Annotated in this window: 34 protein-coding genes (1 of these 34 running past the window's edge); 14 read left to right on the forward strand and 20 right to left on the reverse strand. The window is 45.1% G+C overall.

Going from position 1 to position 57,671, the window contains the following annotated elements; all coding sequences use genetic code 11:
• From K9W43_13680 to K9W43_13695, 4 genes are all read right to left on the reverse strand, one after another.
• Positions 1-2,739 (reverse strand): putative DNA binding domain-containing protein (locus K9W43_13680; GenBank protein MCF2138277.1); only part of this gene is annotated, 2,739 nt, incomplete at its 3' end.
• 220 nt (positions 2,740-2,959) lie between these two features.
• Positions 2,960-4,015 carry a PIN domain-containing protein gene (locus K9W43_13685; protein ID MCF2138278.1) on the reverse strand — a complete coding sequence of 352 codons (1,056 nt, stop codon included), beginning with the start codon at positions 4,013-4,015 and terminating at the stop codon, positions 2,960-2,962.
• 253 nt (positions 4,016-4,268) lie between these two features.
• Positions 4,269-5,498 (reverse strand): hypothetical protein, encoded by a 1,230-nt coding sequence (locus K9W43_13690; GenBank protein MCF2138279.1) that lies wholly within the window; start codon positions 5,496-5,498, stop codon positions 4,269-4,271.
• Positions 5,499-5,588: 90 nt separating this feature from the next.
• Complete coding sequence (locus tag K9W43_13695; GenBank protein MCF2138280.1) at positions 5,589-5,867, reverse strand: hypothetical protein; 279 nt, start codon at positions 5,865-5,867, stop codon at positions 5,589-5,591.
• A 294-nt stretch (positions 5,868-6,161) separates the two neighbouring features.
• On the opposite strand from K9W43_13695, the gene K9W43_13700 reads away from it, so the two are divergent.
• Positions 6,162-7,118: a hypothetical protein gene (locus K9W43_13700; protein ID MCF2138281.1), complete on the forward strand. Its 957-nt coding sequence runs from the start codon at positions 6,162-6,164 to the stop codon at positions 7,116-7,118.
• A gap of 344 nt (positions 7,119-7,462) precedes the next feature.
• Here K9W43_13700 and K9W43_13705 read toward each other — a convergent pair whose 3' ends face one another.
• The 4 genes from K9W43_13705 to K9W43_13720 all read right to left on the reverse strand — a co-directional run bounded on the left by K9W43_13705 (position 7,463) and on the right by K9W43_13720 (position 14,860).
• On the reverse strand, positions 7,463-7,828 hold the full coding sequence (locus K9W43_13705) for a hypothetical protein (protein MCF2138282.1): 366 nt from the start codon (positions 7,826-7,828) through the stop codon (positions 7,463-7,465).
• Complete coding sequence (locus tag K9W43_13710) at positions 7,825-8,403, reverse strand: hypothetical protein (GenBank protein ID MCF2138283.1); 579 nt, start codon at positions 8,401-8,403, stop codon at positions 7,825-7,827. The genes K9W43_13705 and K9W43_13710 overlap by 4 nt, the downstream gene beginning before the upstream one ends.
• Before the next feature lie 746 nt (positions 8,404-9,149).
• Positions 9,150-13,850, reverse strand: coding sequence for a hypothetical protein (locus K9W43_13715; protein MCF2138284.1), 4,701 nt, complete (start codon positions 13,848-13,850; stop codon positions 9,150-9,152).
• The gene (locus K9W43_13720; GenBank protein MCF2138285.1) at positions 13,847-14,860 is read right to left on the reverse strand and encodes a radical SAM protein; all 1,014 of its coding nucleotides are present in this window, start codon (positions 14,858-14,860) and stop codon (positions 13,847-13,849) included. The genes K9W43_13715 and K9W43_13720 overlap by 4 nt, the downstream gene beginning before the upstream one ends.
• 364 nt (positions 14,861-15,224) lie before the next feature.
• On the opposite strand from K9W43_13720, the gene K9W43_13725 reads away from it, so the two are divergent.
• A complete protein-coding gene (locus K9W43_13725; protein ID MCF2138286.1) occupies positions 15,225-15,608 on the forward strand; it encodes a hypothetical protein in 384 nt (127 codons plus the stop codon).
• Between the two features lie 148 nt (positions 15,609-15,756).
• Here the strand turns inward: K9W43_13725 and K9W43_13730 are convergent, their stop codons facing one another.
• The 7 genes from K9W43_13730 to K9W43_13760 form a co-directional block, all read right to left on the reverse strand.
• Positions 15,757-16,071, reverse strand: a complete 315-nt coding sequence (locus K9W43_13730; GenBank protein ID MCF2138287.1) for a type II toxin-antitoxin system RelE/ParE family toxin — start codon at positions 16,069-16,071, stop codon at positions 15,757-15,759.
• Complete coding sequence (locus K9W43_13735; protein MCF2138288.1) at positions 16,072-16,764, reverse strand: hypothetical protein; 693 nt, start codon at positions 16,762-16,764, stop codon at positions 16,072-16,074. It lies immediately after the preceding gene.
• A gap of 95 nt (positions 16,765-16,859) precedes the next feature.
• A complete protein-coding gene (locus K9W43_13740) occupies positions 16,860-18,134 on the reverse strand; it encodes a glycoside hydrolase family 18 protein (GenBank protein MCF2138289.1) in 1,275 nt (424 codons plus the stop codon).
• Between the two features lie 307 nt (positions 18,135-18,441).
• A complete protein-coding gene (locus tag K9W43_13745; protein MCF2138290.1) occupies positions 18,442-19,182 on the reverse strand; it encodes a hypothetical protein in 741 nt (246 codons plus the stop codon).
• Positions 19,183-19,241: 59 nt separating this feature from the next.
• Entirely contained in the window at positions 19,242-19,583 is a 342-nt protein-coding gene (locus K9W43_13750) for a hypothetical protein (GenBank protein MCF2138291.1), read from the reverse strand.
• Positions 19,584-19,888: 305 nt separating this feature from the next.
• Entirely contained in the window at positions 19,889-20,452 is a 564-nt protein-coding gene (locus K9W43_13755) for a hypothetical protein (GenBank protein ID MCF2138292.1), read from the reverse strand.
• A gap of 112 nt (positions 20,453-20,564) precedes the next feature.
• Positions 20,565-21,665: a hypothetical protein gene (locus K9W43_13760; protein ID MCF2138293.1), complete on the reverse strand. Its 1,101-nt coding sequence runs from the start codon at positions 21,663-21,665 to the stop codon at positions 20,565-20,567.
• Between the two features lie 528 nt (positions 21,666-22,193).
• Between K9W43_13760 and K9W43_13765 the strand changes: the two genes are divergently transcribed.
• Positions 22,194-23,024, forward strand: coding sequence for a hypothetical protein (locus K9W43_13765; protein MCF2138294.1), 831 nt, complete (start codon positions 22,194-22,196; stop codon positions 23,022-23,024).
• Positions 23,025-23,294: 270 nt separating this feature from the next.
• Here K9W43_13765 and K9W43_13770 read toward each other — a convergent pair whose 3' ends face one another.
• Complete coding sequence (locus tag K9W43_13770) at positions 23,295-24,878, reverse strand: hypothetical protein (protein MCF2138295.1); 1,584 nt, start codon at positions 24,876-24,878, stop codon at positions 23,295-23,297.
• Positions 24,879-25,035: 157 nt separating this feature from the next.
• Here K9W43_13770 and K9W43_13775 point away from each other — a divergent pair, with 157 nt between their 5' ends.
• The 4 genes from K9W43_13775 (at position 25,036) to K9W43_13790 (ending at position 30,900) form a co-directional block, all read left to right on the forward strand.
• Entirely contained in the window at positions 25,036-26,133 is a 1,098-nt protein-coding gene (locus K9W43_13775; GenBank protein ID MCF2138296.1) for a hypothetical protein, read from the forward strand.
• Between the two features lie 197 nt (positions 26,134-26,330).
• Complete coding sequence (mutS, locus tag K9W43_13780; protein MCF2138297.1) at positions 26,331-28,931, forward strand: DNA mismatch repair protein MutS; 2,601 nt, start codon at positions 26,331-26,333, stop codon at positions 28,929-28,931.
• Positions 28,932-29,211: 280 nt separating this feature from the next.
• Positions 29,212-29,502: a nucleotidyltransferase family protein gene (locus tag K9W43_13785; protein ID MCF2138298.1), complete on the forward strand. Its 291-nt coding sequence runs from the start codon at positions 29,212-29,214 to the stop codon at positions 29,500-29,502.
• Between the two features lie 273 nt (positions 29,503-29,775).
• Positions 29,776-30,900 carry an AAA family ATPase gene (locus K9W43_13790; protein MCF2138299.1) on the forward strand — a complete coding sequence of 375 codons (1,125 nt, stop codon included), beginning with the start codon at positions 29,776-29,778 and terminating at the stop codon, positions 30,898-30,900.
• Between the two features lie 155 nt (positions 30,901-31,055).
• Here the strand turns inward: K9W43_13790 and K9W43_13795 are convergent, their stop codons facing one another.
• Positions 31,056-31,298, reverse strand: coding sequence for a hypothetical protein (locus K9W43_13795; GenBank protein MCF2138300.1), 243 nt, complete (start codon positions 31,296-31,298; stop codon positions 31,056-31,058).
• Between the two features lie 230 nt (positions 31,299-31,528).
• On the opposite strand from K9W43_13795, the gene rpe reads away from it, so the two are divergent.
• The 7 genes from rpe to K9W43_13830 all read left to right on the forward strand — a co-directional run bounded on the left by rpe (position 31,529) and on the right by K9W43_13830 (position 41,561).
• Positions 31,529-32,233 carry a ribulose-phosphate 3-epimerase gene (gene rpe / locus K9W43_13800; GenBank protein MCF2138301.1) on the forward strand — a complete coding sequence of 235 codons (705 nt, stop codon included), beginning with the start codon at positions 31,529-31,531 and terminating at the stop codon, positions 32,231-32,233.
• Between the two features lie 6 nt (positions 32,234-32,239).
• A complete protein-coding gene (fsa, locus tag K9W43_13805) occupies positions 32,240-32,887 on the forward strand; it encodes a fructose-6-phosphate aldolase (protein MCF2138302.1) in 648 nt (215 codons plus the stop codon).
• Positions 32,888-33,001: 114 nt separating this feature from the next.
• A complete protein-coding gene (locus tag K9W43_13810) occupies positions 33,002-34,570 on the forward strand; it encodes an amidohydrolase (protein MCF2138303.1) in 1,569 nt (522 codons plus the stop codon).
• 484 nt (positions 34,571-35,054) lie between these two features.
• The gene (locus K9W43_13815) at positions 35,055-38,243 is read left to right on the forward strand and encodes an Ig-like domain-containing protein (GenBank protein ID MCF2138304.1); all 3,189 of its coding nucleotides are present in this window, start codon (positions 35,055-35,057) and stop codon (positions 38,241-38,243) included.
• A 141-nt stretch (positions 38,244-38,384) separates the two neighbouring features.
• Positions 38,385-40,193, forward strand: coding sequence for a DNA mismatch repair endonuclease MutL (gene mutL / locus K9W43_13820; protein ID MCF2138305.1), 1,809 nt, complete (start codon positions 38,385-38,387; stop codon positions 40,191-40,193).
• A 338-nt stretch (positions 40,194-40,531) separates the two neighbouring features.
• Positions 40,532-41,002 (forward strand): hypothetical protein, encoded by a 471-nt coding sequence (locus tag K9W43_13825; GenBank protein ID MCF2138306.1) that lies wholly within the window; start codon positions 40,532-40,534, stop codon positions 41,000-41,002.
• 160 nt (positions 41,003-41,162) lie between these two features.
• A complete protein-coding gene (locus K9W43_13830) occupies positions 41,163-41,561 on the forward strand; it encodes a YbjN domain-containing protein (protein ID MCF2138307.1) in 399 nt (132 codons plus the stop codon).
• A 227-nt stretch (positions 41,562-41,788) separates the two neighbouring features.
• Here the strand turns inward: K9W43_13830 and K9W43_13835 are convergent, their stop codons facing one another.
• The 3 genes from K9W43_13835 to K9W43_13845 all read right to left on the reverse strand — a co-directional run.
• Complete coding sequence (locus K9W43_13835; protein MCF2138308.1) at positions 41,789-47,647, reverse strand: hypothetical protein; 5,859 nt, start codon at positions 47,645-47,647, stop codon at positions 41,789-41,791.
• A 385-nt stretch (positions 47,648-48,032) separates the two neighbouring features.
• Entirely contained in the window at positions 48,033-53,903 is a 5,871-nt protein-coding gene (locus K9W43_13840; GenBank protein MCF2138309.1) for a hypothetical protein, read from the reverse strand.
• Positions 53,904-54,151: 248 nt separating this feature from the next.
• Positions 54,152-57,671, reverse strand: the end of a protein-coding gene (locus tag K9W43_13845; protein ID MCF2138310.1) for a hypothetical protein. The gene runs 3,635 nt beyond the window's last position; only the last 3,520 of its 7,155 coding nucleotides appear in the window; its start codon lies off the right edge, out of view — the gene reads right to left on this strand; the stop codon is at positions 54,152-54,154.

The following is a 57,671-nucleotide window of genomic DNA, read 5'->3' on the forward strand; positions in this document are numbered from 1 at the left end:
ATTATGATGAATGTATAATGGATCCGGTACATGATGTCCGGGGTATGATCTCAATCTAGGCGAGTAACCATGTGTATACAAAAGATGTACACTGGGCGACAACGAAATCATCATACCTCGAAGAATTGGATAGTTGCCACTCCGTAGAAATCGATAGCCCTGTTTCTCTCGAATTGCCACGTAATCTGCGGGAGTGTCACCAATCGCCTCTTGAAAACCTGATAATTCCTCTTCTGAGAAGAATGAAGTTTTATGAACAACCACACGATTTGGAGGGGCATTTGTTCGTTCTGTGAATTTTCGAATGATCTCGTCCATAAGTTCCTTAGCCTGATGGCGTTCAAGATGCGCCTCCTTAGTTGTTTCACGAACCTTGACAGATCCACCCCGTAGGACATACCCTTCACCACTATGGGTAAATATCTGGGCCATTGATGTTCTCAGAAAGCTATCCGAAGATACACGGCTTCGATAGAATGATATACCAACATAGCAGGTCCCTTCAGATAACTCTGCTAATCTCCAAGGTCTTCCACTTGCTTTGTAGTAAAGTGCCGTTGAAAGATTCCATGCAAAGCTTGCTGGAGGCTCGGTACTGCTGGTCTTGGGTGAATAATGTAATATATCTCTACCAGTGCTTTCTTGAAGTAATTGTATTGGTACTCCTAAGTCCATTGCTCGACCCTTTAATGCCGCCCAAAGATCATAGTTCTTTTCAGAGGCCCTATTCGGTTTCATCAAATCGATGCCTATTCCCCATTCTGTAAGGAATGTCTGTCCCTCTTCTTTTAACTTTAATAGTTTCTTCTCCTCTGGAGATAACCGTTTTTGTTTTGCGCCTCTTGTTCTCTCTGATATACCACAATATTCTTCAATTTCTTTTGGAAGACAACAAAGTACTACGGCTGGAGGGCTATCTTCACTTACGACTTTTCCCACATGTTCTGCAAATAGAATGGCGGCTTGTGCAATTCGCTCATTTACATCGTCAATATCAACTATTCTTCTAATACGAGTGTTAGATATCGTAGCAATCCAGTTGGACTGAGTAACAATATCACAACCTATTGCAGAATCGAGTTTAAAACCAGGATAGGGTGGGAAAAGCCATTGATTTCGTTTTGCGGAACCTATAGGACTTTTGAGTAAACTAACTATATCCTTAGCTAATCGAATAGTCCGCCCAGTTCCCACAATACCAAGACGAATTTGACTTAATGGGGAACCCCCATCATGTGGAACATACGGCCCAAAATGCTTGAGACCAACACGGGGATCCTTTTCCGTACCTCCGCCTCCAAATCGTAGAGTGGGCTCCCCAAGATAACGTGAAGGAAATGTTTCGATTGTCTGGTCTTCAATGCTAATGTAGTGATCTTCGAACTCGTCTTGTTGTTCTTTTTTAGGAAGATCTCCACGAATTCCAACTTCCGTAATCGAACGAACTGGCTCTCCAGATAGACGTATTCGGTCATTAATGATAATATCCCCATTATCAGTTGGAAATAATGAAATCCAGAACAAAATATTCAGCAAGTATTGACCGTTGTATTCATTATACGACAAGCTGGTGATTTTTGTTCCCATTGTAGAGTCAATAATAGGTTTGTAGCCATCAGAGGTAAGTACAATTCGTGGAGAAATCTGGATGTATAAAGATGAATCAATCTCCCTAGCTACTAGTTTTACAGCTGCATGACTACAATACTCCAGGTTTCCACCAACTTCGGGGATTATCTTTTGAGCAACTGTCCTAGTAGATGCACGATATCGTCCAGACCATTTTATTCGTCGTCGCGAGCCGTCTCTTGGTCTTAACGGAAAATAATATTTCCTCCCCCTTGATTGATATTTTAGTCCAATACTATAACAAGCAGTTTTGATTTCATTGTTGAGAAGTAAAACTATGATCTGCAAATCTTCTTCATCTAAGTCACCCGTCCTTATTCTTAGTATTGTATCTTGTTTTACAATAGATTTGAAACTAGGACGACTCAAATTGAGAAATGAATAACACTTGTGATCAAAGATTACATAAGGTCCAGGAAATCTTTGAGAACCCTTGGTTCTTCTTGGGAGAACCTCTCCAATGTATACATGATCGGGGAGCTTTTTCACTTCTAAAAGGTTTCCAAAAAGTGTTTCTCGGACTTCATCCGCTTCGCCTGATAAGATGGAGAGATTATGTCGCTCATCTTTCGCCCTAGCTGCAATCCATTCAATCTCGTTACTCGAAGCTTTAATACTTTGAGAACCCCTTCTAATAAAAACGTCATTGGCCTTGAATACTATCTTTCTTTGGTGGCCTCTACCATATGCACCTTCTTTGATCGGCACAAGAACAGTTTTTGATGGTGGAATATACATAATTGCAAACTTTAGAGGAGTATCACGAATAATCTCGCTATGCTCGACCCACAAAAGGCTAATGGGTTGCGACGAATAAGAATTGAACTTCTCTGTAACTGTTGCTCCATCTACATGAAAATCACTGGGCAGACCTATGAATTCAAACGACCCGGTATCTTTCTCCCGAACTCCAAAAACAATGTAACCACCACCATAATTTGCCATTGCAAAAATGTCCTTGGTAATCTCTGGAAAATCGGAACCTCTCTCAATATGGAGTATTTCTTTGAAATCTAACCAAGGCATTTCTCCTCTCTGGCCCATGAGATAATTTATTATTATAATATCGAGAGGATTGGGTTGACTCTCCGTTGTTGGAATTTTATCCATCACATTCACCATCCCACCAAGTTTCAGTTGACATGATATGTTATTACAACATGAAACAAATAAACTATGGTAATTAATAATATGCAGTTACTTTCCTGTTTGCTACGCATTCAAACTGGACCGCAACTGTATAACTAAACAAGTTCAAGCATTGGAATTCATTATGTTATCATTGTAATGGGTAGTCATGACACTAATGTATTCGTTATCGGTAAAATGGCTATGTTCTAATTTGCTCCAACTCATGGATTCTCTTAAAAAGAAGAACTATTGAATTTGATAGGCACTCAAACCAAATCACTATCTTAGGAAATTGATCTTCCGCAAATTCTACCAACACTTGAATGGCCCCAAGCAGATTATTTACTGCAATCGTCACTTTAGACACGAATGAATCTACAACTCTCTTGCCGCTCTTGTAAATATCATTAATAAATTGTCTTGATGGTTCCCAAGATAATAGAAAAAGAGAAATTAAAGATACAATACCCGCGGCTGAAATCGTCAGTAAAGGTTGCCGCTTTACACTATCAACCAATTCAGTAAATATCTGTTCTCCGATACAAAGACCTGTGTTCATAATCTGTTCGACTGCCTCGAATCCCATTGAAACTATTTCCATACCTATCATGATAAGAGCAAGCGTAGCATAAGGTATCCCTTCTGCCGCGACCCACAAAGTGAGGGCACCTCTGTTAACTTCAGTTAAAATCCTACCAATCTCACCAAGTTCCCATGTTTTAAACTCGTCAATGTCAATAAAATCCTTATCTTTTGAAATCACACCATGTGTATTGTACTCGAGAATAATCTGTACAAATACAACATCTTTAGGATCTCTTGTACCCATTAAATACTCGGCTTTGGCTTGATCGTGTATCTTGAAGCCTTTTACAAAACGTATTCCTTGAAAAATTCGTTCTGCAATAGATAATGCCTTCTGCTCTTCAATGCCCTCAAACTTTTCGGGAATCTTTTCATAAATCTCATTCCGCATCTCGATTGGGGCAAGAGCATCCAAAAAAGGACTTTTAGTTAGCGCCGAAAAAAAAGGTCTTTTTCCATTCATGATTCGAAGAATCTCCGAAAGTACTACATTTGTATCCACTACGATTCGGATACTGAAACCAGTTGAAGATTTTAGAACACTACCAAACTTTGAAAGAAAGTTTCTAAGGTATATTTCAGAGCTAGGATCCAGTAGGGCTATAGCATCATTCCAATACTTTTTACAATCATCACTTACCCAATTCACAGGACTTAGTAAATCGGTCATAAAGATATCAAGTACCTCCGACTAAGGATAGTTATCGATCGGCCTAAAGCATTTTCGGAAATTTATAGATATAGCAATAAATTGGATTGCTTACATTCAACTAGAAATTATTCTGCTTCGAGTAATATAGTAAGCTAAATCCAAGTTCAAAAATAGCATACAATCCTAAAACGATGTTCCCACTCAAAAATATCATAAGCCATTGCATCAAATCATTACGGATAAATTATCATCACAATCAATATAGATACAACTAAACATCTAGAGGGTTATGTGTAAACTCAAAGCCGTTTTCAGTATCCCAGCACAAACTAAGTGGCACACCAATCTCTAGTTTATCCACCCAACTTTGATCTGCCTTGTTAGGTTCACGATTTAATAATAGTATCCAATGATTCTTAGGCACTCGGCCGGGATAGAAATTATACTCTAGTATTTGTCCCAGTGCAGCTCGGATTGGAAAGCGTAACGCCCCATCAGAATATTTGGCTTCAACTCCAAAAGAAAGTCCATTATAATCAAAACACAAGTCAATATACCTAATCTCTTTGAATGACTTGATTCCATAAGCAGTCTTCAGCCATACCATGAACCTATTAACTAGTTCAAACTCCTTTGTACAATACTCACGTGTCCTAGACCTTAGTTCATACTGAATATATGAAATATCATGCGGATTAGAAGTTTCACTTTTGTATACTTCGGGATGATCTTCAGAAAGCCCGGATTCAACATCTAAAGACAACTCTGTAGTAATTATTCTTGAAGAACCGAATTTATTTAAAATGACAGGATATACTGGCAGATACATAGGCCTTGTATATTTTCCAAATACATTAGTTCGACTCATCAGTTGTTTAAGATACTTGTCAATCGGTATAGGCTCCGGAAAAACCACTACTTCTTCGATAGGACATTTTAAGTAGCGTTTTGCCTCATACCCTTCCGAATCCAACACATTTTCTATGATTCGCCTTTTATCAATTATACTGAGAGTTTTGAAGTGAGAAATATTTCCAAATGAACTTCTCTCTGAAACAACTGAAAATACCTCGTCAATGCGCTCATCAAAAATAGCACTTTTTTTATGAAAGTCTTTCAATTGACCTATTTCATCCTCAGCAACATATCTACTCTTAAGATATCCTCCAATGAGAAAAGTATCACCAACACCCGTATCAAAGGGAGAAGAATAGAAATAGACTGGAAATGCTTCATCTTCTGAATACCCCAATCGTTTCAGATTCGCAGGTCGTGCCATCATAAAACCATAGATTGATCTATCAAAGTTGTGATCAGTTCGAAAATCCCATTCTTCATGACCAAATCCATAACGGGCATAGTACGAACCGTCTTTGGGATTTTTCATACTACCAGAGGGGAGTTGCCATTTAAAGGAATTCCAGACTATCTTGACAAAAACTGCCATATCCCTGCCTTGGATATTTTGAAAATCATGGACATAGGCAAAGGCGTTATCCATTCCTTGTGTCCTTTGATACTTTGTATAAAATATGGTAAATATGGAAATGTCAGCGGGGATTAAACACTTGTATCTTTACATTAAGAGATTTTAGGGTTTCCGACCATAACAATTCGGTAGCATAATATCTTTATAAGAATCGAAATGCGCAGCTATTCTAATCCCTCCACCGCCACTTTTTTTTGTTTCGTAAAAGAAGAGTCGTGCATAACCATAACGGTGTATTGAGAAATCGAGCGCCTTTTTCATACCATCATTAATAGTATTTGTCCATTCAACGGTAGTACTTACAGTTCTAGTTTCAATTCCATGCAGAATTTCATCTACATAATCCTTGTCACACATACCAATAATCGCAATCCGATCCATAGTTTAGCCCCTTACTACTTGTCTTTTCTTCATTATCCAAACATAGTCTTAACCGATAACCTTTGCCGAACGCGGAAATAATTGTATTCCCTTTATCATAGTTGTCATTTGACGGAGCTGTGTGAAAAATCAATAAGCAAAATTGTAAGAGGTCAGAACACCTTAACGTGATGTCCTATTCAGATCACATTAGCCTCCAGTTTTGATTGATTCTGTTCATACCGTAACTTTTCACACAGCACCCCAAAACCAAAAGACTCATCTCAGATTAAGAAATCTATTCGGAGGATTTGGGTGGAATCAGGAAGGGCCTATCGGATATTTGTCAGGTATATGACCCGCATAGGGATCATCTGCATATCTTACGCACTAGTCATTTGGGTTATGGCGAAGACCTTTCCATTCTTCCGTTTACTGAACAGTCCTAGTACGATAATGATATTTATGGGGTCTATCCTTGTTGGCTCAGCCGGGATGTTCTGTGGTGCATCTGACGGGATTGCGATTTATCGTAAAAGAAGAGATTTAGTCCAGACCATTCGAAATACTACTACTGAAAAAGATGAAATCATGAAATTAGAAGCAGGCAGCTTTCCGCCCTACATGTTAGCAGACTCTATTGATCACGAAACACTTGTCTACGTAAAAGAGCTTGGTGGGGATATTCTAGACCTCCAAGAGAGGCTCATGAAACGGAGCATAATGAGAGAGGGAGCTGAATTCACACGTCGAATTAGCAAGCTCATCCTTCTTGGACTCCTCGTTCTCTATGATGACGACAAACAGTTATATTTGACCTCAGCAGGACTAGATGCAGTCAATACACCCCCGACATTGTTCATCTCGTCAATACCAGAATCAGTATGGAATACGATCTTGAAACAGAAACGATGCCTGTATAGAGAGGACTGGGGTGGCACCGTTGTTGCAACGAGCCAAGCCCTTGAGGCGGCAATGAGGAATCTACTCGATAAGGCGATTGAATCAAAGCCCGATCAATTTGAAGAGGTATCTAAGAATATATCAGGCAAACCGTTGGATAGATGGTCGGCTGGCAACTTGTTGGGGGCTTTGAGGAAACTGGAGGTTGTAAGGGCTCATTCATTGGAAGACTTTCTTGCTGGTGAATTAATCAAAATCCGAAACCGGATACACCAGAAGGAGGACGCAAAGTCATTCACGTCCTCTGATGCAGATAAATGTGATATATACATAGGACTCCTTCTCAGAGCATGGTTTGGATTAAAATAATGGACTGACTGGCACTAGAACGACTAAAAAGAATGAATCTCAAGAGAAACTTTCACAGTGGATACATGTGAGCCTACTGCGCTCAATCATGCTGAGTGAGCATCCATATGATTACCAGTATCATCATGCTATCCTGCTGGTTGATGAAGTAGGGGCTTGAAACGTTAAGTGGTAGAACGCAGGCAATCGGAATAATCATGACCTAGGGCCTGAAGAACGTACAAAGGAGTAATGACAAGCATAATGTTCCAAATGAGGAGGAAACACTTAAAAATAATACTATAAAATAGCCAATAGTGTAACAGAATCGGGGAGAGCATCTTACATCCCAAGCATCAAGAAGATCAAAGTATCTTACACCAGTCCTTGTATTTTTTGAATAAGACTATTGGCGTATCAATACAGTCACTTGCTTTTGTGTGCGATATGCTCCGCTCGGGATCATAGTCAGCATCTAATCGACTATATCTAAGTTCTTTGAGATACTCCACTAATTCAGAATCCTCAGTAATAAGGAATACCTTTTCTTCAAGCGCATCATAGAACGTATGGTCGCGTGGAATAGGACCAACCGTCTCTCGGATAGTCTGATAGATAATCATCGCAGCAGAGAGAAAAGTTCTGTTAACAACGGTTCTATAAGCAGACTCGGTTCCGACACCTAAAAGATGATTGCACAGATCAATGTGAGTTGCATAGGAGAAAGTCATGTATCTTGAACCTCAACGATAGTTCCGAAAATAGTCCGTAATTGGACAAATTGTTCCCGATCAAACTTATAGTTCTTTGCGAGTTGTTGAACAATATCATCTACTATTCTAATAATACGACGCTTCAGATGACGTTTATCTTCCTTTGATAGTTCTCGCATCTGAATAACAAAATAGATTCTCAGTTTTGACCCTTCGGGATCATTTAACTTCACTACTCGAAAAGTAACCACATTCGGATCATGGACAAGTAGTTTTTGAATAGCAGTCAATATTTTCAAAAAACATTCCTTTACCCGCAAGTCAGTATCAAGGAGTCGTTGCAGATCAGGAGAGATATCGGGAGAAAGAACAGCAGTATTCTCGGCGGCCTCACTTGAATGGTCCATCTCCGAAAGTTTTGAGATTTCGCGCTCAATTATTTTCTTACCAGTAGGATTTTTTCGTGATATAGTAAGAGGCGAATGGACCAAAGGGATAACATCACCAGTAAACACACCTTTTGAGGGTTTAGCATGTTTTTGGTCATTATCGTCGATCTCGTCCTCTGCCGGAGAGGGTATACGAACGGACATAGTATTATCCCTACGTAATGTAGTATTTCTGCCTTATTCAGTCTTTATGTCCGTAGCCTATCGACAGGACCATTAGACCAGAAAAACGATAAATAAAATAGAAGGAAGATTACCAAGAGAGCAGAGAGAATTGTGACTGACGGCATCAGCGATGACTTGTGGGTATTACTCGCAGGCCTGATAGCGATTGACCTCATCAGCAGGGCCGAACTTGCGTTCAGGATAATATTAGTTTTAATAGCGTGTGTGATTCCCCATTTTGTACTTCATGCAACACGTTGGGATTGCTTTTACTGGAGACCACGCGGGAGAATTGTTCAATGGTATCTCGCACGTCCAAAACGAGCCAGCTATCTCTTTGACCCGAGGCATTCCGAACCGCATCATTACTCCTGCGAGAATCTTTCTACGAACGTCCATGTCGAAGAACATTGCGCCTTCACTGCTTTATACGTTCGTATTGAAGCCCCACGTGCCGTGAATTCGTTTCCATCACTAGACCAACGATCAAGTATTACGATAGGAAGACAAAGGACGTGACTAGGCCAGAGTGCTCATGCCACTACTTCACACCTATCCGTGGCCAGAGATGCTGTGTGAATCCTTACTTGATTCATATTTCGTAGGAGATAATTAACGCAGGTGCCTGAATGCACATCGAAGTCTTGGGAGAGTATACAAGTTGAGTACAAAGTTTCCTTCATCGGTAGAGGAGCTTAATTTGACAGAAAATCATGAAAGTCGGCTCAATTATCTTTCACTTTCTCATAATCCCTAATCAAATACCATCTTGTAGCTTTGCGGAGTTTCTTGTATTCTTTCATTGAGATAATTTCAGATTTCGGAACTCCTTCCTTCTTTGCGGCTCCAACAAGATAAGTCATTACTCCTTCTATTGCATAAGGATCTTTAACTTTGGCGAGTAGTCGCTTGAGACCATGAAAACCACATCTATCTCGAATCTTATCCAAAGTTGATATATCCCATGAAAACCAGGGGGTGTGAATATCCAGGGGTTCTTTCTTTTCCCTTTTTTTGAGGTCTTTGTGAATTCTGTCAACTTCACGTGCTACGTACTCAACAATCTCATCGCTATCTTCATCGAATAAATCGCCAAGATAGATTTCAAACAAACTGTTCACAGTCCCTTCGTGTGGGAATATCATTTTCCAATGTTTGAGTGCAACTTCCCTCAAAACTCTTCCTGATGTGAGGAATGAACATACGGTTCCAGTCCGATCGTTCTCGATAAAGAGCAATAGAGTTTCCTCAGCCTTCTTTGGATCGCTCTCAAGTTTCTTCTTGTACTCATCCCAACCTCCTTCCATATCAATTTCATATAAAAGTCGTGCAAAAGGATTGGTTAGTTTCATTGCTATCTCCCTTGCTCTCTCGGGATTCTTGGACCAAATGGCCCCAAGGTATCTTGGCTCTTTATTCAACGAGCGGATGAGTGTATTCATGTCTTTCTTTGTACCATAAAGTAGAATCATTTCTTCAAGAGCAGTACTGTAGAAGAAATCGTTTCCATCCAGATATTTATCAAAGTGAGGTCTTACAATTCTGAGTTTGTCTTCAGGTGTAAGATGCTCAAAAAGGAACTGAAGAACGGATCGCGTATCGATTATACTTAGAGGCATCTCTTCTGCAATCTCCAGAATTCGAGCATATAATTGAGGGCTGTTAGTCGAAATAGGAGAAAGAGATTCTACAAGACCACTTTTCTTGATTCTCTGCCAATATCTCGTTTCTCTTGAGGTAGGATCTTTTTCTAATAGTCGAAGTATAAATGCTGCAATCTCACCCTTTGGTCTTTGCATGACCCAGCTCACTAGAGGGTCAAACGTCTCTATTAGACAGTTTCTCAGAGCCAAAATATCGTCGAGAATTTTGATCGCATCTTCAATGGTTTTGACATGACCAGATTCTAGATAAGCTTCCATGAGGTAACTCCACTCCAGAATTTCATCCCAGTCAACTTTGTCAATATGTTTTATCCATGAATCTCTGGATAACGGAAGATACAGTAGTCCCTGAATTAGATTTGTATATCGTTCAACAAGAAGATCGTCTAAATCACTTCGGTCATCGATTTCTTTGTAGAGAGGATAAAGATATTCATCAATTTGGAAATCCATCATATCAATTTCTGATTTGATGAGCTTGTGGAAGAATTTCTTCTTAGTAGATTTCCGTACAGTTTTCAACCAGCTTGCTATTCGTTCAATAACCTCGGTTGCTCTATAGTCTAATCGTCTCTGACCGATCTCACTCACGGGTTTTGAGATGATGTAGAGCAATCTCATTGCATCATCAATTGTCTGGAGATTTGAGTCCCACCATAAGTCAATCAAGTTTCTAAGACGCGCCTTATCCCATGGGGCCACCTTAATTTTACGTATAGCTTGCATAATTGTATAGCTAAGTTGTACGAAGTGTCTGTTAATCTCTGCTTCATCATATTCTTCTTTGAGAAGTTCGGGAAGGAGAAGTCCCAACCATTTCCAGCCATCGCTTTTCCGGATTACATCAAAAATATCATCCAAGCTAATCTCAGGAAGCTCTTGGGAGAGGCATATAGCTATCCCGTATTTGGAGTCTATCTTATTGCGTTCAGTAGCCATCCATACCTCTCTTGTGTATCGTTCCGGTAATGTTATCTTACTAATATTATAAATCAGTTTTAATTTCAGTTTCTCTTCAACATATGAAGAACCAATAGTTTCAAGGAATATTGAAAATCTGGCGTCATCCATCTCGGCGTTCGAGTTCAAAAAGATATATGCAAGTGAAGTCCATAGTGCCTCCGAATTAAGTCGCGCTGCATTTCTATATAGACTCTCGAGCCAATCGATACCTATTGATGTGAAATTAGAAGTAACATATCTAAAAACGTCGTAAATCATCTGCTTATCGTGCGCCTCATCAATTATTTTGATTATCTTTGGTAGGCGCTCCGGTTCTAGTACTCTTATCGTCCAGGGAGTCAGCCAAGGTTTCGTAGATGTGAGATGAAGCAACCAATCCTGAATCTTATCATAATCAAGATGGTAGAGGATGTATCCTAATGAATCACGAACCGCTATGCCTTTTTGCTGTTCGGGGTCTTCTGGGATCAACTTAGAAATATCAGTAGTCCCAAGTGCATTTTCAATTTCGATCAAAGGCACAATGTATTGCTCCGGAATATCATCTTTTTCTTCTATTATAATATCTCGAAGTAAATTTGTAAATATTCTAAGAATACGTCTTCTTGAACGTTGATCTTGTGATAGTGTCCAATATCGAACAAGACCAGTAAATAGGGCATTATAGAAGGGAGTTGCTCTTGATCTTTCTGTTGGTTTAATTGGTTGTATTTTCATCCCAGAATCAAAGGATTCTGATTCTCCCTGAATACATATCATTGCAGATATTTCTAATGGGGACAATTCTGCACTTCTATGAATTGGCTCTCCCTCATGTCTTCTTTCCAGATCGTATGATAATATCTCCACAAGAAAACTGAAAGTTTGCGAATCCCCTCGAATAGGTGGATACTTTCCTGATAGATATGATCTAAAAATATACTCCGCAGACAGATAGGGGATTAAATTATTCCTTGCGATTTCAGGATAAGGAGAATCCCCTGAACCATAACGTTTCTCTAAGAGATTCTTTAGTAGTGGATTATATTGTAAAACTTGGTCGTAACTAAGAGTTGTATTTCGACCCTCTCTCTGCAGATATGCTATATAGGGTAAATATCTCCAAACGGAGTGAGAAACATCTCGACTTCGAATCCAATCCTTCAATGTTTTTTCTGCATACACATTCCCCTCAATTATCCGATCGATCTCGGAGCGAGATCGTATATCGTGTGGAATGTTTGGATGAATAGAAGATAAGACCTGTAATTCAATCCAACTTCTATAGACGGGAACTCGTCCATAAGAAACTTCCTCCATTTTTGGTACTCGTCCCAGTATCTCCAAATCCAGAGGAGTCAAGTTTGGAAACCACTTGCTAATATTGCCAAGAACAGCTGCATCCATTCCTCTGGAACGCAGATAAACAGTGCAACTATCATTTGAGGGTGCTTCAAGGTTCAAATAAACTGGTTCTATTTTTTCTAAATAGAGATCACTAGTTCTGGAGCTTATGATGCATGGGATTTCATTTTTGCGACATGCATCTACGAATTTAGCTGCCTCGTTCCGTTCTACTGGTTTAAGTTCATCCCATCCATCGAGAAAAATAACATACTCCATCTTCCAATCTATGCGGTCGAGTATCTTTGGTACATGACCATGAAATTTATTCAACATAGCTTCAAGTGATCGAGCAATCAATGTACTACGAGACATTTCGCCCAGTTCTTCATCTTTGTACAGCAATGGGGACCTCCCTTCAGCATATACAAGAGCTTCACCTCGTTTAGTTCGGTCCAGAAACATAGCGCCTAGTTCCAGAAAGATTGGAATCAATTTGTGACTATTACTTTGAGTAGGAGAGGAGTCGAAGGTTTCATTCCATAATTCACATGCTTGCTGAATCATCCAAAATGACTTTCCACTACCTGCACTCCCAACAAGCAACGCGATGGTAGAAATTGATTCTTCGGGGCGTTCTTCATCTAACTCTGTATGATCCCTATCCGTTTTAATCGGTTGATGGTTCAACCATTCATCAACATTGAATTCCTTATGTCCCTTAGATACTGATAACGTATAAAATGTATCAGCGACAATTTTCAGCTTCTTCTTACGTGGAGATTTAGAGAAGGCATTATCGTGTTTCAGAAGCAAGTTTAGAATTACAGTCTGAATATATGGAAGAATACTCCTTTCATCCCTATCAAATTCAGTATCTTGAGCCAGAATGGATTGATTTTCAATAAGTGTTTGAATCTCTTGAAAGAATCGTGTGGGCGCACCGGTGGAATCAATCAACAATAACTTTTGATACAATTCAGAAATCCCAGATTCTTTCGATCCCTCCTGTACCTCGGGAGTTTCAGTTAAATCAATTTTATGCGCTTTTATTAAGAAAATGTATAGAACAAGTGCGAGATTCCTAGCACCATTTTCATTATTCAGTGTATATCTAGAATCAATCTTAGTGAACAAGTCGGTCCGTTTACTAAGAAGACTTCTGGCATTTCCCGAACCACTAATATATTCAGCAGTGTCTTCAAACCATTTCTCAGGCAGTGCTAAGGCACTTCTAATCTTAGGGAAATTAAACCGGTGAAATAGGGAATCTTCGGCGGTCTTTGAGAATCCAAAATCTACAAACTCACTGATTTTTTGCAGTTCGTTCTCTTTTAGCAAGTAAGAGAGCAAGAGAAGTCTGACAGACCATTTTCCATCACGGCTCAAATCTAAGATTTGATACGCATCTTCGATATCTCTCGAGATTTCGAGATCCTTAAGTAATTGAGGAATGTATTCTTTTTCGATACTCACCTTTTATTTCCCCCATATGCCATTTGATTCAGCCGTTTCTTTATTCGGCCAAAATTCTGTTCTAAGAAAGGTTTGAGATCAATCCGAAGCGCTGGCCTCAGATAGCAGGGAGTCAATGCAAGATCCGAATCGGTTTCAAAGCCATATCCCATGAACCCCTCTTCACACATTGAATTCAATGGACAGTTTCTACAAAGCTGATACTTGCTGCCGCGTTTATGATGAAACCAACTCGTAGTCACTCTTACACCGTTCTCAGTTTCTAGGGTGTAACGATACCGTTGAGGATCAACGAATTCTGTAATTTCAAGGCCTCTCCAATTTATCGCGTAGGGCTGAATCACTTCGTTCCAAGATACGAAATATCGCTCGTACTCTGATTTAAAATGAGGTTGCCATAACAAAGGATAGAGCTTGAGTTCAAAATTTTTGATTGCTGCATAATTTAACAAATCTTGAATATTATCATTCACACCACGAAGAAGAACAACATTCAATTTCGTGGGTATTCCAAAATCCGCACACAAGTCTAGAGATTCAAGAACTGGTAAAATGCTTCCACGAGTTATTTGTTTGAAGATTACCGGATCCAGAGTATGTAGAGAAACAGTTAGCCTGTTCAAACCAGCCTCTATAAGATCAGGTAGTACAGATGCTAACCGAGTACCATTTGTGGTCATACTAAGGTCGGATATATTGAAAGACCGAGTTTCAGATATCAACTCTGTCAGATCAGGATGTAGTGTAGGTTCCATCCCTGCAATCTTTAGTGAATGCATGTTCCATCGATCCATTCCTGCTAGAAGGTGCAGCCAACTCTCCAAATCCAAGTTCCGTCCTGAACCAACCATATCATCTCTAGAGTGACACCATGTCTTTCCATCTGGAAACCCGCATCTGTGATTACAGACACTATTGATGAAGATCCGCATCTCATGAGGGTACCCTTCGATTTTTCGATGTTTCGTACTTGCTCCAAACCCGGGCAAGTCCCACCAGTTAGTTGTCAAGTATGTCATGTGTTATATATGATATTGTTATGCATCTAAATTGACAAAAATATGACATGCATGAATATTTCATGCAAAATTCATACCGAAATAAAATAAGTTAGTGGAACGAGATACAGGTTCAATAATACAAGTCATGTGAAAAGTCCGCAGATATGAACAGCGACACTCAAGTCACGATATTGCTGTGAGTGAACCCAGGACCCACATTGAGGAGAACGGAATTCTCACAAGCTTGCTCGTTGACTTTTCACACAGCTCTGGTTATGATGATTGAAGGAAAACCTTGCTAGTTCGGGTAAGATGATTTGACAGAAAACCATATACGTTGACAAGAGAAGCAGGCATCGAAGGTGTTTGAGAGATGGCGAGAGTACCACTTGGTGTAGCATTTTTAGCAGTATTGAATCTCCTAGCAGGGATACTGATCCTTATAGGCTCCAGTCCGATCTTCAGTGAGTTCAGTTATCTAGTCCTCTTCCATGTCCTGCAATCGGTCCAATACGGAATGGTGCTCATAGCAGTGATCTATATCGCATTGGGGTTAGGGTTACTCAGTCTTGCGCGGTGGGCGTGGTATGCGGACATCATCTTCGCAATGCTCAACCTGCTCATTATCGCGTTAGGAGTGATCGGTCCCGGAGGAACCCTGAACCTGTCGAATATCTCATGGATCTCCTTATTGCTGAACCTCATAATTGTGCTGTACTTGAATCAGGAGAGTATCAAAAGGAAGTTCTACATATAGAATAATGCATAGTCAACCAGACCTTGAGAAGAGGCCAATTTGGCAAGGTAAAATCTGAGGCGAAACAGATTAGTCCATTGTCAATAACAACAAAAGTAGCATTCTTGATCTAACAAAAGAACCATATAGCGATAGTCCGAAACGGTGACTACCTATCATAGACATTCTTGCGCAGACCGAACGCAAGAAAGACAACAGTGTTATCGGGCGTCTGATCACAATTAGCACAGCCAATCATATCTTCGACTCCACGTAACCGGCAGTCTTCACAGATTTGATAGAGTATCCGATATTTTCCAAACCGTCGTGAGCGATAGCCTAAACCAACAAGAACCTTAGAATTGTGATAAGGGTCACTCAAGATGTCGTGGATGCCGGTATCAATTCGATTGCGTACCTTCTTATCCTTAAGCTTCTTCCGAGCTTTGAGGAACTGGTCAGTAAGAGCGGCCTGCCAGTCCAATCAATCATCCTCCAGGTCATCGAGAGAGGAGAGGATATGGATTCTACCCTGTCGTGCATCCTCGATGGACCTGTCGAGCATTTCGCGTAGATCCGCGTCGAGCAATACTTCTAAGGTCTCTTCGAGATCATCACTGGGTTCGTAGATTATTTTTGCGTTGCGGGGTGAAATGGGAATTTGAATCCATTTTCGTAGAGGAGCATCATCGATCAATTGATGAGTGATAAGATTCTGCATCCCGTGCGTCAAATTCGCAAGATCTTCTGAATTCATACCACTATATGTTTTCAGAACCTCAGTCATAGCATCAATAATACTTTGATAATTATTATTCGCCATATGTGTGAGAGCCTGTTGAGATATGGGTTCACCATCGGATGTGAGTCCGGTCAACAATACGGGTTTCCCGTCTGCTGTCTGTACGCAGTCAGAAGTGATAAGCCCAGCTTGTTCCAATACAGGGATAATTGTTTCAATGTCTGTTGACCACGGACCCTGTGGCATTTTATGGAATCTAAATCCGCTGGCAAGGATTCGTTCATGTATCATTTGCCTCTGAATTAAAAAAAAGAACTTGTGAATTTGTGTACGAGTCAAGTGCGAATGACCATGCGTCTTGGCAAGATCAAGCAAGACCAGTAGAAGGAGCATATTTGCAATTGGTCTAAGTTTGTCGCTCAGCACAGTCGTCAAGTGTTCGCACCTCTAATGCCTTATAGAAGGTTTATTGGCAAATAACTGTTAATATTAGTGCTAATAAACCAACCTTGCCGATTCGCAACCAAGTTCTACGGACTAATTGCCTCCAAGATGGGACAGGAGGAACCATCCATCATCTGTGACAGTGTCCAGAACATCATCCCCTTCATTCCGGTGGTGTCGCAGAAAGAGACCTTTGCCGAGATCGAGCGAGTGGTCTCATAGAAGATGATCCCGACATCAATGTCTTGACCACGACCGATTTTCACCGTCACTAATTGATCCGTGGCTGGTGCGTGCCAGTAGGTGCATTTCCCGATATCGTCCCATGCCTCGATGAGTCCTGAATAGTTCTCCACAGCACTCTTGACCCAAGACCAAGTGACAGAGTTATCACCAGCAATTGGCCGAGTCTCAGTGAAGGCCGGCCCAAAGAGATCAGTGTTCGAGTAGGGTGCGATAGGAGCGACACCGTCACCATTCGAATCACCCCAGACAAGGCCATAACCGCCAACCCCCATAATGAGTTTGGATGCAGGGACTCCGGCATCAAGCCACTTGTAAAGAGTGTAGTTGACGGAATAGGGATTAGGGCCATAGCCCGGACGATCAACACCGTAGAGAGGAGTGTGAGGCACAGGGATCGACCAGCCGCCCCACTGTTGGATCGAGGCATAGGTCATCGGCATAAACACATCAACATAGTCCTTCGCAGGTGCAAGTTTGGCCGCGTCCAGTCCTTGAGAATCTGTGGGAATAGTGATGATCGCATTTGACCAAAGACCACGTAACTCCTTTGCCAGACTGACCAGTTGAGAATGCTCCACCGAATCCTCCCAGTCAAGATCGAGACCGTCAAACCCTGCTGGACGGAGGATTTCCACGATATTCTGAGCAAAGGCCTTGACGTTTTCCGGAGCGGTCGCACGGTTCCAGATCTGGTCGGGGTTTGAGCCTGCGCCGCCGAGCATGCAATTGACCTTCACGCCAGCAGCATGACCCGCCTCAATATAGCCGTGAGCCAGATCCAGCCACGAGTTCAAATCACCATAGAATTCATCGGGCGCCTTCAACGAATACTCGTGGGATGAGGTCGCGTTCACGTGAAGATAACCAAGGATCAGATGAGTGAGATGGCCCCAAGGAATATCATCAGCGTGTAATGAGTTCCATTGATAGACGGGATGATATGCAAGAACCCAGAAATTAGCGTTAGTATGGTTATTGTTAGTGGTGTTAGTGGTAGTAGTGTCAGTGATGTTGTCATCATCATTGGTATTGTAATCCCCAGACCAATAGACCATAGTCCCAATCACAATCGCAATAATTAATAAAATAGCAACAGCTTGAATACGATCTTCCATGAAGCGTGCACTCCCGTGGTGGTAAGGGTGGTGGTCTTGCAGAATCAACGAATCAATTTAACATCTTTCGATTGAAGCAGCCTTTACGACTCTATTGATACTTGTTTATATCAATAAATATTTTGTTTCTCCGAACAAGTAATCCGCCAAGGATTTCAAAATATACACAATGCCATTATCGCTTCACCTATTTCTTCAAGGAAACTGCCAATCCCCCGGGTCTTATAGAAAACTCATCGTAGGTTATGTTGCCCTACTTGTGACGTGGTCCCTTAGGATCACGTGACTAACGTTGTCCAACTTGCAATCAATAGTCAGTCTCAAGAGAGTAACGGTCAAACTGCACAGGGAGCGCCCGTAAGAGAGGACAACCGATCAGGACTGTGATGAACCCCGCGAAGACAACTTTCAAGGGGGTGATGATTCCTGCAACCAGCCATAGGACAGCGAGTTGCTCAGGTGTGAAGCCGTAGAATAGCCAGTAGGTCTGACAGGGGATGAGGAAAAAGATCCGGGTCAGAATGTCAGCCTCCAATCCGAAGACGGCACTCAGCCCGACAAGGACTTTCCGTGACATCCACTGTGGACGCGAGCCATGTCGAAAGGTCACATAAGAGGCAATCACGATTAAGACGATGTACGTAGAGAGTGTATCCCAGATACCCCAGAGAGGAAGCGACCAAGTTACGGGTGTGAGAAAATAGGCAGCGAACAGGAGAGTATTGATCACGACTGCCTCGCGCCAGCGTCCATCATACACGAGTCCGGAGACCGCCGCCCCAACTGGTGCCCCGAGCATGAACAGTAATTCATAGGGGTCTCGAAAGTAAATCATATGCCCGACCAGTGTTCCAAGCCCAACCGACATAGCCCCTGCTGCTGGGCCGAGGATGATCCCTACGAGTGGGCTGATGAGAAATAACCACGAGTCCCATACACCACTGGAGAAACCAGGAAGCATGGGGATGGCATCAAGTACTGCCACCATTGCTGCAAAGACTGCAATTAGAGAGATCTGATTGCTGGCAAGAGGTCGTAAAGTGGGCATACCTTATAGTAAGGTGCGCCCCCTTTTTTATAAATTGGTTCGCTGAGGAGAATAGGCTTCTACCACTCGCCGGAAAAGAACACTAACCAAGCGACTACAGCCTCGAGATTGTTGGCGGGGTTCTCACTCAGACGAAATAGAGTCGAACCACTCGAAGTCATGATGCTGTTCGAACCTAATCTGAAACGTGTAGAACCCGAACTGCTCATCACCGACGAACGATCATAGCGAGCAATAGTACTTCCCGACGAATTGGAGACATAGCCACCGCTGACCTTTCCGATTGTGCTACCTGACGAGTTAGACACGTAATCTCCAGAGATCCGACCGATCGTACTACGGGAGGAAGACATCACATAGGAGCCTTCCACATATCCTATTGTGGAACCACTACTGTTCATTATTTGCATAGTATCACAATTCCAGAGTATTACGATTTCAAATATGAACTTGTTTGGTAGATTATTGGAGAATCGACGAACCTGAAACTGTGTTGACATACCAAAACAACATATTGTTTCACTAGGAACTACTTGCATAAGTCATGTAAACCTACATGTGAGAGATGACAATAGAGATCGTACATACAAGTCGAAAATAGGTCATGATAATCCAGAGAAAGAAACCGTTTGCAACTGTTTGTGACCCCATATGAAACTGAAAGGACAACAAGAAGTGGTCACACCATCATTAAGGCTTTGAGGAATCACATGAAATCGATGGAATAACTGGTAGAAGGCTGAGGCGTAGTATCACCAAGAGGAATTAGTTCAAGCCTAAATGAATCAAGTTTACGTCTAATCATGGTGAATTGCAGACTAAATCCCCGTAAAGTTGCCTGCTTTTTGGCCCTATAGAATTCACTAAGATTAAGGAGGGACACTATTATGCCGAAAAATAGCGCCGGGAGAAAAAAGAACAGGCTCAACAAATTACCAGTATTTGGGTAAGGACACATAAAGTTCCACAATGCTTGTATTCCATTTAACCAAAGGATTCCGATGTATGGTCCAATTAATAGGAGCAGGAGCCGTCGGATACCAACTTGAACAATATGATCACGAAATACCTCAACATATAATCTGTGAATGGGAATGTATAGCACTAGACCGACTAGACCACCAATAAAGGTACAAAGATACAGGACTGGTCTGACGAATGCCGCACCTAAAAATGCGACTAAAGCATCATCGACAGGATTGTGGACAATAAAGACATAGGGCGAGAGGAAATACGGTAATGTCATAAGAGATAAGAGAACAAAGCTCACTAAATGTATCCAATTGACATATACCAACGGGTCTGAAACTCTTTGGGTGTCTTTATTTTGAGAACATGGCTCATCAGTAACTAGTGTCATTCCTATCGCCCCATTAAGTATACTATGTTTGGATATAGTGCCCATCACATGGCTCCGGCCATGCAAGAACTGGAATAGGACTAGAGCCTACCCCTGAATAAACAAGATGGATCCACCATGAACGTCCGATTTTTATTCGCTCCACGCCACGTTCAGGAATTTCATGAAATATCCATCCTGAGCCTGTTTCATCAGGTAGAAAAACGGATGCAATAATTGAAACTCCAATACCAATAGCCGCAAAAACAGATGCAATTGCTGCTGCAACAGCTAAAGTAGTGCCTGCAGAAATTAGACCGAGAGCAATACCCACCGTAAGTATAGCATCAATAATGGGGCCCATACCTCCTGCCTTCCAGAATTCCACCTTATCCCTTGAAACATGTTGTGCGGCCATACCACCAATTGCGGTACCATATTTGTCCTTGGTAGTACGATCAATAGTAAAGTCACGTGATGGCCCCACTCCCACCATAGTATGGTAGTAATACGTGTAGTCTGGATGATCATAGAACACCTCATCATCGGGGTTAATATTGTAAGCATCCCAGTACATACTTTTGTAGTAGAAATCATAAGTGGGGGGTGACGGAGGGGGAGAACCACCGCCTATATAATGCAAAAAGATAGGTGCAGACGGATCGTTAAAAAGGACTGTCAAGCGCTTGGTAAACTTGAAGTAGATCGAATCAATATTGCCTAGTGTCCCCATAGATGAGAATAGAACCAGAGAAGTAATGAGTCCGCCCAAAATGGCATCTATCATCCCGAAACTGAATACAGAACTCCTGACTACATACTGTGTAATCTCATTAGAATCACATGCTAACACGATATCATTGCCCGGGGTCATCTCGATCATATCACTGAATGCACGCCAACTGAGCACCTGTGAACCTGCAAGAATCCCGTCCTTCGAACCATGAGACACCCAGACCACTCTTCCGGCCGTCCGATGAATAGTCAGAGCATATTCTAGAGACCCATACTCCACAACCTGCACAGACGGATCATTTGCTGTAATAGTTCGGACAGCAGTATTCACCGCACGGTTATGGTGCATGACCACCACCACATCCGAAACCACTGGTGCCGAGAGCGGCATGACCCACAATGGCGACAACACGGCGATCACAAGCAGCGCAGTCCGTAGTTTTAAAAAATCACCTCTATGACGACCGACCGACCTAGATCCACTCGTGCACCTAGTGCACGTTCAAATTTCCCCATTTCACTCAAGAGAATCTCTCCTTAAATTGCCAGTTCTATCAAATGGATATAAGTGTATCCAATCACTGAACCAAGATCGTACAGGTTACAAACACTAATGGCAATCCATATCTTATGTATTCGAGATCTTGCACCTATAAAGGCCACCAGCAACAGAGAACGTGGACATTGTTAAACGGGGTGGCTGTAGAACACTATTAGCTAAGCCGTTGATTCACGGACAATGTCTGAGCAACAGGTTAGTTGATTTCTCATGTGACATACCCGATGGTGTTGCTATGTGAACTCCGAACTCGGTCTCCTTCTTTGTCTACCTCATAATAGATGACAAAAATTATTGATCATAAAATAAGGGGATGGACCAAGAAGTGCACTTGACCTAGGTTTAAAAGTTCTCGTAGGAAATTGGAAATGAGTACGGATGACTGAAACTGAAAAGGAACTTGACCCGACCAAGATCGCAGAAAAGTTTCTAGAAGCATTAAGAAAAAACCCAAGCATTAGAGAGCAGTTCTTAGAATTAATAGAACCAGGAGCTTATGTCAAACGGGATGAGCTCGCAGAAGTAATGCAAGAGATTAAACAACTGCGTGTAGAAAATGTTGAACGGTACGAGGCAATGGATAGACGATTTGAAGAGGTATTCAAACGTTTTGAGAACATGGATAGACGATTTGAAGCCACACAAAAACAGATGGATGAACGCTTCGAAACAATGCAAAAACAGATGGACAGACGATTTGAAGAGGTATTCAAACGTTTTGAGAACGTGGATAGACGATTTGAAGAGGTATTCAAACGTTTTGAGAACGTGGATAGACGATTTGAAGAGGTGTTCCAACGCTTTGATGATCTTTCTCTGGCCTTAGGTCATGATTTTGAGGAGTTTAATAGCTACTGGTTACAGACCTTTCTCATCGAGCAAGGCTATCCTAAGATAGATGTTAAGAAATATCATTTCGTGGACAATGACTATTCTGTGTTTCCGGATTCCAAGGATATTGAACTTGATCTGTTCAACGAAAAGCCATTAGTAGTCGGCGAGGTCACAGCATTCGTTCGCGGGATTGATAAGGTTAACGTATTCCTGAGAAAGGTCAAGTTCATTGAGAACCTCTTCAAATGCACTGCGGACTACAAGTTATTCATTACGTATGCAATAGATGCGGAAATAAGAGATGAGGCAGTCAAATTGTTGGAAGATAATGGAGTGATACTCATCACTATTCGCAGACATCCTCGTGACAGATGAAGCGTGTCATTGACTTGTGGATTTGTTTTCAGACACAACACGACGAGGAAAAATACGATACGTTTTGAAACAGTACATTTGCAATTTTCAATGAGGGACCATTACTTGTGAGAGAAATAATGCAATTACTCCGGAGGAGCGACAAAATCGGAGGATCAACGTAGAAGTAGAACCAGAACTTCATACTACCTTGTGGATGAGGGCACGTAGCAATCGATCATATCGGCGTACAACAGCATACCACCGGAACTGGATCTGGCGAATACCGGCTTACAATGATTTCAAGTAATCAATGACATCCAAGCCATAGGCATATTTGACTCCGGACGTGAGCGGGCACCAGTGCGGCAACAGGACAGTATTGCATACAGTGATCTCCAAATCCGCATCGTTGTCCAGCTGCTGAGCAAATAGACCCCATGTGATACATTGGTTGTCAAATAGTATCTCGTACTGTCCGTCAGTATAACTGAATACATCAGAAGAAGAGAGACCTCCCTTTTGGTTTAGGAACAGAACCAGATCGCCATAGCTGGTCTCCCATGTAGCATACTCCTTACAGAAGATCATTGCATCATCATAACCGTCCTTGTCACAGTCCATGACGACGAGCCGTGAATAGACGCGGATGTAAGGGTAGTGCGTTCCGTTAGGATTGGAGATTCCACTCAACTCGTAGCCTGTACCGTTGGGGATCAGAGAGATGACTCCGGAGTACGGATAGGAGGCGGAGTTGTTCGAGTTAAAACCAAAGACCACTGATTCCTTGCCATTAGTCGGGTCGCCATCAAGGTTTGCAGCCTTCGCATCCATCACTGATGCATCATCGATCCAGAATGTCTGAATCTCTTCAAAGAGAAAATCTATGCTCAAATTCAAGACCCTACGATACAAAGTGATCCTTGCACGGATGATGGTCTCACCATCTGTATAGGCACCACCGACAACCAAGTCCATGTTATTATCACTGTCAAGATGAATTGGCACAACTCCAGGCGAGTATACGCCGGTCGCACCAGTCACCTCATCAGGACGCCAGACCATCTCTTCAATGCCCTGCCCGGTCTGAACATAGAATCGTTTCACGTAGAAGGGATCGGACAAGTACGGAATCGAACCGGTGATGTTCTCTGTGACATAGGTATAGTTGACCGATTCGAATCCATTGTCGGGCTGTTCCAACAGGAAGACTCGTGCACCATTTCCACCAGCCACTTTAGTCATTGTCGGGACAATGATGTCCATCTTATCATTGGAGAGCGAACGGAACTTGGGATCGGCAGGTACTGGAATACAATTGGAGATACCCGTGCTTGTGATGTTTTCGCCCCATGCGCCCCACACAAGAGGCTGCGGCTCGGGATTGGGACTATTTGGGTCCAGGTAGATGATTCCGGGGAACGCTCTTCGCGTTGTACCAATATGATTGGCCGGATAGTACACGGCATCCATCGCAGTTATGATCTCAGGATAGCCGTCCGCATCAACATCGGCAGAGATGAATCCCTTTGTTGGCCATGCGCCAACGTTATCGGGATCAAACTGAGAATGGATCGGATAGCGACTCCACGAATCACCATCCTTGTAATTGACAAAGATACCAGGATGCCCATGATGATATCCTGCGACTGTGACAATATCGCTGGTTCCAAGGAAATCACCAGAGAGCGCGACTTGGTAGCAGTCGAATATGTCATCGGAATAATGACCTGTGCTGATCACTTTCCAAGAGGCGGGAAATTCATTAAAATAATCATGCGAAACAAAACAGGGATAGAGATAGATTCCGACAATCATTACGATAATGGAAACCGATATGACAATACTGACCTTCTTTTTTGATAGGCGGCGCATAAAGGAAGACTCCTTTGTTTAATAAACTGCCTAATATTATAACTCTTCTGACAAAATTGACGACCCCACTTTTCAAAGATATATAGCCCAAGACAGTTTAACTATCAGGAAACTATCAGAATAGAAGATAAAATATACAATCTACTGGGTGTCAATAATGGATCTGAGTCTATTTCTCGTGGGACTGGGCCTGTCAACAGGATTTGTACTCATCACGATCATCTTCTGGCTAAGAGAACGGAAGACCGGTCGAAAGGTCTACTTTCTCAAAGAAGCAACGGCACTTGGGACGCTGACGGGAATTGCCAATCTCATGAAGGCAGGTCCCGAGGTTGATGTTTTTGGTCTTGGTCCAGATCTGCTTCAATGGTTCGTGCTGACATCATGGAGCATTGTCTTCGGCATGCTCGGATTCTTCTTCCTCAGCATGCGACATGAGAGTCCCCCATGGAAACAGGTCTCACTTGCAGTTGCGCTCGGCGTGACCGAATTGACTGCGGGTCTTGCAACACTCCCCAATCCGGTACCCGCAGGAAATCCATTATACTTGACGTGGAAAGTATGCTTCTCACTCCTTGGCCTGTATATCTTCAGTTATGGGGCAAAGGTGTACATTGACGCCCAACGTAGAAGGCCCGAGATCAGAAGCCTGCTCATGAGTCTCGCATTATCCATTGTTGCAGTATCGTATCTTCCTGTGATATTGACCTATGATCTCCCGAACTATCTTGGTATCCAGCTCATCCCCGGCATCAACACGGAAACTGCGACAGACTATGTGCGCATCGTGACTCTGATAATCATCGTCCTTACTCTTCTCTCAGACATGGAGTACTTCTACAGGATTCCAACTGAACTCTATGCGATCTCGGTTGTTGCGGAGTCGGGAATCAGCCTCTATAGTTATGGTGACGAGAACGTTGACATTGATCCGAATCTCTTGGCCTCCGCACTGACAGCGATCTCGGTTGTAGTAAAAGAGTCATCAGGGAGCACCAAGCCGCTCAGAAGAATTGCTACCGGTGATAGGATCATTCTGGTCGTGAGCAAACCGGAACAGGAGTTCTCTGTGACTGCACTGGCTGAACGATCCTCCCTTGTACTGGTCCGTTCACTTCAGGTCTTTGCGGACTTCATCTCCGAAGAGATAGGGGACACACTAGCTACGGACACGATCTTGGCGCTCGATAAGAAGAAGATAGATGGACTTGTCTTCCGTGCATTTCCGTTTCTAAAAGTAAGCAGAAGCAAATAGATCCAACCAAAGCTCTGGGTCTTGTCGAAGATAGGCCGTGGACATAGACAATTGGCCAGATTGCATCTCACACCTCAAGAGCGTATAATGAAAACTACAATGAGAAAGATTGGAATCGGCAGACAGAAAAATGCCAGCGAACGATATTTCAACAGAGCAAGGTGAGTAGCAGCTTGCAATCAGGTCGGTAGATAGTCATGGTCAAGAAACTGACACCCATGCAGAGGCAGTACCTTGAACTCAAGCGTCAGTACCCCGACAGCATTCTGATGTTTCGCCTTGGGGACTTTTACGAGATGTTCAACGAGGATGCAAAGACAGCAAGCAAGATCCTCGATATAGTCCTGACCGCACGAGGAGAGGGCGTAGAAAAATGGCCGATGTGTGGAGTCCCCTACCATGCTGTAGATAGTTATGTGGCCAAGCTCATTCAGGCAGGCTGTACAGTGGCCATTGCTGAACAGGTCGAAGATCCCTCTCAGGCGCGGGGAATAGTCAGACGCGAGATCGTCCGCCTGATCACTCCGGGGACCGTTGTCGAGGCGTCCATGCTTGAGGATGCCACCAATAACTTCCTCGTTGCACTTGTCACACATGAAGGGCGTGTTGGAATCGCCGCGGTCGATGTGTCAACTGGGGAGTTCTTGACCACTGAGTTCAAGGCCGACCTTACAGATGATCGAGTGATGACAGAACTCACAAGGCTGAGTCCTGCTGAGATTCTTCTCCCCGACTCCATAGTCAAGGAAAAACGGCTCAAGGAAGAACTGGAACGGATGGGCACAAAGATCACTCCGAGAAATGACTTTGACTTCTCGACCAGAGCCGCGGAACAACGGATCCTCCAGACCTTCAATGTCGCCACACTCGAAGGGTATGGAATTGCTGGCTGGCCAGCAGCACTTGGTGCAGTTGGAGCGATCATGACGTACCTCCAAGATGTTCACAAAGAGAACACGGTCATGATCTCGGGTATCAGAACATACTCTGTCGAATCACACATGATAGTGGATGCCACCACACAGAGGAATCTGGAACTCATCAAGAACGCACGTGATGGCAGCCCAAGAGGCACTCTACTCAGCGTGCTCTCAAAGACCACAACCCCCATGGGCAAGCGCCTCATCAAGCGATGGATACTGCAACCGCTCCTCAGTATTGAAGAGATCAAACGACGACATGATGCAGTAGAGGACCTCGCCCGTTCGGCGGCAGTGCGCAGGAAGATCATGGAGAGCCTTAGACCACTGGGAGACCTCGAACGGATCACCAGTCGTATCCTCTTTGGCACGGCGGGAGCAAGGGAGCTGGTGGCACTTCGTGAGGCACTCGGCCGATTACCTGCGGTGAAGACATCGCTGGCCAGCAGTGGAGCAGACCTACTGATCGAGTCTACAAATAGTATCGACCCGCTTGAAGAACTACGGGAGACCCTGACCCGGTCGATCGTTGACGACCCGCCAGTGACTGTGAGAGAGGGCGGCATGATCCGACGTGGGTACTCGAAGGACCTTGATGAACTCAAGCAGAGTATCGCCGAGGACAAGAAATGGATCGCGTCACTTCAGGCGAGGGAACGCCAACGGACCGGGATCAAGTCATTGAAGGTGGGCTACACCAAAGTATTCGGGTACTATATCGAGGTCACGAAGGCAAACCTCCGAATGGTCCCTGATGATTACGAACGGAAGCAGACCTTGGTTAATGCGGAGAGGTTCATCACACCGGAGCTCAAGAAGCGTGAGGCTGCTGTGCTCTCAGGAGAAGAACGGATAAACCGCCTTGAGTTCGAGATCTTTGAGAGCCTGCGAGAGAAGGTAAAGGAGAAGGCGGACATCCTTCGCAGGAACGCTGGAGCCGTGGCGGTCATAGATGTTCTAGCCTGCCTTGCTGATGTGGCTGTCACTCGACGCTATGTGCGACCCACCATGACCGATGGGACTGCAATCAAGATCATAGATGGCCGACATCCGTCTCTGGAGATGATCCTCGGGCCAAATGAGTTTGTACCCAACAGCCTAGAGATCGGAGATGGTGGAAAGACGCTCATTATCGTCACGGGGCCAAATATGGCGGGAAAGAGTACCTATATGCGTCAGGCGGCACTCATCGTCCTGCTCGCTCAGATGGGGGCCTTCGTCCCTGCCAAGTCCGCAGAGATAGGTCTCGTGGATCGCATCTTTACCCGAGTCGGTGCATTCGATGATCTCACGGCGCGACAGTCCACCTTCATGGTGGAGATGGTGGAGACCGCCAACATACTCAACAATGCAACAGAGAGAAGCCTCGTCATTCTGGATGAGATCGGTCGTGGAACATCCACCTTTGATGGCATGGCACTCGCATGGGCTGTCGCCGAGCAGATCGTTCAGATGAAGACCCGAACGCTCTTTGCTACGCACTTTCATCAGTTGACAGATATGGCCAATCTCTATCACGGGGTCAAGAACGTACACACACTTGCACGTGAAACCGGTAATCGAATCGTATTCCTTCACAAGGTAGTCGATGGTGGGACTGACAAGAGCTATGGGGTACACGTTGCAGCACTGGCGGGTGTCCCCGAACCTGTGGTTCAACGGGCAAAAGAGATACTGCAACAACTCGAACAACAGAATGTTGTGAACCTGAGCGAGGCAACGGATGTACCGGAAAAGACGGCACAGACCACTCTTGAGGCGCTCGTCATTGATGATCCCATCGTGGATCAGATTCGCCACATGGATCTTGACCGGACCACCCCGATTGATGCGCTGCTTGCATTAAAAGAGATGCAAGATGAGATCCGTAAACGATAGACCTTGAAACACGTCTTTGGAATTAACGGGTCTTAATTCTGAAATGACCTTCAGTTCGTTCCAGATTTGGAATGGAAAACTCTCGATTAGCCCAACATCTCAAACAATCAAATTTTGTTCCAAGATTTAAAATATCAAAAATCACCTAACGAATTTATTGGGAATATCTCCTTAGAAGAGGTGAACAATACTCATTGCTGTATCAAAATGCAACAAGATCGAAAATGCAGAAAGATGAAATCTATGTTAAACAAAAAAGAGAATCCGGATGACATGAAAAATGAAAACAATTGACGAGATAAAGGAGATCATTCATCTACACTGGACCGAACTTGAGAAAAAATACAAAGTCAAGAAGATGGCGATCTTCGGTTCATATGCTCGTGGCGAACAAAACAAAGAGAGCGACTTGGATATCCTCGTGGAGTTCAGTGAGCCCGTAGGATTTCTCTTCTTTCACCTTGCAGATTATTTGGAGGAGATACATGGTATCCAAGTGGATTTAGTGACTCCAGATGCAGTAAAACCAAATAGACGGAGATTCATCACGGAGAATTTGATCCATCTCTAAAAGAGAACGAATATTATTTATTGAAAATGTTTTAGATGTGATTAATTTGCATAAAAATAGTCTGGGACATAGTTTTCGAGGATTTCAAAGATGATAGAAAACGGTTGATGCGCTGAAGATAGTTGTACGTATGAACAAGCATATACAAATCAAGGCTATAGAGAATAATCACATCGAACACCAATCGGTTTTCAGTTTCCCTTGAAGCCATAATTAGCATACCGAAGGATAATTATTCGTGAGGACTATATTGATTTAGTGGATCTGCAAACTATGAGGCTTACAAGGGTCATTGCGCATGACTTCAAATGCTTTAAAAAAATTGATGTCAAGATGGATAACTTGACAGTCCTCGTCGGCCCCAATGCATCAGGAAAAAGCAGCTTCATCGACATTTTTGCATTTGTATCCAATGCCCTCTCTGAGAGCCTAAGACTTGCCATTAGATCACGTGGGGGATATCCGTCCATAGTAAGAGCTCAAGGCGGAGGTAGAAGACCTCAAGATATTATGATAGAACTAGAACTTGAGAGCGTCTCGAAAACAAAATATCGGTATGGCATCGAAATCGGTACAACTTCAGAATATGAATTTATTGTGAAAAGTGAATGGCTGACAAAATACTTGTCAGATGAAGAACACTATCTATTTCATTCCGAAAATGGAGAATGGGTGGTCGCACCTTCAGAAGGAAAATTCAGACCACCGAAGATAGATCTTGCAATTTCAAAACTGTCAGAAGATACCGAAATCCATTCAGTCCACGAGTTTCTCCAGAATATGTTTGTCTATCGAATACATCCTGACCTTCTTAGACGACCTCAGAAAACTCAGGCCTCAGAACGATTGAAAGGTGACGGCTCAAACATAGCAAGCATACTTCTCCGAATGACTGACGAAGAATCTCCACTTCTTAAAGAGATGCTTTCAGATTTGAAGGCGTTGATTCCAGAAATAGAGGACATTGCAGTCAACCAAGTAACAGGATATCCGGTAATATTCTTGAAGCATAAGATAGATGACAAAGAATTCTACTTGGATCTGAGCCAAGAATCTGACGGAACCATCAGAATAATCGGACTGCTTACAGCGATATATCAGGACCCACCGCCAACAGTACTAGGTATAGAAGAACCAGAGATAGCAGTACATCCCAAGATCATGGCAGCACTTGCAGAGATTTTGGATGAAACAAGTGATAATATGCAGGTGATTCTTACAACTCACAGCCCCGAGCTCATGAATAGATTTCCAATCGATACAATACGTGTTGTCGAGAAACAGGATGGTGTGGCTCATATTGGGACCATCAATAAAAAACAACGTAAGATTATCGAACAACGTTTGTATGAGATAGGGGAGTTACTGCTAATTGACGATTTGAAAAGAACAACATGAACGTGGCACAGTAATCATCTCATGAAAATAACTCGTATAATATCTGAGGCATAAGACATGCATCAAGTTTGTATTCTAGAGAATCAAGGTTAGTTTGAGTAGTATCCTACTGATGAACCGAAGACAAGTCATTCACACGAACGAGGACAGTTCTATCAAGCAATGTCATCATAAATCTCAATTCTTCGAACGGTTCCGATCACTTCTCCTAGGTCAGGAGGGTTTGCAAGATGATGAAGTAAGCGTGAAGTTGCTTTTTCAGCGGTCAAGACGACCAATTGGATCGTCCCTTTGCCATTAATATTAAATCGGACAGTATCACCATCATTTAGTCTGAGCCTCTCTCGAATTACTCTTGGAATGTATGGTTTTTCATTGTGATACCGCGCCTCATACATTTTAGCCACATGCCAATCAATACGGCCAATAAAATAAGGTTTTAGTATAAAAAACAAGAACTAGGATAAATCCTACTGCTCTGAAATAAGGGGCAAAAAAGGAAACATACATTGATGGCTCTATTAAGATAAAAATTGAAAGACCTAGAAGCGCATAAAGAGGTTTCAGCGAGTCGATGGAGAGATCATCCAAATTATCGCATGTCGCAATGCTTAATTGATAGGTTGTCGTGCCAGCAGTTGAAAGACCCATCTGGAGACCTCTCCCTGTGAAACCGATCATTGCACCGTCAATACTGTCTGCCAACTTTGCCCGACTTGAAGAGGACGTGCTGGCCGCCGTGCGAGGCGGTGCAGGAGCACTGCATTGCGACATCATGGATGGAACGTTCGTTCCGAACATATCGTTTGGTCCATTGATTGTCAAGACACTCGATGAGATCACAGATGTAATGCTTGATGTCCATCTGATGATTGTCAACCCGGACAAGTACATCCCCAAGTTCATTGAGGCAGGAGCGGACCTGATCTATCCTCATGTCGAGGCTCCCTTCGATATCTACCGGACAGTCCAGTTGATCGCGGACCTTGGTGTCCGACCGGGACTGACATTAAACCCGGGAACACCACTTGAGACCGTCAGGCCACTATTAGACTATCTGGACACGGTACTGATCATGAGCGTCTGCCCGGGCTTTGGAGGTCAGAAGTTCATTCCATCAGCGCTCGACAGAATTCGAAGACTGCGTGAGTTTCTCGATGAAGAGAAACCGGACGTGGTGATCGCTGTCGATGGTGGAGTGTCAAAAGACAATATTGTGGGCCTCTACAAAGCGGGAGTACGACATTTTGTTGCGGGCTCCGCGGTATTCAAGACTGAGGACATAGAGCAGACGGTCAGGGAGATGAGGATGCAGGTAGAGGGACTGGAGTGAGGTACGATGAAGTTCTTCATAGACACAGCAAATGTTGATGCGATTCGCAGAGCACACGAGAGAGGCATGGTCGATGGTGTGACCACGAACCCGACTCTCGTCGCAAGAGAGGGCCGCGATTTCAGACAGATCGTTAATGAGATCGCCTCCTTTGTCAAGGGACCCATCAGTCTCGAAGTAGTGAGTGAAGATGCCGAGGGCATGATGAAAGAGGCCCGCGAACTCAATACGTGGATCGATAATGCAGCGATCAAGATACCGATGACATGGGAAGGTCTCAAGGCCGTACGGATGTGCGCAGACGAGGGCATCAAGACCAATGTGACCCTTGTCTTCAGCCCGAACCAAGCACTCCTTGCTGCAAAGGCAGGCGCCACATTTGTCTCGCCGTTCATCGGCAGGCTGGATGATGTCGGCCACACAGGAATGGAGATAGTCGAGTCAATCGTTCAGATCTACAGTAACTACGGATTCGACACAGAGGTCATCGTGGCAAGTATTCGACATCCGGTTCACGTTTATGAGGCGGCAATGATCGGAGCGGACATCGCCACAATCCCACCAGCGGTTCTTGACAAGATGGTGAACCACCCACTCACTGATGTGGGAATCAAGAGATTTCTGGCGGACTGGGAAAAGGTCAAGAAAAAGTAAGTTGCCAGAAAAAGTAGACCATTATAAATAATGCAGTACACACCGAAAGAATTTCGTCGCTCGATTAGATAGCGATATATGGACTGGCGAATTATTCTACGATGAGTGCCACAAATGAAAATTGAAGCCGACCTCGTTGTCTTTAATGGCAACGTCATCACCATGGACTCCAGTAATCCCACCGCCACAGCGATAGCAATCAAGAATTTCAAGTTCCTGCTGGTGGGTTCGGACAATGATGTCATCGACCTACTCCAGTCGGCAAAACGGGTCATTGATCTTGGTGGCAAGACAGTCGTCCCCGGCTTTGTCGATGCTCACACTCATATCACAAGCGCGGGTCTCCGCAGAACACAGGTCAATCTCTCTAAGACCACCTCACTCCAAGAAGTCAAGGCTGCACTTGAAGAGGTAGCAAGAGAGAAGGCACCAGGAGCATGGATTCTAGGATATGGATGGGACGAGAGCAAATGGGCAAAGAGAGAGTACCCTACTGCAAAAGATCTGGATGAGGTCTCGACCCAGCACCCCATTGCCATAAAAAGAATAGATGAACATCTGACATCTGCAAATACACTTGCCATAGAGAAATTTGGTGTCCCGCTGGACCAAGAGGGCGTGCTCAAGGATCGCAAGGGGCGACCAATCGGCGTCTTCAAGGACGTTCCAGACCTCTATCGCAAGATCCAACCGTCACAGAGTGAGATGAAAGCAGCAGTAATATCTGGCGCTCGAATTGCCACCTTTCACGGAATCACCACGGTCGTCGATAACACTCGACCGGAATTTATCAGACAGATTGCCGAGTGCGAACGAGACCAATCACTCACTGTTCGCTTCATCCCTAATCCTCCCGCTGATACCATGAAACATATGATCGGCCTCGGTCTCACCTCCGGCCTTGGAGGGCCCATGTTTCGAATTGGGGGCGTCAAGAGTTTCATTGATGGATCCATTGGTGCCAGAACTGCGGCCCTCTTTGAAGACTACACCGATGAGAGAGGCAATAAGGGCAAGCTGTTCACTGAAGAGAAGAAGTTCGCCCGATTCGTCAAGAAGGCAATCGATAACGGAATCCAGACCGTCACTCATGCCATAGGTGATCGCGCAATAGAACTCTTGCTCAATGCCTTTGAGAGCCTTGATGAGAAAAGATTGGCACTTGTCCGGACCAGACGCCATAGGATCGAACATGCCGAGATGATGAACACCGAACAGATCAGACGAGCTGTGGCCCTTGGACTGATCCTGTCAATGCAACCCAATTTTGTGGGACAGTGGCAGGGGAAAGGAGGACTGTACGAGGAACGACTTGGAGAAGAGCGGACCTCTTGGATGAACATGTTCCGGGTGGCTCTGGATAATGGTGCACACCTCTGTTTTGGTTCGGATGGCATGCCCTATGGTCCACTCTATGGGATCTGGTCAGCAGTCGCGCACCCAAATCCGAGAGTGAAGATCTCCGTGGAAGAGGCTCTCAGATGTTATACTATGGAGGGAGCGTATTCCGTCTTCATGGAGCGTAACATTGGTAGCATCACCGTTGGCAAGAGAGCGGACTTTGTCGTTCTATCTGAGGACATCACTAAGGCGAAACCGGAACAGATACGCGAGATCCAAGTAGAGAATACCTTCGTCGGGGGAATCGAAGAGTTCTCTCAGGCAAGGAATAGAGGAATATAATCATAAAATATTGATAGCGAGGCTATTCAACATTTCAGATTGTGATAATCCCAGCACTTGCGTAAATAGCAGCGATACTTGCAAGCGATATGCTTCTACAATCCTTGGCGACCTAACATAATCGGACATAATAGAGCAACATATCTAATTTAATACGCTATTTTGCACTAAATTAAATTTGAGAGCTGTGTGAAAAGTCCACAGACATAGATCGTTCAAGTCAGAATGGATCCCGAAACGTTTTGGATTCGATCGCAAAATGGTGTTCATACTTCTCATGATCACTATTTCACTGACTTTTCACACAGAGCCTTAAATTTGCAAAGATTAAAATCCATCAATATCCTAACAAAAAGGAGAACAGATTCATAGATGTGGAAATGCTGCGTCAAACGTTTTACAAGAAAGGTTCAGAGATCCTGGCGGAATCACTACATCAAGATGTGATTTTGTTAAGGAAATCTCTGTTAGGAGAGAGAAAAACATGAAAACAGGAAAGTTTTATGTTATATTAATGGCCTTGCTGCTACTGATGCCTTCACTAATCAGTATTAATCCAATAAATCATACGACCAACAATTACATGACTACAAAACCAATGTCCCCTAAAGTCAAAGACATTCCATCAGTAGACACGGTCTCAGAAATAACACGAACGAACATTATGGAAAATCCCTCATTTGAGAGAACCACTATAAGAGGCACACCAATCGACTATTATTCCAGTGGAAGTGCATATGCACATACCAATTTCTCATACAAGGACGATGTCCATACCGGAGCTCAAGCAGCGTGCATTGAGGGTGAAGCCACCAATTCATCATCGAACTATGCATCATTTTACCAGTATATCTCTGGCAATCGATACTTGTCAGAGAGTCAAACACTTGATGCATACTACAACATCCAAAAGCCCGGCCCAATTGATAATGACGCATATACGTATATCCAAATTACAACTACAAACTCATCATATTATAGGATTTACGTGTACTATGTGATCAGTTATGGAACATTTGCTCCATCGAACTGGAGTAATAGTATTTACTTTATGTTGAATAGTACTCTGAATAGTTGGAATCACTTAACCAGAAATATCACTCAGGATTTGCTCAGTGCGATACCTAGCACAGCAACAGACCTGACAAGAAGGGTAGAGTCGGTCTATGTATCACTCACTTCATATACGGGTAACACGGAACGCATGTCTTCAATATTCGATGATTTTCGCATTCTTAATGGAACTGGCTACAACATACTAGCTAACAGTGGGTTTGAGAATACAAACCCGACCAATTGGAATGCGAACAATTATTCACCATCCCATATTGGAAGATCGGCAGATTGCACGGATGGGAAGAATGCATTGAACATAACCATTGCGTCCATTGGCCAAGGACACACGGGATATGCTTACACCCAAAGAGCTTTTTATAATACATATGATCAGTTCCTCCCGACAACAGAACAATCGGTCAAAATCGCATTTGATTGGAAATACTCAGACGTGTATAACGGTGGGGGGCAATATGCGTTTGCAGGGTTACGGCTCGTGAATGACACCGGGTCTTTTTATCTATACTATTTATTGGGGGCGGATAGGGATACATATGCATACTCAAATTCAACCACGGAGTTGTATTTTGAAGCCCAAAGTTTCGGAACAAGAGATCAATGGAACCATTTCTCACGGGATATATCTGCGGACCTAGCATCTATCGGATGGAAAAACGTTTCATTATATCGTGTCCAATTTTATACATATCTTGGGAATCACGCCAATTCCTCAGTCCAGTTGCTTGTTGATGCGGTAGAGGTCAAGGCCTACACCTTTGGAGACCCAGGGTTTGAGTCCATCTTTCGAGACACATCTTCAGATCGCATAGCGACATGGTATCGACAATCTGGTGATGCCTCAAGAGTGACTCGGTCAACAGACCGTCACTCTGGGGAGTATTCTGCAAATCTGACTGCGGAGAATAATCAGTATTCAAGCATTAGTCGGTTTAACTTCTTTACACCAGTTGATGCAGGATTGTATTTCGATGTCTCATGGAAAATCGTCTCAATGACATCTCCACCAACAGGTGACATCTATGCCAGAATTGGTTTGTATTTTGAGGGAGGCTACACGCTCTACTATTTCTTAGCAAAATCGGCTTCACTCACATTAACTAATGACAGCTACAACTCGTATATCAATGTCAAGAACTTCAACACGACAGGCACATGGTTTACAAATCACATGAACATCACAGATCATCTGAACGCCTCATTTGGAGAACATATATGGAATCTCACAGAGATACAGATCTGGGTGTATGCGTCCAGCGGAAACAAGATCGTGTTCTTGCTTGATGACATTGGTCTCGTCGATGTGATACCTCCAACTATCAGTTCGGTGTCGCACACCCCTGCTTCACCCATGTACTATGAGCCTGTTGAGGTCACTGTAAATGCACAGGATGATCGCGCCAGTGTGAAGACTGTCACAGTCTATTACCGGACAACTGGGTCATGGACTGCCCAACCCGCCAGTGAATCAGATGGTCATTACACCGCAACAATTCCAGCACAGGGCTATAACGCGACTGTAGAGTACTACGTGGAGGTCACGGATTGGTCAGGGAATAGTGTGATCGATAACAACGGTGGATCGTATTACTCCTACACAGTTGGAGATGATGTGAACCCAACTGTGTCATTGGACCACCCAGTAAATGGGACAACCGTGACAGGAGAGGCATGGCTCAATGTGACTGCTGATGATGCTGGAAGTGGAATAGACTATGTCGAGTTCAAGATAGACGGCGTATCTGTATACAATGACACAACAGCACCATTCGCCCTGTACTGGAACTCCAGAACTGTAAGTAACGGCTCAAGGACTCTGACCGTTGTGGCGCATGATGTTGCCGGTCACGTGTCTGAGGACTTTATTGTCATCAATGTACAGAATGACGTTGCTCCACCAGAACTGACCTATGCCATCATCAATCCTTCGGAGCCACAGTATGGGGAGGATGTCACAATCTCCGTTGGAGCTCTTGATGTGTCTGGTGTAGAGAATGTCACACTATTCTATCGCATGAATGGTGGCTCTTGGACCTCAGTACTCATGACCCAATCAGGAATTCTGTATAGCCATGTGATACCGGGACAACCTTATGGGACAGAGGTGGAATACTATATCGTTGCATACGACATCTATGGAACATCTGACTCCATAGGCTCCAGCTCGAACCCAAGAAGCTATACAGTGTCTGATCGAATCGCACCAGTCCTGAGCGTGAGTGGCCCATCAACCACCGAGCCAGTCATGGGAACCGTGGCATTCCAGGTCACAGCAAACGATCTTGGCAGCGGTATTGATCGAGTAGAGTTCAAGGTTGATGGAACTACTGTCGAGTCCAAGGCTGGTGGCACCTTCAACTGGAACACTCTTGACTTTGAGAACGGCAATTACACACTGACCTTTACTGCATATGATAATGCAGGCAACACAGTGACTTTCAGCATCGAATATCAGGTCCATAATCCGGTGGGCATTGAAGGAATTACAGCAAGCCTCTCGTCACTCATGGCTCAATACGGTTTCATCTTGGGTGCTGCTACTGTGGTCATCATTCTAGTAGTGATCAAGATCATTGCTAGGAAACGAGGCAGTGCGTAGAGAACGAATAATAGCTTGATGAGGTCTTTGTGCCTCATCAACTCTCCTTTTTATTTCATTAAGATCACATCAGCATAGATAAGGAACTGTGCCGTATTCCGATGCATTCAAGTTAAGAGCATACTATCTAATCTCAACGAGATGATTCATGTACAAGAGGTCTCAATAGTGGGTCGAATACGACGATTGAATGATAATCTGATAGCGCTTATCTCAGCAGGAGAAGTGATCGAGGGACCGTTCTCCGTGGTCAAGGAGCTCGTGGAGAACTCGTTGGATGCTGGTGCCACATCTATTGACATTGAGATCTCAGGGGGAGGAATTGATAGGATAGTCGTCTCTGATAATGGCAGCGGGATCTTACGCGAGGACTGTACGGTCTGCCTAGAGAGATATGCCACGAGCAAGATCGCAACACGAGAGGACATTGAAGGTATCAAGACATACGGGTTTCGGGGAGAGGCACTTGCAAGCATCTCAGCCATTGCAGACGTGAGAATTGTCACACGCGCAGAAGAGGAGACTGTTGGAACGGAGCTCATCGCGCCCGCAGGAGAACAGCCTACGATCAGGGAGACCTCACGACCCAGAGGCACGACCGTAGAGGTGAGCGATCTCTTTGCCCGAGTGCCTGCTAGAAGAAAGCACCTCGCCGGACCAAAGACTGAGGCACGGAGAGTCATGGATGTCGTCATGCGTCATGCGGCGGTCCGGAACGATATCGGCTTTCGACTCATCCGTGATGGAGAGGTCATCATTGACTGCCCGGCAGGACAGTCCCGCCAAGACAGGCTCACCTATCTGTGGGGGACCCAGATCTCGGGAATGCTCATCGAAGTCGACTACACTCTTGAAGACATCCGAGTCGAGGGAATCATCATACGCCCACCGATGTCGAGAGGAAGCCGAAATAGGGAATACTTCTCGATATTGAAGAGACCGATCGAAGACAATCGATTGAGTCGAGCTGTTGAGAGCGCATACTCTACGCTCCTGATGCGTGGGAGGTATCCTGCCTGTGTCTTGGACATAACGGTTGATGTGAATACTGTCGATGCCAACGTCCACCCGACAAAACGAGAGGTGAGAATCACGGACATGGATCATGTTGTGGAAGCGGTCCAGCTCGCGGTCATTCATGCCTTGCGACAGGACACACCACCTGAGACCACTGCCAGTCTTGAGGACTTCATCCCTGAACGGGACGGAATTCAATCTCACGAACCAATCCCTCAGAGAACAATCGCAGCAACTACCCCCATACCGCCTCCTCCAGTAAAGAGGCCAAAGGTACCAATTGAGAGCAGAGAACTCTTCGAACAGGAAGACTCCGCTCAGGAGCAACAGGAGACCCGGATTGATCCTCTGGGTGGTACGTTCAAGATCATAGGCCAGATACAGAATGTATACATCCTCCTCGAGTTTGATGATGCACTGGTCATTATTGATCAGCATGCCGCTCATGAGCGTGTGATGTACGAACGATTCCGTAAACAGGTCAATGAGGGGAAGGTCGTCGCCCAAGAGCTGTTAGAACCGCTCGTGCTCGAATTGAGTCCCGATGACACGGAACGGATTGCTGAACTGAAGGACTCGTTTGAGAGAGTGGGATTTTCGGTGGACATGTTTGGCACACGGGAGATCATCGTACAGACGGTACCCGACATTCTTGGACACCAGATCTCAGGGCGAGAGCTTCTTGGTCTCATGGATGAGATACTTGAGGTTGGAAGAGAGCAACCAGTTGATCACTTCATGGATGAACTGGTCAAGTTGACGGCGTGCCACAATGCGATTCGAGCAGGCCAAGCCCTGAACACAGAGGAGATTCGCAACCTTCTGGAAGAGATGGCTGAGACCCCAAATCGGTACAACTGCCCACATGGTAGACCGACTATGATCCGCATCACATATGACGAGCTGGAGCGCAGATTCAAACGAACAGTCTGACCGTTAGCTCGAACCAAAGTCCTTTTTATTCCGATTTCATCTTACAATATTTGGCCTACCAGGAAGTGTGAATCGGAATCAGCGCTCGTAGACCACCGATTCCGAAGAGAAGCAGTGAATCGCACAATCTTGATAGGCGAAGACAGACCTAAATACCATGCCTGAGAAAGAGTGACTATGCGGATATAATACTGTGACTGTCGAAGACTCGAAACCAAACACAATTCAAATCTGGGTCCCTTCAGAAAAACTTTCGGAGAGGATCAGAAGACTACGAGAACATTTCTACTCTTTTGCGACACGTTCTGAGACAACTCCCTAAGCTTGGGAATCCGATCTTGATCGATAGTAGAACTAATAGAGCGTTACTGACCAAGCACAAGAAGAACAAGTTCAAAGTCCAACAGGATGCATTCCATAAATTCTTGATCGAGATGATAGAGTCATATTTCACCTCCAAGTTAGGAGCCGGTTCGGAGTTCATCTCTCAGCTAAAGGCCGAGATCAAAGATATGACCGAACTCTTACCCAGACTTGTTCTGAGCGTATCTCGTTTGAGCCATGACGCAGGAACTTTAACTAATTTGTGGCAAAAGATCTCTAATAACGAGCAGCTCCAGATGTTAGACGACCTATTTGAGAGATTAAAAGAACATGACAGTATGGACGAGTTTGGATTCGTGCTAGCCAACTTTGTAAAAGAAAGCCATAACCGTTTGATATCCACACATCAAAGAGATACAGGAACAAGAAAAATGGAGACCTTACTTTTCAAAGCTCTCCAAGGCATAATGAATTCGGCTTCGTAAATGTAATGTGAAAGATATATAATTAATGTCAGCCCCATTTTTTGATAATAGCCCCTCGATTAAGTGCTTTTTGCTACTCGGGAGAGAAAGGCGAAGACTTTTACTATATAAAGTACATAAGAAATACGAGACCGGAACAATGGTCTCAGGGGTGGCGACTGTGAGCACCACCTGGTTCATAGCAAAAGAATACCTAAAGAGATTAGACGTATCATTTGAAGAGAGAGGACGGAAGACATTCAGTCTGTACCCTGTTGGCAAGACCAAGACCGAAGAGATAGAGGTCTTCCCGGGGACAAATTGGATCACGTTGACGACTCGGCTTCTGAATCTATCAGAAGTTCCGGAAAAGAAGAGAAAGGATGTCTACGAGAAGCTCCTGCGAATCAACGCCACGTTAGTCGAGATTAGTTTTGGCGTGGATAAGAAGAACTGTTTGACTCTGCGAAATGCGATCCCGGTGACAGGAATCTCATATGATGCATTTAGTGCGGTCTATGAGGCGCACATCAATGGAATCAAATTATTCCAGAAGAAACTGCTCTCTCAACTATTGTGATGAGAGCCAAGTCGAATTGAACTGAAAATGCCAGAGTAGAGTTGTAGAACCGCAGACTCGTAAGAAGACGAGTTCGTGCAATATGTGCTGTCAATGTGTTTTTCGTGGCGTAGCCATGTAGAGGAAGCGATTGGCCAGTCCTTAAATGAAAACGACGAAAACAACAACTGCCAGAACTGTATTTTAAAAAAAGAGAGGGGAGAAGAGGGAAGACCCTCTTCAGTAGTCTATCGTCGGCGTTTGGATACTAACACTACGAGGATCACTACGACAACTGCAATGCCACCCACCATGATCAGCATTTCCGAGTTGATCTCAGGGCCACCGCCCGTATATGGTGGATTGGTCGTGGTGGTTGCCACCATGCCCTTACCAACAACATAGGTCAGAACCATGGACTCATAGCTACCTGAGGGTGTAGATACTAACACCTTGAAGTAGACCTGAGTGTCCTCGTCAAATGGCGGAATAGTGCCAGCCCAAGTGTTGCCGTTCTCGTTCCACATAGACCCCGAGTTCCAGTTCGCGTCATCGGTACTATAGAGGAGAGAGACCTCGTTGATCTGCTCGCTCGTATAGATGTCACCACGAACCGTCACTGAGTCACTGGATGTAGGAACGGCAGGCTCGATGCTGAAGGCACCGAAGGTCACTGGTCCAAGACCACCCTGGACACCAGAGGCGGACACGTAGCTGACAAAGACCGGGTCCTGATTGACGCTAAAGCCTTCCCACTCGGGGAAGCCAATAGTCACCATGTACATGCTTGAACTAAAGCTCCAAGCAGTTGCGGACTTGCCCGAGTCTGACTCGAAGGCCGTTCGGAAAGTACCCAATGGGGTCGTGTAGCTGAGAACATCGTACGGAGCAGTGAGGTTCTTGCCCCAGTCATAGGTGACGCCACCCATGATCATCTCAGCAAAACGGGCACCTGAGGTCTCAAGGTCAAACCTGTCCGAACTCACAGTGCTCTCGCTGTCGGCAAAGGTGCCGTTCGCCTTGAAGGCAAAGTCGGACATGCGGACCTCGGAGAAGTAGTTGAGTGCAAGACTGCGGTTCTCGAGATTATCTCTGCCACCAAGCAGATCCACATCCCAATTTCCGACGTAGTTATCCACCTTGATCCGTGCCTGATTATTGATGTCGCTGGAAGAAACAGTACCTTGGAAGTGTACTAGAAATGACAGCTCGTCGATAGTAATCTTGGTCGGTCGCTCGTCAAAGGTCCTCATGTCGGTACCAGTGACTAGACTGTCATACCAGCCCCAGTAACCATAGGAGGTGAATGGGAAGACAGTTCCGTTGACATTATGGAATGTGACGCCCCATGTCACCTCATTGGTGAGATTGAGGTTCAACCAGCCAGAGGCATTGAGATTACCATAGGCCTCGCCAGGAGTGACAAAGCTCACCGACTCCACGGAGTCAGGAATGAGGAAGTGTGTCAGCTCACTATTTGATGGATTGTTGACATCAACGGACATGACACTATCATTGTTCGTGTCCTTCCAGAGCATGAGGCCACTGTATTCATAGTGAAGACCAATGTCTAGCCAGTGATCGACATCGCCAACCATGGTCGAAGTCCCATAATTCTGGTCAATACCAAAGCTGAGCCATGTCCAAGTCTGACCACCCTGATCGATCCAGTCCCAACCATTCGCTTGAGCCTGTGCAAGAATATCCGCCCAGGTCATATTCTGAGCCATCCATGCAACACCCCAATATCCAGCTCGTGGAGTATCATCGCTGAACATCAGTGTGTCCTTGATGATGTCCATGTCAGTGGAATTCACTCTCGTGAAGTCGGCTGCATGATACCAGTAGAAGGACTGACTCCATGTGTAGTTCCAAGTGAAGGTATCTACACCCAGCCACGAGTTGACATGCATCTCGTCACCATAAGCAGTACCGTTGGGATCCCAAGTGAGCCAGACATCCATGTGGTCCCATGAATGGGTCCAACTATCTGTCGATTCGTACTCCTCAAGGATGTAGTACTGATCACTAGTGGTCTCGAAGTCCCCATCAAGATCCAGTGCGCCATTGGTCGGATCAATTGCCCAGTTCTTAAAGTCCCACATTCCCCATGCGGGTATACCTATGACAACAGAATCAAAGTTCTTGTAGACAGCACTATCGATTGGTTCAGGACCGTACACATATGCATGACCCCAAACGTATCTCAAGCGTCGAATAGGTTCTATGTGAGAGGTGGCGTTTACCAGACTACCCTTGTAATAAAATTGGTAGATGGGGTGGTCATTACTAAGATAGACTTCGGCAGATGATGTGCCATTCACGATTCGAAGTTGGGTATTGATATACGCATTGTCATGAACAACATACGTCTGATTATTGAAGTCAATCACCGTGTGCGATGCATTCTCATATGCTATTGCATGTGAGATGACCAATACTGGAAGAGATCGATAATTGGTTCCAAGTTCGATCTCGCTGCCATTTAGTGCAATATAGAAGTACACAGTATAATTGTCCTGTTGGCGACTATAGGGATAGTTGAACCAAGAGTAGAACTGCGTACCATCGAGATCCATCAGATAGACATTCACCAGATTGGTCTCATTCACAAGCCAATAGGTGCCATTGAGAAGGTGATAGAGATAGCAATTGTTAGGTGCACTCCAATTTAGAGGCTGACCATACTCGTTGCTATAGTACTCAACGGTCTCAAGTGGACTGAACATCTGATTTCCACTAAAAGTACCAACTTCAGCAGTACTACTACTGACAGTCGGATTCCATGCAATTGTGCCATTAGCGATAATGACTCTCTGGAATGACTCGACCACTTCATAGGTTGTCCCATTGATAATAGTATACAAGAGTGAGTCATTGTATTTGTGGACAGGATAGAACGTACCGTTATAGACCAGTGATCTGGTCGAGGGTACCTTTCCGCCCTCCGAGATCAGATGGTCGAGATCGTACTCGTCAGCAGACGCAGCACCAGGATAGGGCATCTCGTGTATGAGACCATTCCCATCTTCATAGTACCAGAAACGGTCTATATTCCAAGACACCAATATCACTGCGTCACCATCATACTGTCCAATGTAATACACTTCAGACCAGCTGACAAACTGCCAAGAGCCTTCGATGTACATCATGTACCGATCTGTCACTGAGTCATGCTGCAACTGGTAGAGAATACCGTCAACATCCATGATGAAGTAGGTTGACGCAGCACTATCCCACCAATACTCACTGATATTGAGTAGACCATTGTTACCATAGCGGACATACTTGTAATTGGTCATATTATCCGGAGTCACAAAGTCGTAAGGTGTGATGTTGACCGAGGGACCCGAATATTCCCAATCGCCTTGGTGAAGGCCTCCGTAAATATCAATCCAGTAGTAATAGCCGCCACTATCGTTGCCATCCCACCAACGGTCCCAGTCCTGAGCCGTTAGGAAGGTGTCACCGTTACTGACGGTCACATTGTAGATCCAGATACCCTCAGTATAGGTCACCGGGAGCCTAGTGCCATTGACCAGCTCATAGTAGTAGTAATTCTGAGAGGTGATAGGATCATAGTGGTCATAGAAAAACAGACGCTTGACATCTTTTTGCATTCCGGGATCAAAGATGGTCGTCACCTGAATTGGTATCTTTTCATTATTAATGAGAACAAATGGTGCCTCACGACCCATCATAAATGCAGAACCTAGTGTACCGTTAACGAAGTTGTACGCCAATTGATTTTCAAAATTCTGATCGACATAGATCAATGATTCTTGATAATCAAAGCTGTAGACTGGCTCCATGCCCCATGAATACACAGGATGCAGGCCCCAGATACTATCATAGTCTTCATGCCATGTGTTATTCATGAAGGAGAAGTCCCACCAGTATGTGGTGTCGGGAACTGCGTCGCTCATATTTACAAAGAAGGAGACATACAAGTTGCCGTCCTCAGTCCACTTGGTGAAGTTCTCAGTTGTACAGAATGGCGATGTGACTTCGGTATTAGGACCACGTTCGGGGATCCATTCCGTTTGCCATTCACCAGTCTGCTGGTTGAAGAACCAAGTGGTCCACACCCAGCCTTCGATCTCGCCCCATTCCCATATTTGGTAGGCACCAAAGACATACTCGGTCGCGCCGGATGTCGCATTGTATACTTTATGCCAGCCTGTCTTGTTGACAAGAACATAGTCCCAATGAGTACCATATGTGAGGTTGGTCAAGGTGGTGTAGTTATACGCCGTCAGCGTCGGGCTGCCGTCCATAGCATAATTGATCTCGTATGAGAGAGAAGACCATGTTGTCTCGTTTTCGGACCAAGTACCGTCGTATGCCTTGAGCCGTAAGAACGCAGCATCAATATCATCAGCGATCGAGCTGCCGCCCTGTAGTTCGGCCTTCACTTGGAAGTATTGGCCCTTGTCAACTTGGAAGGTCCAACCTGAGGGATTCTTTCCATCAGCTGTGAGAAGCCACGCGATCGTCACAGGGCTCTCAATTGCGACCTGTCGGGCCATATTGAATTCGGCCTCGGTCTGTAGAGGATTACCTCCCCATGTTGCCGGACCCCAGTGATTGCCCTTGACATCAAAGACGTCAGCCCAAAAATTCACCGAGTTATAGCGATTGGTCGGGGGCATCTTGTCTGTGAAGTGCCCAACAAGATCAACCACCAACTGGTTATTGATCTCACGTGCTATGCACCGAGAGAAATTAAGTTCGAAGAACTTTGGAATATCAGTGGGATAGGGTTCTGTCACGATAAGGTCGCGTTCATCCACGCCATCAACATAGTGGTCAAGGGGATAGCCCCAGACAGTGTACCCATATTGCTCAGTCCAGTTACCGGAGCTCACATTATAGCTATAGTAAGCCATTGAGGGGACCCATTGAGTCTCATTATAGAGCACGGGTTCATTTTGACCACTTGTCGCATTCCATTCCCATGTCAGGCGGGTGACATTCACACCCTTTGCAGTATTGAACTCGGTTCGTTGTAACTCCTCATGGACGCCATAGATCCACTCATACGTTGTGACCACAGCAGAGGCATTCCAGACATAGGTATGCATTACGTGATCATATTCCCAACCACCAGTAGTGATGATGGGAGCCAGATAATCAGAAGTCACATTCACAAGGGTGTCAATACCCTCTGGTAACGGTAGGGTGAGACGAACAATACCCGGATCCGTACCTGTAACATTAAAGCGCATGATAAAATCGCCGTTTCTGCTCACTGAATAGATAGTATCACCTGAGAGACCCAGCTTCTGTAACGTAAACGAACCACCAAAGGAGATAGCCATCGCCGCAGATGGTGGTAGTACAAGTGAGATCCCTCTAAATTGCCAACCAGTATTGTACCCATCTTGGCGATAGTTGTTGTAATCTGTGTCCATTATGTACATGTCCAATGTATACATTCCCACAGGGGCGTCTTCGGTAAAGCGTACAACAAAACTAACATAATCGTTCATCGTATCATTGTGGTATGAACTGCTATTTGAATCGATAATCACAAATGAGGGGGCTGGAGGCTCGGGAGGTGCCGTAGAACCGGATTCGGTTGCATTATACTCTGAGGAGTAAACGTCCCAGTTAGCGATCCCGTCCCATAGATGAAAATTAATATTAAAGTTGGCCGAAAAGTTAGTGTCAGAGGTCATGTAATATCCATTAAACGTTACTGTATCGATAGTAGCGTTTCCACTGAAGATGTCCTTAGGCACTGTGACAGTAAAAGTCAACCATTCGTCAACCTCGGCGTAATCGTCAGGCCCAAAAATAGATCCGTTCTCATGATAGATCTTATAATCGGGGCGTGGGCCAAATAGCCATTGCTTGTTATCCCAGGTCCATGTATCACTTGTGCTGTTACTATCCTTGTTCCAACCTACGAATGTCCCATTCTCACCTGGCTGTATAGGACCCATTGGAGGTCCTTCCTTTTGAGACCATGTAAAGATGAGATCATTCGTAGAAATATCCGATGCGGGTAGAGTGGCGGCTGAACCAGCATAGAACATTGAAATAAGGAAAATACTAACAGCAACTACAGAAAGAAATTTTCTTGTGCTTTCCGTTGGTTGCATCTTTAATCGACTCTCCTGAGTGACATGCGGTCTAACTGCACGCAGGAGATGTACAGATGCGGGGGGTTGTTGGCGTGCAATCAAAAAGATGATCACTCTAGAACTAATATATTATAAGATGAATTGCGAATATAAGATAATGGCTGATATACTGCTTTTTAGACCGTAAAAAAGCGCAAAAATACATCGATAATGCCAGTCAAATGATATTACGAGCCGTCATCGGCCAGAGAGTCCTGTTACGACACACAGAACGATCGGAAAAAAGGAAACGTATTGGCAAATGACGAAGGAGAGTCCATTAGAAAATAATCGTACTCAACAAGATATATTGGCGAAAAAAGAAAAAAATAAGGAGGAAGAGGGGATAACCCTCTTCATTATTTTACCGTCGGCGTTTGGACATGATCACAGCCAGCACGATCACAACAACGGCAATGCCACCTACCATGAACAATACTTCCGTACTAATTCCTGGGCCACTGCCAGTATAAGGTGAAGTAGTGGTGATGGTGGTGATGGTGGTGATCATGCCCTTGCCCACAACATAAGACTGGACATCCGACTCATAAGTCCCTGAGGGTGTAGACACGGCCACCTTGAAGTAGACCTGAGTGCCCTCGCCAAACGGTGGAATAGTACCAGCCCAAGTGTTGCCGTTCTCGTTCCACATAGAATCTGAGTTCCAGTTCGTTCCGTCGGTGCTATAGAGGAGAGAAACCTCGTTGATCTGCTCACTCGTATAGATGTCACCACGAACCGTCACAGAATCACCGGAAGTGGGAACGTCAGGCTCGATACTGAATGCACCGAAGGTCACTGGTCCAAGACCACCCTGGACACCAGAGGCGGACACGTAGCTGACAAAGACCGGGTCCTGATTGACACTGTAGCCATCCCACTCGGGGAAGCCAATGCTTACCATGTACATGCTTGAGCTGAAGCTCCATGCAGCTGCCGACTGCCCAGAGTCAGACTCGAAGGCCGTTCGGAAGGTGCCCAGCGGGGTCGTGTAGCTGAGGACATCGTATGGTGCAGTCTTGTTCTTGCCCCAGTCATAGGTGACACCACCCATGATCATCTCGGCAAATTGTGCACCTGAGGTCTCAAGCTGGAAACGATCAGCACTTACAGTGCTCTCGCTGTCGGCAAAGGTACCGTTCGCCTTGAAGGCAAAGTCGGACATGCGGACCTCAGAGAAGTAGTTGAGTGCAAGACTGCGGTTCGCGAGATTGGCCCTGCCACCAAGCATGTCCACATCCCAGTTTCCGACATAGTTGTCAACCTTAATGATGGCCTCATTATTCAGACCGGTATCGGAAACATTTCCGTGGAAGTGGACAAGGAAGGACAGCTCGTCGATAGTGACCTTGGTCGGTCGCTCGTCAAAGCTTCTCATGTCGGTACCTGTGACTAGACTATCATACCAGCCCCAGTAGCCGTAGGAGGTGAACGGGAAGACGGTTCCGTTGACATCATGGAACGCAACGCCCCAAGTCACCTCATCTGTCAGATTGAGAGCCAAGAACCCTGAGGCATTGTAGTCGCCGTAACCTTCACCGGGAGTGACGAAACTGATAGAGCCTATCGAGTCAGGAATGAGGAAGTGCGTCAACTCACTTGACGAGGGATCGTTCACATTGACCGACATGACACCATCAGTGTTATTGTCCTCCCAGATCATCAGACCACTGTACTCGTAGTGGAGTCCGACATCTAGCCAATGAGTCACGTCACCGACCTGAGTACTGGTACCATAGTTCTGGTCAATGCCGAAGCTGAGCCACGTCCAAGTCTGCCCGTCCTCATCGTACCAGTCCCAGCCGTTGGCCTTAGCCTCTGCAATGACGTCTTCCCAAGTCACATTCTTGGCCATCCACGCGATGTCCCAATATCCAGCACGTGGCTCACCCCCACTGGTAAAGAGGGTCTCATTAATCGAGGCCATTTCAGTAGAATTGACTTGTGTGAGATTATCAGCATGGTACCAGAAGAAGCTCTGGTTCCACGAGTACGACCAGCTGAAGGTATCAATACCCATCCATGAGTTGATGCGCATCTCATCACCGTATTGAGTACCATTGGGATCCCAAGTGAGCCAGACATCCATGTGGTCCCATGTATGGTTCCACTGATCAGTCGAGTCATAGGCCTCTAACACGTAGTACTGATCATCGGTAGTATCGAAATTCCCATCGAGGTCAAGTGCTCCATTGGACGGGTCAGTTGCCCAGTTCCTGAGGCCCCACATCCCCCACTTCGGAGAACCAATGACAAACGAGTGGAAATTCTGGTACACAGTGCTATCAATCTCGTGAGGGCCATAGACATATTGGTATCCCCAGACATACACAAAACTCCGGATGGGAGTCATATTCGCAAAGGCTGTCACATTGACACCTTTGTACGTGAAGTTGTAAATGGGATAGTGCTCCCAAGGTTGGATATACATCGGGGTGGACGAAGTTGCATTCAGAAGCTTACGTGCCCAAGTATAGAAGGCATTATCATGCAACTTGTAGGTCTGGCCCTTGAAATCCATAAACAAGCCGGACCCAGCATTATATGCCTCGACCATAGTCACATTGATGACAGGTAAGATGTCGTAGTCACGAAGCTGAATCTTTGTTCCGTTGATTGCCCAGTAGTAGTACTCTGTATAATTGTCGTGGTACCAGCTGTAAGGATAGTTGAACCACGAATAGAATTCCGATCCATTCAGAGAGACCGCATAGATAGTCACCAAATAGGTATCATTGACCACCCAGGTTGTACCATTGAAGAGTGGATACAGATAGCAGGAATTGTTGTCATCCCAGAGGGGCTCTCCGGCTGTATCGGTATAATACCTAATTGTCTCAACTGGCTCAAACACCTGCTCACCAGTGAAAGTGCCAATCTGAGTGGTCGAACCGACCAACAGAGGATTCCAAGATATCGTGCCGTTGGCAACTATGACCTGAGCGTACACCTCGGTGACGCCATAGGTCACGCCATCAATGGTCGTGGTCATGTTCATGTCTTCGCCCATTACCGGATAGGCGGTACCATTGTAGATTAGCGATTTTGTGCTAGGAACGCGTCCGTCAGGCTGTATATGATCGAGATCATAGGAGGAACATGCTCCAGCCTTGGGGTAGGGCATCTCATGACGAACACCATTGCCATCTTCATAGAACCAGAATTGGTCCGGGCAGCAGGTCAACAGTACTGCGGGCTTGTTATTGTAGTCTCCAACAAAATACTGCTCTGGATAACTGACATATTGCCAAGCACCGTCAATAAAGATCATGTATCTGCCACTACTTGACTCGTATTGCAGCCTGTAGAGTGTTCCATTCGTATCCGTGAGATAGTAGGTCTCTTCACCGCTATCCCACCAGTATTCAGTGATATTGAGGAATCCACTGCCACCATAGCGGACGAACTGAGAAATTGGCATGCCAGTGAATTCTATATAGTCATAGAATTCAATCTGTGCATTACAGCCTTCGTATTGCCAATCACCCTGATGAACACCACCATTGATGTCAATCCAATAATAGCTCTCTGTGCCATTTCCATTCCACCAGCGACTCCATCTTTGAGCTGTCAAGAAAGACTCGCCGTTGTAGAGTGTCACATTATAGATGAAGATTGCATCAATAGAGGTCACAGGAATCTTGGTCCCATTCAGAAGTTTGTAATAATAGATGTCCTTCCCAGTGAACGGGTCAGTACGATCAAAGAAGAGTATCCGCTTGTGTGTCGAGCCCATTGCTGGATCGTAGGTGTCTATCGTAGTGATTGGGAGTTGTCGGCCATCAATGACAATGTACGGGGAATCCTGTCCCAGCATCAGCTGGGTGTCACCAGTCTTATTGGTGAACTGGTAGGCTAGCTGGTTGTTATCGCCCATGCTACCGGGATACTTATCCACATAGACAGGGGTGCCCAGATAATCGAAGGAATACACAGGCTTGAACTCCCATGAATAGACCTCATGGAGACCCCAACTACTTGTGGTGTCCTCATACCATGAATTGTTGGTAAAGGCAAAAGACCAATCATAGCTCTGGTCTGGAACGGACTCGCTCATGTTGATCAGAAATGAGACATAGAGGTTACCGTTCTCGGTCCATGCGCTAAAGTTCGAAGTAGTGCAAAAGACTGATGAGGTGATCCGCGTTTCGGGGCCCTGCGTTGGGATCCATTCGTGTTGCCATTGATGGGTCTGTTGGTTATAGTACCAAGTGGTCCAGTACCAACCCTCGGCCTCACCCCATTCCCAGACCGTATAGTTACCGAATTTGTATTCCCATGTACCAGTTGTGGAATTGTAGTCCTTATACCATCCAGTCTTGTTGACGGGTATGTAATCCCAATACTTGCCATAGGTCTGATTGTATTTTGTGGTATAATTGAATGCTGAGAATGTGGGGGTTCCATTCATTGTATAGTAGATCCTATAGGAGATATCAGTCCAGATTGATTCGTTTTCGGACCACGTTCCAGTATAGGCATTAAAAGCGACCTTGACACCATCAATGTCACTTGCGATGTCACTACCGCCCTGAAGTTCGCCTTTTATCATGAAGTCCTTGTTCTTGTCAACCTGGAAGAGCCAGCCCATCGGGGTTCGACCGTCAGCGGTCAACAACCGTGCGACGGTGACAGGACTCTCGATCGCAACTTGCTGAGCGAGCCTGAAATCGGAATCGCTTTGAAGCGGTTGATCACCACAAGTGGCAGGACCATAAGGATTGCCATCAGAACCAAGGACACTAGTTTCGAATCGCACAATGTTATCGTTTGAAGTAGGTGGCATATCTTCAGTGAAATGCCCGACAAAATCAACAACCAACTGGTGATTGATCTCAGTGGCTGTGCACAACGAGTAGTTCAACTCGTAGAAAACTGGCAAGTTAGGCGGGTAGGTGTCAGGAATAATAAATTCCGTTTCTCCTGGCTGATCAGGATTGTAATAGTCATAGGGATAGCCCCAGACGGAATAGCCATAGGTATCAGACCACGTATCCGAGGTCACGTTATATGTGAAGACGAGAAGTGCTGGAGCCCACTGAGTCTCCTCATAGAGAACTGGGTCATCTCTCTGAGTGGTCTCATTCCATTCCCATGACAAGCGGGTGACATTAATTTCGCGCCAGGTGTTGAAAGGCACCCACTGGTCAACCTCATGAACACCATACTCTTCCTTGTAGGTAGTGACCTCAACCGAGGCATTCCATACAAAGGTATGGAGCGTTGGATCGTATTCCCAACCACCAGTAGTGGTCACTGGCACACGATACCACGAAGTCTCATTAACTTTCGTGTTCATTCCATCAGGGAGTGGTAATGAGAGACGGACTATGCCAGTATTTTCGCCGGTGACATTAAATCTCATGATGAAATCGCCATTTCTACTGACAGAATAGATAGTATCACCTGTCAGAGAAAGCTTTTGCAGGGTATACGTACCACCAAAGGAGAATGTCCATGCCTCAGAAAGTGGAATACCGACGGAGATCCCTCGGAACTGCCAACCCGTCCCATAGTCGCCCAGCCCGAACGAATTCCCCTCATTGTCATAGACAAGCAGATCGAGGCTGTAGAGGCCTTCTGGCGCACTCTCGTTAAAACGGACTACAAAATTGACATGCTGACTGTTGACATCGTGGGAGGTAGAACTGCTAGCACTGTCAAGTTCGACAAAGGTAGGCGAGGGTGCATCGGGATTAGAACAACTACCATTCCAAATGGACGAATACACATTCCAGCTGAAGCTACTGCCCCAGATCTCGTATCTCAAATGAAAATCGGCTGATAAATTAACATTCTGGGACATATACCAACCTTGGATCTCTACAGAGGAAAGGGTAGCATTTTTACTGAAGAGATTGTTAGGGATCGTGACCGCAAAGACAAGCCACTGCCCATACACGGCGTAGTCATCTTTGCCGAACATTGTTCCATTTTTATAATAAATCTCGTATTTCGCTTTAGGCCCAAAGAGCCAGTTACGGTTCTCCCAGGACCATTGATCACTCGTGCTGTTGCTATCCCTGTTCCAGTCGACAAACGTTCCATTCGCCCCCATTGGTGCAGGTGGCTCAGGTGGAGGAGTCTTTTCCTGAGACCATGTGAACAGGGGTGTATCTACACTATGTGCAGAGGTTGGAGCTGTTGCAATTGAATTAGCATACAACATTGAAATCAGGAAGATAGTAACAGCAACTACAGACAGGATTTTTCTTACGCGCTCTGTGTGTTGCATTTTCGATCAGCACTCCTGAGTGTTATCAAGTCCAACTGCACGTAGGAGATAACTGTCGTCTATCGCAGCGGGTCTTGGGCGTGCAGCTTGGAAAATATGCACTCTGGAACTGATTATATATAATGTGATTTGCAAATATAAGATAATGTCCGATGAATCACATCATTCCTGTTTGAAAAATAGACAATCTGTTATATTCGATAAAAAAAGAGAAGAGGACGGGCACAAGGCCCGTCAGGTCTGACTACTTACTTGACCTTGCGCAACCGCAGAATAATGACGATCACCACGACCACTGCCACACCGCCACCTATGGCTATCAGGATCATGGGGTTCAGTTCACCTGGTAGGCCAGTCGTCGATGTAGTGGTTGGTAACGTTGTTGTTGTGGTCTCTGTAGCATCCTGAACTGTGTAGCTCAGTTGTGGAGAGTCGGTATACTTGCCACTCAGATCATAGGCTCGAACGTAGTACGTGACCACAGAGCCATCAGATTGTGCAGGGATAATTCCTTGATACTGACTGGTCGACACATTGGTCATAGATACCATGTTCCAAGACCCATCACCAACTTTGTAGTAGAGCGTGACATTCTGAATACCAGTGTCATCCGAGACCACAGCAGTGACGGTCACAGAGTCATTAGAGGTCGGATGCGCCTTGTCCACACTGACAGAGATCGTTGGTGGAGAGAGATCATCAGACACGACGTAGTAGAAGATATCGGACTGAGTACTCTGCCCAAGATTGTCAACTGCAATCACATAGTAGGACACATTGGAACCATTCGGCTGAGCCGGAATGAGGGCCCAATACGTGTTCGCATTAGCGGTCATGGAAAGATTGTTCCACGGGCCACCATTGACACTGTAGCGTAGAGTCACATTCTCAATAGTTCCATCGTCAAGTACGGTCACAGACACGTTCACACTATCTGAAGAGGTCGGACTTGTTGGAGTGATGCTCAGAGCACCCATCCCGGGTGGAGTATCACCCTCGGTCGAGAATCGATAGACCTGCTCATCAGATGTTGCAGTATTGCCATCGTTGTCGGTTGCCGCGACCGTATAGAACACGTATGTGCCAGGTGCCTGATTGGGTACCGTGTACGTGTATAGCTCTGTCGCGGACTGGTAGGTCATGTCAACAGTTGTTGGATGGCCACCGATGGTATATGTCAACTGAACAGAGGCAAGACCCGAACCACCTTCATCAGTGATCGAGGCATCGACTATGAGGACCTCATCACCACTGACCTCACCCTTACTCCCAGTCACCGAGAAGATGACAGGTGGCTGAGCATCGATGAACCGATAGCTCTGTGTGGAAGAGGACATTAGATTGCGGGCATTGTCGTATGCACGAACAATGTAGTACATGGTGTAGGCAAAGTTGCTTGCACGTGTCACATAGGCCTCATACAGGCCAAGTGTGGCATTGTATTCCATCCGTACAGTCTGCTCGGTATTGATGATGTAGATCTCCACATATGCGATGCCAGACGTACCAACATCTGAGACGTCGGCAGTGATGTGCGCATATACTTTACCAGAGTCTGATGCAAGGCCGAGTGAGGCAATGCTGGGGGCATCAGGGTCATTCCAGAACTTGTGTTGGAACGAACTGGTGCTGTTCATGTTCCCGGCATAGTCGTAGACCTCAATCCTACCATTGAAGGTGTAGGGAGTCGTACCGACCATCTCAACATAGCCAGTCCATTTCTTAGTCCCACTGTCAAAGGTGAGTGTCGTGTTCGCATTCAGATCATCAATGTTGACCAGTCGCACTTCACGAATACCCGAGCCGCCAGTATCAGTCGCATCCACTGTAACGTAGAGGCGCTCCTTGTTGTCCACAAAGCGCGTGACATTTGTCATCGATTGGATCTGTGGTGCAATCATATCAGTCACACCATTCGCGGACGAATATGACACAAAGACAGGATCCACTGTGACCGCATAGCCATCCCACCACTTGAAATCAATCAGTGTATAGAATTGGCTGGTCGAGATATCGAACGGGGTCACAGTTGTTCCGCCCTGAGAAGCATAGGCTGCCTCAAAGGCGTCAACTGGAACTGTCTGGGAGTCAACAATAGTATAGTTCGCACTCTTGTTCCTCGCCCACGAATAGTATGCGCCGCCCAAGTTCATCGAGGCTATCGAGTCAGTTCCAACTCCTAATGAGAAATTAGAAGACCCTACTGTCTGATTATTTGACACGGGTTGACCACTCTGATCAAAATAGGATGCATCAAGTATTGTGCCAGACTCGGACACCATCAGGACATCGGTATAAAACGCCATTCCTAGACTAAGCCCATCTAGTACGGACTTGCCACCGGGTGCATCAATGTCCCAGTCACCAACTGTCAGATTGAACTTCACCGTTCCGTTGTTCATGCCACCACCAGTATTGATGTGGCCACTGAACGCAGCACCTATACCAAACTCGGTGACATTCACCTGAGTTGGACGCTCTTCAAAGGTCATGAAGTCGCCAGTCTGAGATCCCGTGTACCAGTCCCAGTAGCTGTTCCCACCGAATGGAAAGGCCTTACCGGACACATTTTCAAAAGTCACACCAAATGGAACGGTTGCATTGACATCCCAGTAGACATCTCCTGAGAAACTACCGTTTGGAGTCGTGAAGACAACATCACCAAAATCAGTCGGCAACCAGTAGTGGGTCGCCTCGCTATCTGTAAGGTCGGCAGAATTGAAGTCCATGATGTCATTGGAATTGGTATCATTCCACGCAAACATTCCTGCATATTCGTACCAGACATCAACAGACATGAATGTACCATTTGACATCTCACTTCCGTAGTGCTCGGATAACTGCCACCAGACCCAGCTCCATTCTTGCGTATCCTCAATGGCCCAGTCCCAACCCTCATCGATGGCCTGCTGTTTGAGGTCATCAGAGGTGAAGTTCTTGGCCATCCACGAGATGCCCCAGTATCCGGGACGCGGAGCCCCCGAGGGGTCGAAGATGGTGCTATTGACATAGGTGTTGAACTCGGAGGGACTGAGAAGATCACCACTAGTTGCGTTGTACCAGTAGTAATTGTCAGCCCAGAAATACGACCAATTGACCGTCACCAAGCCTGTGTACGAGTCAACATAGAACTCGTCACCAACGGTCGTATTATCAGGCTCCCACTCGATTGAGACTTGCAGATACTGCTCGGTCACATTGTAACAGTCCGTGCTCTCATGAGCGCTCTTGACATAGAACTGGTCGTCAGTCGTCGTGAAGTTGCCATCAAGATCGAGGGCACCAGTCGCAGGGTCTATACCCCAAGATTGGACATCCCAAAGACCAAATTCCGGATTACCCACAACAAGCGAATACTGATCGCGCATGATTGTGATTGGCAGTGCAGCGTAGTCGTATTTGAGTGGATATCCCCAGACATTGTGAGCCTTGTAGATCATCTCATGAGATGATGTGACATTCCAATAGGTCACCCCACCATCGAGGGTGAAGTTATACCGTGGCATGTTGAAGTAGTTCCCCTTATCGAGATCGGGATCGTAGATCTCCAACTTCACGGTACCGTTGGTCAACACCACATAGTCATAATCAACTACCATATTATTGTAGTTCCAAGACTCCCAATACTGATTGTCAAAGTTCCAAATTGATACGGAATAATCTGTGTGATTATACCAAGTGCCTTCAAAGAGAAACTGTTCGGAGGTGCTGTTATAGACATCTGCAATGATTATCGTCACAGAGCTGACATCAGTGTCCACCCAAGTG

It is taken from the genome of Candidatus Thorarchaeota archaeon, from assembly GCA_021498125.1.
Lineage (GTDB): Archaea > Asgardarchaeota > Thorarchaeia > Thorarchaeales > Thorarchaeaceae > B65-G9.

What these genes read in the sequence shown, in the direction of transcription:
- K9W43_13685 (MCF2138278.1), bottom strand. Translation starts at nt 4,015, where the DNA reads ATGACCGATTTACTAAGTCCTGTGAATTGGGTAAGTGATGATTGTAAA.
- K9W43_13690 (MCF2138279.1), bottom strand. Translation starts at nt 5,498, where the DNA reads ATGGATAACGCCTTTGCCTATGTCCATGATTTTCAAAATATCCAAGGC.
- K9W43_13695 (MCF2138280.1), bottom strand. Translation starts at nt 5,867, where the DNA reads ATGGATCGGATTGCGATTATTGGTATGTGTGACAAGGATTATGTAGAT.
- K9W43_13705 (MCF2138282.1), bottom strand. Translation starts at nt 7,828, where the DNA reads ATGACTTTCTCCTATGCAACTCACATTGATCTGTGCAATCATCTTTTA.
- K9W43_13710 (MCF2138283.1), bottom strand. Translation starts at nt 8,403, where the DNA reads ATGTCCGTTCGTATACCCTCTCCGGCAGAGGACGAGATCGACGATAAT.
- K9W43_13725 (MCF2138286.1), top strand. Translation starts at nt 15,225, where the DNA reads ATGGCGAGAGTACCACTTGGTGTAGCATTTTTAGCAGTATTGAATCTC.
- K9W43_13740 (MCF2138289.1), bottom strand. Translation starts at nt 18,134, where the DNA reads ATGGAAGATCGTATTCAAGCTGTTGCTATTTTATTAATTATTGCGATT.
- K9W43_13745 (MCF2138290.1), bottom strand. Translation starts at nt 19,182, where the DNA reads ATGCCCACTTTACGACCTCTTGCCAGCAATCAGATCTCTCTAATTGCA.
- K9W43_13750 (MCF2138291.1), bottom strand. Translation starts at nt 19,583, where the DNA reads ATGAACAGTAGTGGTTCCACAATAGGATATGTGGAAGGCTCCTATGTG.
- K9W43_13765 (MCF2138294.1), top strand. Translation starts at nt 22,194, where the DNA reads ATGACTGAAACTGAAAAGGAACTTGACCCGACCAAGATCGCAGAAAAG.
- K9W43_13770 (MCF2138295.1), bottom strand. Translation starts at nt 24,878, where the DNA reads ATGCGCCGCCTATCAAAAAAGAAGGTCAGTATTGTCATATCGGTTTCC.
- K9W43_13775 (MCF2138296.1), top strand. Translation starts at nt 25,036, where the DNA reads ATGGATCTGAGTCTATTTCTCGTGGGACTGGGCCTGTCAACAGGATTT.
- mutS (MCF2138297.1), top strand. Translation starts at nt 26,331, where the DNA reads ATGGTCAAGAAACTGACACCCATGCAGAGGCAGTACCTTGAACTCAAG.
- K9W43_13785 (MCF2138298.1), top strand. Translation starts at nt 29,212, where the DNA reads ATGAAAACAATTGACGAGATAAAGGAGATCATTCATCTACACTGGACC.
- K9W43_13790 (MCF2138299.1), top strand. Translation starts at nt 29,776, where the DNA reads ATGAGGCTTACAAGGGTCATTGCGCATGACTTCAAATGCTTTAAAAAA.
- K9W43_13795 (MCF2138300.1), bottom strand. Translation starts at nt 31,298, where the DNA reads ATGTATGAGGCGCGGTATCACAATGAAAAACCATACATTCCAAGAGTA.
- fsa (MCF2138302.1), top strand. Translation starts at nt 32,240, where the DNA reads ATGAAGTTCTTCATAGACACAGCAAATGTTGATGCGATTCGCAGAGCA.
- K9W43_13810 (MCF2138303.1), top strand. Translation starts at nt 33,002, where the DNA reads ATGAAAATTGAAGCCGACCTCGTTGTCTTTAATGGCAACGTCATCACC.
- K9W43_13815 (MCF2138304.1), top strand. Translation starts at nt 35,055, where the DNA reads ATGAAAACAGGAAAGTTTTATGTTATATTAATGGCCTTGCTGCTACTG.
- mutL (MCF2138305.1), top strand. Translation starts at nt 38,385, where the DNA reads ATGATTCATGTACAAGAGGTCTCAATAGTGGGTCGAATACGACGATTG.
- K9W43_13835 (MCF2138308.1), bottom strand. Translation starts at nt 47,647, where the DNA reads ATGCAACCAACGGAAAGCACAAGAAAATTTCTTTCTGTAGTTGCTGTT.
- K9W43_13840 (MCF2138309.1), bottom strand. Translation starts at nt 53,903, where the DNA reads ATGCAACACACAGAGCGCGTAAGAAAAATCCTGTCTGTAGTTGCTGTT.